The organism is Methylobacterium sp. E-025, assembly GCF_022829705.1.
Lineage (GTDB): Bacteria > Pseudomonadota > Alphaproteobacteria > Rhizobiales > Beijerinckiaceae > Methylobacterium.
In genome coordinates this window covers 167,877-221,159 of sequence record NZ_JAKSYR010000120.1, presented here as the reverse complement: position 1 = coordinate 221,159, position 53,283 = coordinate 167,877, and the positions used below count along the sequence as shown (strand labels likewise).

Below are 53,283 nucleotides of genomic sequence, written 5' to 3'. Positions count from 1 at the left end.
CGAGGCGATGCGGCAGGCGGTGCGCGAGATGGTGCGCCACGTCTGCGCCCGCACCGGGCTGACCCGCAACCAGGCCTACATGCTGTGCTCGCTCGCCGGAAACCTGCGCATCACCCAGACGGTCGACGGCAACAAGGGCGTCCACATGCTCATGCCCAAGACCGCCCTGTGAGCGTTGCCCGGTGCGCGCGCCGGCGCCGATCGATAAACCCGGTCAGCGCCCGGGCGCGGGCGTGGCGTCGCCGCGCGGGCGCATCATGTCGAGGAAGGCCTCCAGCACGTTGGCGTAGTCGTCCGTCCAGGGCCGCCGCGTCATGTCGGGGACGACGGGCGTCCAGCCGAGCCGCTCGGCCTCCCGCCGGATCGCCGCATCGCGCGTCGCGATCACCACCATCGCCGGAGCGCGGAAACGCCGTTCGATCGGCTCGACGATCGGGTCGATGCGCTGGAGAAGCGCGAGGCCCTGTTCCGCCGCGGCACGGGCGAGCGCCGGCCGCAGGTCGAAATGCTGGTTGGAGATGTGGAGCGCCAGCACCCCCTGCGCGTCGAGGCGGTCGCGGTAGAGTGCCAGGGCCTCGCCGGTGAGCAGGTGCATCGGGATCGCGTCCGAGGAGAACGCGTCGACGATCAGCACGCGGGCCGGCTCGGTCGCGCGGGCCAGGGTCAGGCGCGCGTCGCCCTGGACGATGCGGGCCGACGGCGCGCAGGCGGAGAGGAAGCGGAACAGGCTCGGATCGCGCGCGATCGCGACGACCACCGGATCGATCTCGTAGAATGTCCAGGCTTCCCCGGCCCGCGCCTGGCAGGCGAGGCTGCCGGCCCCGAGCCCGACCACCGAGACCCGCGGCACCGGCCCGTAGGCGCGGCGGGCGACCTCGAGGACGTCGGCGATGGCGTTGCCGGTGGCGTAGTAGGTCGTCGGCTCCGGCGGCCCGACAACCGGGCTGCCGTCGTCCTCGCGGATGCGCATGGCGCCGTGCAGGGTCGTGCCGTGCGAGAGCAGGCGGAAGCGTCCCTGCGGATCGGTCTCGATGCGGTGGACCCCGAAGAAGCTGCGGCGGCTCTCGATGTCCTGGATCGTCAGATGCGGCATCGCCAGCACCAGCCCGCAGAACAGGGCGGCAAAGCCGAAGGCCGCCTGCGGCGCGCGCCAGTTCAGCAGCAGGACCGTCATCATCACGCCCGCTGCGGCGCGCGGCGCCGCGTCGGGAGCGTAGCGGACGAGGATGGCGAGCCCGACCAGCCCGGCAAGCGTCCCGACAAGGCGACGCATCGCCACGATGCCGACGGGGCGGGCGCGGACGAAGACGCCGGGACGGCAGGCGAGCGCCGCCACCAGCAGGATCGGATATTCGGCGATCGTCGCAAACAGCCGCGGCGCGATCAGGGCCGCGAACAGGCCGCCGAGCATCCCGCCGAGCGAGGTGCAGAGATAGAACTCGGTCAGCCGGCCCGGCTCGGGGCGCAGGCAGAAGACGGCGCGGTGGGCGACGAGGCCGGCGACGAAGCAGAGGCCGAGGCTGAGCGGCAGGTCGACGGCGAAGGGCAGCCGGCCGACCACGGCCGCGCCGAGGACGATCGCGGTCCCCCAAGCCTGCGCGGCGGCCAGGGGACGGTCCGGCCAGGACGCGAGCGGGCGGAAGGCGATCACGAAGGTCAGGAGGTAGAGCGCCAGCGGCAGCACCCACATCAGCGGGATGGCGGCCACATCCGTGGTGATGTGCGCCGTCACGGCGACGAGCAGGCCGGAGGGGACGGCCGACAGGCCGATCCAGGCGCCGCGCCGCGCCAGGCTCGGAGCCGCGTGCGCCGTGCCGGTCGTCCGCGCCGGCGCGACGATCCCGTGCGCGCCGCCTCGGCCGACGACCGTGAGCGCGCAGGCCGCGACCGCGGCCGCGGCCAGGGCATAGCCGGCGGACCACAGCCTGGTCTGCTCGGCGAGCCCAAGGATCGGCTCGATCGCCAGCGGATAGGCGAGCAGGGCGGAGAACGAGCCGAGATTGGAGGCGCGGTAGAGGAAGTACGGATCCTGTGCCCGATCGTTGCCGGACCGGGCGAACCACGCCTGCAGCAGCGGAGCGCTCGCCGACAGGGCGAAGAACGGCGCGCCGATCGAGGCCAGGAACAGGCCGACGAGCCAGACGGCCTCGTCGCCGCCTTGCGCCGCGGCGTCCAGCGCGACCGTGATCGGCAGGAACGCCGCCCCGCCGAGCAGCACGAGACCGTGCACCGCGACCGAGCCACGCAGCGAAAGCCAGCGCGTCGTCGCATGCGCGTAGGCGTAGCCCGCGAGCAGCAGCCCCTGGAACACCACCGTCGCGACCGACCACACCGCGGGCGTGCCGCCGAGGACGGGAAGGACGCGCTTGGTGAAGATCGGCTGCAGGACGAAGAGCAGGAACGCCGCCAGGAGCAGCGTACCTGCGAACACGAGGGTCTGGACGAGGTCGCGGCCGATCGCTGCCGTCCGGCCGGACGGGTCGACGCCGATCGGTTCGGCTTTGCTGGCGGTCATGGTTCGCAATCCCCCACCCGAGGCGGCGAGGCGCGAAGGTTAGCCGAGCGGCATTAACCGTCCCTCATCGACCGGTCACCATCTTCATGACTCAAGAGAAATAATGTGCGGGTCCGTAGCCCTGATCGGCCGTGCAGCGATGCGAGCAGCAAAAACCCGGGTCATTCCCACTCGATCGTGCCGGGCGGCTTCGAGGTGATGTCGTAGGTGACGCGGTTGATACCCTTGACCTCGTTGATGATCCGGGTCGCGACCCGGCCGAGGAAGGCCATGTCGAACGGGTAGAAGTCGGCCGTCATGCCGTCGACCGAGGTGACGGCGCGCAGCGCGCAGACGTGGTCGTAGGTGCGCCCGTCGCCCATTACGCCGACGGTCTTGACCGGCAGGATCACCGCGAAGGCCTGCCAGATCGTGTCGTAGAGGCCGGCCCGGCGGATCTCGTCAAGGTAGATCGCATCGGCCTTGCGCAGGGCCTCCAGCTTCTCCGGCGTGATCGTGCCGGGGCAGCGGATCGCGAGCCCGGGCCCCGGGAACGGATGGCGGCCGACGAAGGCGTCGGGCAGGCCGAGCTCGCGCCCGAGCACGCGGACCTCGTCCTTGAACAGCTCGCGCAGCGGCTCAACGAGCTTCATGTTCATGCGCGCCGGCAGGCCGCCGACGTTGTGGTGGCTCTTGATCGTCACCGAGGGGCCGCCGGAGAACGACACGCTCTCGATCACGTCCGGGTAGAGCGTGCCCTGGGCCAGGAACGCCGCGCCGCCGATTTTCTTCGATTCCGCGTCGAACACGTCGATGAACAGGCGGCCGATGGTCTTGCGCTTCTCCTCGGGGTCGCTGACGCCGGTGAGGGCGTCGAGGAACAGGTCCTGCGCCTGCACGTGGACGAGCGGGATGTTGTAATGGTCGCGGAACAGCCGCACGACCTCCTCGGCCTCGCCCATGCGCAGCAGCCCGTGGTCGACGAAGACGCAGGTGAGCTGATCGCCGATCGCCTCGTGCAGCAGCACGGCCGCCACCGACGAATCGACGCCGCCCGAGAGGCCGCAGATCACCTTCTCGGATCCGACCTGCTCGCGGATCTTGGCGATCGCCTCGGCGCGGTAGGCGCCCATGGTCCAGTCGCCCGAGCAGCCGGCGATGTCGCGCACGAAGTTGCGGATCAGCAGGGCACCGTGCGGCGTGTGCGCCACCTCCGGGTGGAACTGCACCGCGTAGTAGTTGCGGGCTTCGTCGGCCACCGCCGCGAAGGGGGCGTTCTTCGAGATCGCCACGGTGGTGAAGCCGTCGGGCAGCTTGGTGACCCGGTCGCCGTGGCTCATCCAGACGGGGTAATGCTCGCCGACGTGCCAGACCCCCTTGAACAGGGGGCATTCCGAGATGATCTCGATCTCGGCGCGGCCGAACTCGGCATGGTGGCCGCCCTCGACCTCACCGCCGAGCTGGGCCGCCATCGTCTGCTGGCCGTAGCAGATGCCGAAGACCGGGACGCCCGAATCGAACACCACCTGCGGGGTTCGCGGCGAGGCGTCGCTCGTGACCGATTCGGGGCCGCCCGACAGGATCACGCCCTTCGGCCGCGTCTCGGCGAAGGCCTCCGCCGCCTTGGTGAACGGCACGATCTCGCAATAGACCCCCTCCTCCCGGACGCGCCGGGCGATGAGCTGGGTCACCTGCGAGCCGAAATCGACGATCAGGATCTTGTCGTGGTCGGTGTTCATGCTTCTCGCGTTAGACGAGGCGATTGCGCCGTGCAACGCAGCCGTCGCATGCGGGCCGCGCGCGCCTGTTCACGACGCGCATGGGCACGAGATTCCCCCTAGGCGCCCGGGCGGAGGCGCGGGCGTCGCGGTGTCCATCACGTCGCCAGGAACCCGCGCACGCGAAGCCAGGCGAGGAACAGGTTCGGCCACGCCGCCACCGGCGTGCCGGGCGGCCCGAGCCCGAAACCGTGGCCGCCGCGCTCGAACAGGTGCATCTCGGCCGGGATCTTCGCCTTGCGCAGGGCGGTGAACATCAGGAGCACGTGGTCGCAGACCGCGATCGGATCGTCCATCGCCTGCGCCATGAACATCGGCGGCGTGTCGGCGCGGACCTGCACGTCGACCGAGTAGGTCCGCATCTCGACCTCGGTGACCTCGTCGCCGACGAGCACGCGGCGGGTGGAGGTGCCGTCGAAAGGCGCCTTCATGGTGATGACGGGATAGAGCAGCCCGGCGAGCGCCGGGCGGTACGGCAGGGCGTCGTGCGCGTCGACCGGCGGGTAGAGGTTCTGGTTGCCGACCGCGGTCTCGCCCATCAGGTGCCCGCCGGCCGAGAAGCCCAGCACCCCGACGCGAGCGGGATCGATGCCGAGCTCGGTCGATTGCGCCCGCACCAGCCGCACCGAGCGCTGCGCGTCCTGCCGCGGCGCATCGGGGCCGTTGTCCCAGCCCTCGCCGGGTAGCCGGTAGATCAGCAGGAACACGGTGATGCCGGCCGCCGTCAGCATCTGGCCGACGGGCACGCCCTCGTTGCCGATGTCGATGAAGCGGTAGCCGCCGCCGGCCGCGACGATCATCGCCGATCCGTTCGGCTTGTCCGGCCGGATCACCAGCAGGCAGGGGCGCTCGACCTTGGTGATGACGCCGCGCGCCGTCTCGTCGAAGCGGTAGCCGTTCGGATCGGGACCCTCGCCGCCGCCCGGCGGATCGCCCGGCCAGAGATCGATGACCTGGAGCTGCGCGCCGGGTGCCGTCCGCGGCAGGGCCGGGACCAGCTCGCCCGGCGGGTTGGGCGGGGCTTGGGCATGCGCGGCGCCCTGCCCCGCCATCGCGGCCGCGGTCGCAGCCAGGAGTGTTCTCCGGTCCAGGCCCATCGGTCTCCTGCGGTGTCTTCGGAATCGCTCGGACAACGCCGGCTGGACGGAGCGGTTGCGATCCTCAGCCGGCTCGCGCCAGGGTCGCGACGTAGAACCCGTCCGTGCCGGTTCGCGCCGGGCTCATCTGCAGCCCATGCGCGGTGAAGCGCAGCGTCTCCGCCAAGCCCGGGGCATGGGCCTCGGCGACGTCGCGTGCCGGCACGACCGCGAAGGCCCCGGCGCCGCGCGCGAGGAAGCCGGCCACCGCGTCGTCGTTCTCCGCCGGCAGGAGCGAGCAGGTGACGTAGGTGATGCGGCCGCCGGGGCGCACCAGCCGGCCGGCGCGGTCGAGCACCGTCGCCTGCTCGGCGACCCGCGCGGCGAGGCTGTTCGGGCGCAGGCGCCACTTCGCGTCGGGGTTGCGGCGCCAGGTGCCGGTGCCGGTGCAGGGCGCGTCCACCAGCACGCGGTCGGCCTGTCCGTCGAGGTCGGCGAGCACGTCCGTGCGCACCCGGCCGCCGCGGGGCGTGCGCACCTCCGCGTTCGCGCCGGAGCGCCTCAGGCGCTCGTGGATCGGCGCGAGGCGGCGCGGGTCGTCGTCGGTGGCGATCAGGCGACCGCCGTTCCCGGCCAGTGCCGCCAGCGCCAGGGTCTTGCCGCCGCCGCCGGCGCAAAGGTCGACGATCGTCTCAGCCTCGCCAGCGCCCGTCAGCATGGCGGCGAGCTGCGAGCCCTCGTCCTGGATCTCGTACCAGCCGTCGAGGAATTCCGGCTCGACATGCAGCGCCGGCCCGCGCCCGTCCGCGCCGATCGGGACGCGCAGGCCCATCGGCGCGTGCGGCGTCGGCGCGGCCGCATGGTGGGCGAGGCCCGGCATCGCCGCCGCCCGGTCGCCCTTGAGGGCGTTGACGCGGATGTCGAGGGGCGCACGCCGGGCGAGCGCCTTCAGCTCCGGCAGGAGATCGGCGCCGAGGATCGCCTCCAGCTGCGGCAGCACCCATTCGGGGACGTCGCCCGCGACGTGTGGCGGCGCGTCGGCGAGGTTTCCCTCGGCCAGGCGCCGTGCCTCGTCGTCGTTGAGCTTCTCCGGCGCGAAACCCTCGCCGCTGAACAACGCCGCGATCGAGGGGGCGGCGAGACCCTGCTGCAGCCGCAGCGACCCGAGCAGCACCGCGCGCGGGCCGTCGTCGCCCATGATCCAGGCGGCCGAGGACCGCCGCCGCAGGGCGTCGTAGACGAGGCTGGCGATGCCGCCGCGGTCGCCCGATCCGGCGAAGCGGTGGCTCAGGCCCCAATCCTTGAGGGCGTCGGCGGCCGGTCGGCGACGACCGGCGATGTCGGCGAGCACCTCGATGGCGGCGGCGCAGCGGGCGGCTGGAGTCAGGACGGTCTCCTTTGGCGGATGAAGGCGTGTCGCGAGCGCGATAGACCCGCAGCGCCCCGCCTGTCGAAGGAAATCCGCGCGGCCACGATACGGCCACGCTTAACCCGCTCCGCGGACACGATACGGCCGAGCTTCCGGCACGATCGAGCGTCAGACCTGCAGGCTCCGACGGAACCCGCCGTCGCGAAGGCCGGAAGAACCCATGTCGCCCGTGATCCACCTCAGCCTCGCCGGCATCCTGATGCTGGCGGTCGCCGCCTGCTCCACCGCACCGGCCGCTCCCGACCTGACGCCGCCGCCGAGGCGCCCGCTCGATGCCAAGACGCAGCTCGAATACGGCAACCCGCCCCCGCCTCCCGGCCCGCGCTACTGAAGGATCTCCGGACCTCGGCCCGCGCGGGCCGAGATCTCAGGCCGCCTGTTCGCGGGCGCGGCGGCCCTCATAGGTCTTGAGGCCGGTGAAGACCCGCTCGAGATGCGGCAGCGCGGTGTCCGGCGTGGCCGAGCGCCCGCGGGCGATCAGGTCGCCGACGACATGGTCGGCCTCGATCCGGCCCCTGCCCTCGATGTCGCGCAGCATCGAGGCGGTGAGCGGCGAGCCTTCCGTGGTCAGCGTGGTCCGGGCCTGGGCCGCCACCTTCTCGCGCGGCGCGAATCCGTTCGACGCGGCGATGGCGAGGCATTCGTCGTGCAGGCCGGCGATGAAGTCGCGGCCGCCCTCGGCCCCGACGATGTCGCCGACGGTGCCGCGCATCAGGGTGGTCGCGCCGGCCAGCGTGGCGAGGAACACCCACTTCTCCCACATCTCCAGCACTATCCTGTCGGACAGGCGCGGCTGGAACTTCACGTCCCGCATCAGCGTCTCGATCGCATCGCAGCGCTCGGATCGGAAGCCGTCGCGCTCGCCGAAGGTCAGCGTGCAGAAGTCGCTCATGTGGCGGATTGCGCCCTCAGGCCCCAGCGTCGCCGCGATGGCGCAGGAGCCGCCGAGCACGCGGGCCGCGCCGAAGCGCGCGTCCAGCGCGTCGAGATGCGCCATCCCGTTGAGGATCGGCAGGATGGCGGTGCCGTCCCCCACCGCCGGCGCGAGGTCGTCGAGGGCGCCGGCGAGGTCGTAGGCCTTGCACGAGAGCAGGACGAGGTCGAAGCCGCCGGCCGCGGGCAGCGCGGCCGCCGTGACGGTCTTGGGCTCGGCGAGATGCAGGTCGCCGAGCTTGCTTTCCACGACGAGCCCGTTCACCGCGAGCTTGTCCGCCCGCGCCGGGCGGACGAGGAAGGTCACGTCGCGCCCGGCCTCCGCGAGCCGCGCCCCGTAATAGCCGCCGGTCGCCCCGGCCCCGACCACCAGCACCCGCATCGTCGCTCTCCGAAACACCGTTTCCCGCCGGACCCGCCCGTGACGCCGCCCCGCCTCAGGTGCGCGAGGGGTAGTTCGGGCTCTCGCGGGTGATCGTCACGTCGTGGACGTGGCTCTCGCGCAGGCCGGCATTGGTGATGCGGATGAACTGCGCGCGCTCCTGGAACTCCGGCACGCTCGGGGCGCCGACATAGCCCATGGCGGCGCGCAGGCCGCCGGCGAGCTGGTGCAGGACGGCCGCCACGGGGCCCTTGTACGGCACCTGCCCCTCGATGCCCTCGGGCACGAGCTTGTGGGTGTCGTTGACCTCGGCCTGGAAGTAGCGGTCGGCCGAGCCGCGGGCCATCGCGCCGACCGAGCCCATGCCGCGGTAGCTCTTGTAGGAGCGGCCCTGGTACAGGAACACCTCGCCGGGGGCCTCGTCCGTGCCGGCGAGCAGCGAGCCGAGCATCGCCACCGAGGCGCCGGCGGCGATCGCCTTGGCGAGGTCGCCGGAATACTTGATGCCGCCGTCGGCGATCACCGGGATGCCGGCGTCGTGGGCGGCCTCGACCGCCTCCATGATCGCGGTGAGCTGCGGAACGCCGACGCCGGCGACGATGCGGGTGGTGCAGATCGAGCCCGGCCCGATGCCGACCTTCACCGCGTCCGCGCCCGCGTCGATCAGCGCCTGCGTGCCCTCGCGGGTCGCGACGTTGCCGGCGATGACCTGCACGGCGTTGGAGAGCTGCTTCACCCGGCGCACGCTGTCGAGCACCTTGATCGAGTGGCCGTGCGCGGTGTCGACCACGATCACGTCGCAGCCGGCATCGATCAGGCGCTCGGCCCGCTCGAAGCCCTGGTCGCCGGTGGTGGTGGCCGCCGCGACCCGCAGCCGGCCCTGCTCGTCCTTGACCGCCTTCGGGTAGGTGACCTGCTTCTCGATGTCCTTGACCGTGATCAGGCCGATGCAGCGGAAGTGGTCGTCGACCACGAGCAGCTTCTCGATCCGGAACTGGTGCAGGAGGTGCTTGGCCTCGTCCTGCGTCACGCCCTCGCGCACCGTGATCAGCCGGTCGCGGGTCATCAGCTCGGAGACGGGCTGGGCCGGATGCGTCGCGAAGCGCACGTCGCGGTTGGTGAGGATGCCGACGAGCTTGCCGCGCGAGCCGTTCGGGCCGCGCTCGACCACCGGGATGCCGGAGATGCGGTTGGCCTTCATCACCTCGAAGGCGTCGGCCAGTGTCTCGTCGGGATGGATGGTGATCGGGTTGAGCACCATGCCCGACTCGTACTTCTTGACGAGGCGGACCTGCTCGGCCTGCTCCGCCGGCTCGAGGTTGCGGTGGATGACGCCGAGGCCGCCGTTCTGGGCCATGGCGATCGCCATCGGCGCCTCGGTGACGGTGTCCATCGCCGAGGCGACGATCGGCAGGTTCAGGCTGATGGTGCGCGTCAGCTGCGTCGCCACGTTGACCTCGGTCGGCATCACCGACGAGGCGGCCGGACGCAGGAGGACGTCGTCGAAGGTCAGGCCCTCGATGATCGAAGCGGAGCTGATACGGGCCATGAGCCAACGGTCCTGAAGGGCTGCCGGGCCGACGCGAGGTCGGGTTCGGCATGGAGCGGGTTGGCACGGGCCAGTATCATGCGGTGGGGTGCCCGCAAAGGCGGCAACCCGGCGCGGCACGGGATAAACCCCGCGTGGGCCGGTTGCGTTCGCCGCATGGCGCCCGCGACCGCCCTCCCCGCCTCAGCGGACGCGCGGCCCCTTGTCGGAATAGTCCGGCGGCAGGCCGATGTAGTCGGTGAGGATCCCATCGAGGCCGGGCGCCCGGCCGAACGCCTCGCAATCGGGGTCGAGGGGCGCCTCGCCGAGCGTGGTCACCCGGATGCGGTTCCAGTTCGGCAGGGTCAGCGGCGCCTTGAACGGGTCCTCGCCGGTGGCGAGGTAGAACCCGAAATCCTGGCCGAAATCGCCGGCGAGATCGTAGGCGTCGCTGATGTGCGAGTAGCGCGGCTGGCTCGTGAACGAGTTGGCCGCTCCGCCCCAGACCATCGCCGCCCGCTGCTCGTGGCGGCGGTCGAGCGCCTCGGCCTCGACGGTGAGGCTTCCGAGCCCGATCGGCACCCGCGGGATCGGGATGCGCCCGAGGCCCTCGGCGAAGCCGATGCCGACCTGGCCGGCGACGGTGACGGCGGCGGAGGTGCCGATGGTGGCGCCGGCGCCGATCAGGTCGGTCGGGTCGACGCGGGTCACCTGGGCGCGCACGGTCAGGTCGGCGTTGCGGCTCGACACCACGTCGTAGCGCAGCGACAGCTCGTAGCAGAGCGCGCGGTCGGCGTTGTTGGCGACCAGCCGGCGCTCCGCCTCGCTGATGCCGACCGCACCGGAGACGTTGGCCGGGAACTGCGTCGGGATGATCCGGACGGTCCTGGTCCGGGCGAGCGCGTCGGCGTCGGCGTAGAGGCGCGCCGTGGTCGAGGCCTCGGTGCTGGCCCGGAGCCGGTCGTAGCGGCTGAGCGAGCCGACATCGTTGAGGAGCACGGTGCCGCAGGCGCCGAGGACGAACATCACCGCGGACGCGGCGACGAGCCGCGGCAGCGATTGGGGCAGTGTCGACGGACGAAGCATCCTGTCACTTTCGCGGGTGTCGCCGCGTCGTCCCGGGCGCCGCCGCCGAGGAGCGGGGCGCCGTGCGGGGACACGACATCGTTACCGTAAAGCTTAATGCCGATCCGGCCTGCTCGGAAGGGTAGCGGCGCGGTTCAGCCATGTTCGGAAACAAAGCGTGGCCGATCCGCCACGGATCGACCGGGCGCACATCCCGTGTCAAGCGCTGCGTCGCACGCCCGGCCTTCGCCACGATGCCGGGTGCCCCGAACGCTTGCCCGGCCCGATGCGCGCATCCCAGATCGTCCCCCTCGTCGTCGCCACCGCCCTGTTCATGGAGAACACCGACTCGACGGTGATCGCCACGGCGCTGCCGACCATCGCTCAGAGCCTCGGCGAGGATCCGATCGCCCTGAAGCTCGCACTGACCGCCTACCTCGTCAGCCTGGCGATCTTCATCCCCATCAGCGGCTGGATGGCCGACCGCTACGGATCGCGCACGGTGTTCCGCGCGGCGATCGCGGTGTTCATGGCGGGCTCCGTCGCCTGCGCCGTCTCGAGCGGGCTCGCCGGCTTCGTCGGCGCCCGGTTCCTGCAGGGCTTGGGGGGCGCGATGATGGTGCCCGTCGGCCGCCTGGTGATCCTGCGCAGCGTGCCGAAGGCCGAGCTCGTCTCGGCGCTGGCCTACCTGACGATCCCGGCGCTGATCGGCCCGATCATGGGGCCGCCGCTCGGCGGCCTGATCACCACCTATCTCGACTGGCGCTGGATCTTCTTCATCAACATTCCGATCGGCATCGTCGGGATCGTGCTCGCGACCCTGTTCTTCGAGGACGTGCGCGAGCCCGAGCGCCCGCCGCTCGATCTCGTCGGCTTCGCCATGCTCGGGCCGGGGCTCGCCGCGCTGATGCTGGGGCTGGCCTCGACCGGCCGCCACCTGCTGCCGGCCTGGATGTCCTGGGCGAGCCTCGGCGGCGGCGCGGTGCTGCTCGCGCTCTACCTCCGGCACTCGCGGCGGATGGCGCAGCCGATCCTGCGCCTCGACCTCATGCGTCATCCGACCTTCCGCATCGCGGTGGTCGGCGGCAGCCTGTTCCGCATCGGCACCGGCGCGATCCCGTTCCTGCTGCCGCTGATGCTCCAGGTCGGCTTCGGGCTCGATCCGCTGCAATCGGGGCTGATCACCTTCGCCGCGGCGGCCGGCGCGATGTTCGTGAAGACGATCGGCCCGCGGATCCTGCGCCGCTACGGCTTCCGTCCGGTGATGGTGGCGAACGCCGTCCTCGCCGCGCTCTTCCTCGCGGTGAACGGCCTCTACACCGCCGACACCCCGCATTGGCTGATGCTCGGGATCCTGTTTCTCGGCGGCTGCCTGCGCTCGATCCAGTTCACCTGCGTGAACGCCATCGCCTACGCCGACCTCGAGAAGTCCGAGATGAGCGCGGGCACGAGCCTCGCCAGCGTCGCCCAGCAGATCTCCTTGAGCCTCGGCGTGACGCTCGGCGCCCTGGCGCTCGAAGGCGCCGCCGAATGGCATGGCCGCAGCGCGATCATGGCGGCGGATTTCGGCCCGGCCTTCTTCGCCGTCGCGCTGATCTCGGCGGTCTCGGTCTTCGCCTTCCGCCAGCTCGCGCCGGATGCCGGCGCCGAGGTCTCGGGCCGGATGATCGCGCGTGCCGCGCCCGCCGCCGCACCAGGCCGGCCATAGGTGCAGGCTCCCCTCCCACGGTCCGCTCGCGGAGGCTGCGCGTGAACGTCTCGATCCTGCAACCGCTGATCGTTCAGATCGGGCTGATCGTGGCGCTCTACGTCTGGCTGTCCGTGGCGCGCCTGCGCGCCGTGAGCCGCGGCGAGGTCGCGTACGACGCCTTCGTCCTCGGTCGCGACGAGCCGCGGCCGATCGCGCGGATCACCCGCAACCTCGCCAACCAGTTCGAGCTGCCGGTGCTGATGGTCGGCTGCGTCGCGCTTCTGGCGGCTTTCGGCGAGGTCGGGCGGTTCGACCTCGCCTGCGCCTGGCTGTTCGTCGCCGGCCGGGTCGTGCACACGGCGGTGCAGACCCTGACCGACGACGTGAAGCTGCGCGGACGCGTCTTCGGGATCAATTTCGTGGCGTTCCTCGGGATCGCCGGGCATCTCGGCCTGATCGCCCTGGGGTCGCGGTAGGCCGCTCGGAGCGCATGCTCCGGCGCGGCCGCCTCAGGCGGCCTTGGCCCGGCGCGGCCGGTTTGCGTTGGCGCTCGCCTTCGGGGCGCCCTTGGCGGCGGGCTTCGCTGCGGGCTTCGCCGCCGGGCGGCCGGTCGCGCCGGCGCGCCAGCCCTGCCAGCTCCAGGCGCCGGGTCCGGCGAGCGCGTAGATCAGGAAGCCGCCGGCGAGCCCGAGGTCGGCGAGCAGCAGCGTGCGCTCGGCCGCGGCCGCCGGGCCGGAGAACTGCCAGAAGGCGTGGAGCAGCATCGCCGTGAGGCCGGCGAACCCGGCGAGCGCGACGCCGGTGATCCGCGGCAGCACGCCGACGATCAGCGCGAGCGGCCCGAACACCTGCACGACGACGGCGAGCGTCGCCACCGCGTTCGGGGCCGGCACGCCGGCGCCGGCCAGCGTCAGCGCGAAACCGGAGACGTTGAGGGCGCGGGCGATGCCGGTCGGCAGCAGCGCGGCCGCCAGCAGAAGGCGCGCGGCGAGAAGCAGTCCGTCCTGGGCTCGGGCGATCACGCGTGGTCTCCGGTGGTCTGAGGCGAGGACGGCATCGTCGTCCGCACCGCTGAAGACCGGGTTAAGTCGCCCCCGCGCTCAACCGGAAACGCCGCCGCGGAACAGGCGTCCGCGCTCGGTCCACGCCACCACGAGGAGCGCGGCCGCGCCGAGCCCGGCATAGCCGAAGGCGATCGGCAGGGTCGTGCCGTCGAAGCACTGGCCGATCGCGAAGCCGCAGAGCGCGCCGAGGATCGTCGTGTAGAACCCGAGGAACGAGGAGGCCGTGCCGGCGATCGCGCCGAGCGGCTGCAGGGCGAGCGCGTTGAAGTTCGGCATCGCGAAGCTGATCAGGAACTGGTTGCCGGCGAGCACCGCGAGGAACAGCGCCAGCGGCGGGTGCCCGCCATAGGCGAGCCCGATCGCGACCTGCCCGAGCGCCACCGCGACGAAGGCCGTCAGCCCCGCATGCGACAGCGCCCGCATCCCGAGGCGGCCCACCACCCGGGCGTTGACCAGGGTCGCCGCGCCCATGGCGCCCGCGACCAGCCCGAAGGCCAGGGGGAACAGCGCGCCGAGGTGGTAGAGCCCGGTGTCGAACACCTGCTGGGCCGAGCCGACATAGCCCATGATGCAGCCGGTGAGCAGGCCGAGGGCGGTGGCGTAGCCGATCGCGACGCGACAGCCGAGCGTGGTCCGCAGGGCCTGCCCCGTCGCGGCGAAGGAGAGCGGCCGGCGGTATTCCGGATGCAGCGTCTCGGGCATGCGCGCTAGGAACCAGAGCGCGAGCAGCCCCGCGAGCGCGAGCATCGAGACGAAGACGTAGGTCCAGGAGCCGAGCGCGAGCATCGCCCCGCCGATCGCCGGCGCGATCATCGGCACGATCAGGAACACCATCATGGTGAAGGACATCACGCTCGCCATCTCGCGCCCGGCGAAGCGGTCGCGCACGATCGCGGTCGAGAGCACCCGGCCGCCGGCCGCGCCGAGCCCCTGGATCACGCGGGCGGCGAGCAGCCATCCGAACGACGGCGCGACCATCGCGAGCAGGGTTCCGGCGACGTAGACCAGCAGGCTGCCGATCAGCACGGGACGTCGCCCGAGGGCGTCCGAGACCGGGCCGTAGACGATCTGGGCCGAGCCGAAGCCGATCATGTAGACGTAGATCAGCCACTGCAGGTGGTTCGGGTCGACGACGCCGAAACGGGCCTGGATCGCTGGAAAGGCCGGCAGCAGGTTGTCGATCGAGATCGCGGTGACCGCCATCATCAGCGCGACGATCGCCACGAACTCGACGAAGCCCGGCCCGGTCCAGGGACGCGCGCGCGGGATCGCCTGGCCTTCGGGCGGATGGGGCCGGATCGGTGCTGTCACGGGAACGCCCTTGGCGGCGCGGGAACACCTCCGACGGGAAGGGCCGCACGGGCCGCCTCATCGGGGCGGTTCGCGGCGGGGATGTGGCCGGCGCATGCACGGGACGCCGAGGAGATCCCCCGCCGGCTGCTGGAACGGAAACGGCCTAGCTTCGTTGCATCGCCAACACTCGCTGCATACCCGGAGTTCCCGTGTCGACGCTCGTCCGCATCCTTCTTGCGATCTTCCTGCCGCCGATCGCCGTGCTCGTGACCAACGGCATCGGCCTGCAGTTCCTCCTCAACATCGTCCTGACGCTGATGTTCGGCCTGCCCGGCATGATCCACGCGCTCTGGCTGATGAACCGCGACCGCCCTCTGCTCTGAGCGGCATCGCCGAAACGAAGACAGCCGCCGGTCGCGCGACCGGCGGCTGTCTTCGTTCGACCGAGCGCGTCGCGATCGGTCAGGGCTTCTCGGGCTTGTCCGTCCGAAGCGCGGTCGTCGTCACCTTGCGCACCGGGCGCGGCGCGGCGTGAGCCACCTTGACGGTCTGCGCGGCGACCTTCACCGGCTCGGCAACGACCGCGTCCGCCGTCGGCGTCGCAGGTGTCGGCGTCGCGTCCTTGTCGAAGACCTTGCCGAGCAGCGTCCGGTAGGTGCCCGGATCGTCGTCAGCGCCGGCGACCGTGATTCGCGCCGGCTTGGCCTTCGCGGCTTCCTTGACCCCATCGTCGCTGGGGTCGGGCTGCTTGGCCATCAGCGTCCGCGTGGCGGGCTTCGCCGCATCGGGCTTGGCCGTGCCGGGCTTGCCCGCATCCGCCTTGCCGCCCTTGGCGAGGGCTGACGCTGCGGCCTTGGTCGGGATCGGCGCCTCGGGCGCGGCGGCGAGCATCACCGGACGGCCCTTGGCGTCGACCTCGATCTCGCGCGGGCCGGAAGCCAGGCTCTCCGGCCGGCTGACGTCGCCGAGGTTGTGTCGGCCGTAATCCTTGGCGCTGTAGGGCAGCTCAGTCTCGGTGCCGCCGAGGTTGGCGAAGGCGGTGGTCTGCTCGGCGCGGAACACCGGGTTGCCGCCGCCGTCGTCGTAGACCACCCGCGTCGCCGGCGTGCCCTTGGCGACGAGCTCGGCGATCTCCTGGTTGTCGTGGGTGCGCTTCTCGGCGACGAGCGGATCGACCTTCGGCGTGCACGAGCCGGCGGCGGCATCCGCGCCGCCGAATACGTACTTGGTGCCGCACACCCCGACCTTCGGCTCGTCGCGCAGGGCTTCGAAATAGTCGGCGCCTTCCTTGAGGTTGCGCCAGAACGGGGCGTTCGGGTCGTTCCGGTACTTGGCCATGTTTTGCGCCGTCATCCGGAACGGATACGACTGGAACTGGAACGCGCGCTGGCCGCCGGCGAAGGCCTCGCGCGCGACCGCGTAGATCTCCGACATCGACGCGTCGGTCATCGCGAAGCACCCGGCCGACGAGCAGGTGCCGTGGACCATCAGGTAGTTGCCGGTGCTGCCGTTCGCCCGGTCGTAGGCGTTCGGGAAACCGGTGTCGAAGGAAAGGTAGTAGGACGAGTTCGGGTTCATCTGGCCCGGGGTGATCGTGTAGAATCCCTCCGGCGCCTGGCGATCGCCCTGCTTGCGCTTGGGCCCGAGCTGGCCCGACCAACGGCAGATCGGGTAGATCTTCAGGAGCGCGTAGCGACCGTCGGTCCCGCGCTTCCACACCTCCATCTCCGCTTCCTTCTTGTAGGCGCGGATCAGGATCGGGTCGCTCTGCTGCATCCCCTTGGTCTGCATCAGGGACAGGGTCTGGGGCGGGATCGGCGTGAGCGAGCGCGTCGAGGCGCCGTTGATCATCCCGTCCTGGCAGCCGCCGAGGGACAGGGCGGCCGCGACGGCCACGGGCGCGATCAGGCGGGACGCTCTGTGAAGACTTGCAACGGCGAACCGGCGCACAGCCATGGGGGAACCTCGTCCTCGAACACACCGCGCGCGGGCCTTGTCGGCAGCCGTCGTGCGTCACTCCCCCACTCTCTAGCTTTGGTATGCTTACGCCTCCGTTACCGCAAGGATCGGCCCCCCGCTGGCCTCGGCGCAACCGGTCCCGATGTGGATCACGGGGACGGGCGCAGGGTGCGCCGCGACTCCGCCGCGATCAGGTCGACGAGGAACGCGTCGTCGACCGGGTCGGCCAGGCGCAAACCGACTGATGCGGAAGGGGTTTCCACCGTCAGCCAGCGTAGGTCGGGGCGCGTCGGCTCGGCCGCCACGACGCCCCTCGCGGGGCTTCCCGGCACGTGCTGCAGAAAGGTTAAATGGTTCCCCGATCCCTGCTGTGCCAAAACGTCACAGATGCCGTAGGCGACCTCGGGCGGCGTGTGGAGGTGGGTCAACAGCCAGAATCGGTTCTCGGCGACGGGGTTCGACAGGGCGATCCGCAGGCGGCGGACCCCTTCGGCGAGGAAGCGGTAGTCGGCCTCGTCCGAGGCCGGGTCGTGGTGGTTGAAGACGCATGCGAGCCCGTAGCGGTCGCGATACAGCCGGTGGCGCCCGCGCCAGATGCCCTCGCCCTGCCGCTCGTCCAGGGGGATGGTCTCGAGCTGCGATCGATCCAGGAGCGCGTCGAAGTCGTCGGCGAGGCAGTCGCGAACCATCCCCGGCATGGTGAAGATCCAGTCGAACGGCCCCGACCAGGTACGCAACCCGAGCGTCTTCAGCACGTGCGCCATCTGGCAATGGGCGCCCAGGGAGACGTGGTTGACCGGGCCGGGCTCGCGCTCGCTGCCGAGCAGGCCGCCGAGCCTGCGTCCGAGCCCGCGCAGGAAGCCGGTGCCGTAGGGGCCGCCGGGTTCCGGCCGGCTCACAGGCGCCGGCCGATCTCGAGGAACTTGCGGGCGCGGCGGTCGCGGATCTCGTCGGGCGCCACGCCGTCGAACTCGGCCAGCGCGCCGGCCAGGGCGTCGCCCGCCGCGGCGATGGCGCCGGCGCGGTCGCGGTGGGCGCCGCCGGTCGCCTCGGGGACGATGGTGTCGATGATGCCGAGCCGCATCAGGTCCTGCGCGGTGATCTTCATGGCGGTGGCGGCGTCGGGCGCACGGCCCTGGTCGCGCCACAGGATCGAGGCGGCGCCCTCGGGCGAGATCACGCCGTAGATCGCGTGCTCCATCATCAGGACGCGGTTGGCGGTGGCGAGCGCGATGGCGCCGCCCGACCCGCCCTCCCCGATCACCAGCGCGACGTTCGCCACGCCGAGGCCGAGGCAGGCCTCCGTCGAGCGGGCGATGGCCTCGGCTTGGCCGCGCTCCTCGGCCTCGATGCCGGGGAAGGCGCCGGCGGTGTCGACGAAGGCCAGAACCGGCAGCCCGAAGCGGTCGGCGAGCTCCATCAGGCGCACCGCCTTGCGGTAGCCTTCCGGGCGGGCCATCCCGAAATTGTGCCGCAGGCGCGTCTCGGTGGTCGCGCCCTTCTCCTGGCCGAGCACGCAGACCGGCCGGCCGCGGAAGCGCCCCATGCCGCCGACGATCGCCGCGTCCTCGCCGAAGCCGCGGTCGCCGGCCATCGGCGTGAAATCCTCGATCAGCCCGGTGCAGTAGTCGACGAAGTGCGGCCGCTGCGGATGCCGGGCGACCTGGGTCTTCTGCCAGGGGGTGAGGTTGGCGTAGATCTCGGCCAACGCCTGCGCCGCCTTCGCTTCCAGCCGCCCGACCTCCTCGCTGATCGCGACGGCGCCGTCGCGGGCGCCGACGGCGCGGAGTTCCTCGAGCTTCGCCTCAAGCTCGGCCACGGGCTTCTCGAAATCGAGGTAGGAGCGCATCGCCGCCATCGTCGTCACAGTACTCCCATCCGAAGGCCGGTGCGGCTGCGGCGCTGGTGCCGAAGGCCCCGGCCGCGAACGGCGCAGGGTGTTGGCGAAGCGCGGACGGGTGTCAACCGGCGGACCTTCGCCGCAGGGATGCGCGTCCGTTCCAAGCGTGCGCGCCGGATCCGGCGACGATCGGACGGGTCAGGCCGCCTGCGCCTCGACGCGGTTCCGCCCCAGCGCCTTGGCGCGGTAGAGCGCGAGGTCGGCGCGCTTCAGCATCTCGCCGGGGCCGACATCCTCGGGCTGACGGGTCGCCACGCCGATCGACACGGTGACAGGGACGCTGCGGGTGTCCCGATGGATCGAGAACGGCATGCCCTCGATCCGCTCGCGGATGCGCTCGGCGATGGCGTGGGCCTCGGCGAGGCCGGCGTCGGGCAGGATGATGACCACCTCCTCGCCGCCGTAGCGGGCGACGATGTCGATGGTGCGGGTGTGCAGGCGGACGCGGTCGGCGAAGGTGCGCAGCACCTCGTCGCCGGCTTCGTGGCCGTGGGTGTCGTTGATCGCCTTGAAGTGATCGATGTCGAGGATCAGCCCGGCGACCGGGCGCTCGCGCAGCCGCGGATCGGAGAACAGGCCGGCGAGGTGGTTGTCGAGGTAGCGCCGGTTGTGCAGTCCGGTGAGCCCGTCGGTGACGGCCATCTCCATCGACGCCTGCACTGCGCTGCGCAGAACCTCGGAGAATCGCTTGCGGCGGATCTGGGTGCGAACCCGCGCGACCAGCTCGTTGCGGTCGATCGGGCGGAGCAGGTAGTCGTGGACACCGAAATCGAGGCCGCGCACGATGCGGGCGCGGTCATGCGCCTCGGCGAGCATGATCAGCGGCACCTGCCGGGTCCGCTCCAGGTTGCGCAGCTGGCTGCACAGGCGCAGCCCGTCGAAGCCCTCGAGGTCGAGGCTGACCAGGACGAGGTCGAAGCCGCCCTCGGCCGCCACGTGGATCGCCGCCTGCGGATCGGTCTCGAGCGTGACCGCGTGGAACTGGCCGAGCGCCGCCGCCATCCGCTCGGCCGAGCCGCGCCGATCCTCGACCAGCAGCAGGCTGGCGTTGAGGCCGGTCTCGGCGGTGGCGAGCGCCAGCGGGTCGCCCATGCCGAACTCGCGCGAGGCGAGCGCGCGGCTGCGCAGCTCGTCGGTCACGGCCTTCAGGCGCACGAGGCTGCGGACGCGGCTGAACAGCGCGGTGTCGTCGATCGGCTTGGTCAGGAAATCGTCGGCGCCGGCGTCGAGGCCCTTCAGGCGGTCCGAGGGTTGGTCGAGGGCCGTGACCATCACCACCGGCAGGTGCGCGGTGAGCGGGTTGTTCTTGAGGATGCGGCAGACCTCGAACCCGTCCATGCCGGGCATCATCACGTCGAGGAGGACGAGGTCGCACAGGCCCTTCTCGCAGATCGCGATCGCGTCCGGGCCGTTCATGGCCGCGACGGTGTCGAAGTATTCCAGCGCGAGCTTCGTTTCGAGAAGCTTCACGTTCGGGAAGAGGTCGTCGACGATCAGGACGCGGGCCGACATCGTTCCTCGCACAAGGTTTCAGCGGGCGATCGCAGGCGCCGTCGAGGGCTCGATCCGGACCCTACTTGTCGGCAAGATACGTGCGAACCGTTGCCAAAAACTTCGCGACGGAGATCGGTTTGGACAAATATGCCTCGCAACCGCCCTCGAGAATGCGTTCCTCGTCACCCTTCATGGCGAAGGCGGTGATGGCGACGACGGGAATGTGCTTGAGGTCGTCGTCCTCCTTGAGCCACTTGGTCACCTCGAGCCCCGAAACCTCGGGAAGCTGGATGTCCATCAGGATCAGGTCGGGATGGTGGGCACGCGCGAGCTCGATCGCCTCGATGCCGTTGGCCGTCTTGAGGGTCGCGTAACCGTGGGCCTCCAACAAGTCGTTGAAGAGCTTCATGTTCAGTTCGTTGTCCTCGACGATCAACACCGTTTTCGTCATCACGCTCGATCCCGGTGCCGCCGCGCGTCCTTTACGGGACGTTACCCGACCTCACGCCTTTGTAAGCGACAGATGTTGATGAATCGCAAATCACTTCAAGACGATGGGTCGACGCGAGCCACCGCCGCCGACCACAACCTTGCCGTCGACGTGCTCGGCTGGATGGTCGCCGACGAGGACCGCCTGTTCCCGTTCCTCAACGCGACCGGGCTGTCGCCCGAGGACGTCCGCGCGTCGCTGTCCGACCCGGCCTTCCTCGTCGGCGTGCTCGACCACGTCATGGGCGACGAGCCGGTGCTGCTCGCCTGCGCGCAGGGGCTCGACATCAAGCCCGAGCGCATCGCGGCGGCGTGGCGACGGCTCTCGCCGCAACAATCCGACGAGTTCTAAAGGGCCGCGTGCCGGCTACGGGGCGCACGGCTTGTCCGGCGCCTTGTCGAGCTCGAGGCGGGTCATGTCGCCGAGGATCGCGAAGTCGCCGTAGTCGAGCTTGAGCGCGCCGCTGACCCCGTTCTCGTAGAGGTCGAAGGTGAGGGTGTAGATCGGCGTGCGCTCGCCCTCCCCTTGCGTGAAGTAGCTTAGCGTCACCGGCCAGTGCGGCACGGCGGCCATCGCACCCTCGTGCAGCGGCTTGTCGCGGTCCGACGCGGCGGCGTTCGCCGGCGCCGACGCACGGCGGCCGATCACGGCCAGGGTGTCGTAGACCTTGCGGCCGTCGTCCGACCCGTCGAACACCTTGGCCGACATCGTGGTCTCGCCGGCCCGCGCGGCCTGGACGAGGCGGCGCATGTGCAGGCTCGGGAACAGCACCGGGCCGGCGGCGGTGAACTGGTCCTTCTTCGGCTCCTTGAGCCGGACCTTGAACGCGTCGCCGCTCGCATCCGCGGTGCCGTCGACGGCCGGGCTCGGCTGTCCGTTCAGCACCGTCACCGTGCGGAAGCGGAAATCGCGGGCCTCGCCGCCCTCGAAGGTGGTGTTGCGCAGGTCCGAGGTCCGGCTGCCGCTTTCGCCGGATTCGAGCACCGTCACCTGGCGGGTCTGCATGGTGTAGCCGCGGCAGGCGTCGCCCTTGAACTCGATCACAATGCGCCCGCGCGCGCTCTCGACCGCCCGGGTCCCGCCGGTGGAGGCGAGCGACAGGTCGTAGACCGCCTTGTGGTTGGCGAGGATCACCGGCTCGGGCTTTCCGGGCTTCGGATCCTCGGGCTTTGCCGCCTCGGGCGCCGGCTTGGCCGAGGCGTCGGGCGTGGCCGGTGCCGCATGGGCCATGCCGCCGAAGCAGGCCGCGCCGGCGAGGAACGCGGCGACGAGGGCGGTGGCGTGGCGTGGCATCGTGGAAGCTCCCGAGGCGGTGACGGCCGAAGTTGAGGCGCAGGCTGCAGGTAGTGGGTGCCGGGCCCGGAGCAATGCCGGGCGCCGGATCAGCGGTAGCCGGCCGCCTGCAGCTCGAACAGCTCGGCGTAGCGTCCGCCGAGGGCGACGAGCGCGTCGTGCGTACCGGCTTCGAGCACCTTTCCGTCCTCCAGCACCAGGATGCGATCGGCCATCCGAACGGTGGAGAAGCGGTGCGAGATCAGCACCGCGGCCCGCCCGGCGCTGAGGTCGCGGAAGCGGCGGAACACGTCGTACTCGGCGCGCGCGTCGAGCGCGGCCGTCGGCTCGTCGAGGATCAGGATCTCGGCGTCGCGCATGTAGGCCCGGGACAGGGCGATCTTCTGCCACTGGCCCCCGGACAGGTCGACGCCGCCGTCGAAGCGCTTGCCGAGGGGCTGGTCGTATCCGGCCGGCAGGCGCGCGATCACCGCGTCGGCGAGGCCACGCACAGCCGCACGGCCGATGCGCTCGGCATCGTCCCGGGCCTCGATCCGCCCGACGGCGACGTTCTCGCCGGCGGTGAGGTCGAAGCGGACGAAATCCTGGAAGATCGCACCGATGCGGCCGCGGAGCGCGTCGAGGTCGTAGGCCTGCAGCGGCAGGCCGTCGAGCAGGATGCGCCCCTCGGTCGGGTCGTAGAGCCGGGTCATCAGCTTGACGATCGTGGTCTTGCCGGCCCCGTTCTCGCCGACGAGCGCCAGGGTCTCGCCCGCCGCGAGGGTGAAGCTCAGGTGCCGCACCGCCCACGCGTCGACGCCGGGATAGCGGAAGCCGACATCCTCGAAGGCGAGGCCCTGGCGGATCGTCGCCGGCAGGGGTGCCGGGGTCTCGGGCGAGCGGATCGACGGCGCGATCGCGAAGAACGAGAACAGGTCCTCGAGGTACTGCGTCTGCCCGGCGATCTGGGTGAACCCGAGCAGCAGGCCCTCGATCAGCCCGCGCAGGCGCTGGAAGGCGCCGGCAAGGAAGGCGAGATCGCCGATCGAGAAGCCGCCCGCCACGGTGCGCCAGACGATGACGGCGTAGGCGGCGTAGTAGGCCAGCGTGCCGAGCGCCGCGAAGGCGCCGCCCCAGCCGGCGCGGCGGATCGCCAGCGCGCGGTTGTCGGCCACCACCTTGTCGGCGAGGCCGGCATAGAGGTCGGTGATGTAGCCGTTCAGGCCGAACAGCTTGACCTCCTTGGCCGATTCGACGCTGGCGCCGAGGTAGCGCAGGTAGTCGATCCGCCGCCGTTCCGGGGTGCGGATCCAGGCGAGGCGGTAACCGGCTCGGGTGAAGTGCGCCTCGTTGAGGAAGGCCGGCACCAGCGCCGCCGCGATCAGCACGATCAGCCACGGGGTGTAGACCGCGACGCCCGCGGCGAACGAGAGCAAAGTCACCAGGGCCTGCCCCTGCCCGAACACCTGGGCGATCAGGCTGGTGCGCCCGGTGACCTGCCGGCGCGCCCGCTCAAGCCGGTCCTGCTGTGCGCTATCCTCGAACTGCGCGAGGTCGAGGGCCGCCGCATGGCGCATCAGCCGGAGCGAGGCGGCGTTGGAATAGAGGTCGGCGACCAACCCGTCGACCAACGTGCTGAGGCGTCCGATCAGGTCGGAGAGGATCGCCAGGGCGAGTTCGGCCGCGACCAAGGCCGCGAGCCGCGACAGGTGCGGGTCCGAGAGCCACGCATCGACGCTCATCGGCGTCGCCCGCGGCCGGGCATGTTCCGCGACGATCGCGTCGAGGATCAGCTTCGCGAGCCACAGGGTCGCCACCGGCAGCCCGGCGCCGACGAGGCGCAGGGCGAGGCTGGCAGCGAACAGGCGCGGGCTCGCGGCGCGGACCTGCGCGAACAGGGCCGGCAGGTAGCGCAGCGATCCGAAGCGTTCGGAGATGTGTCGCCTGGCGGCGGCGAGCGGGGCGGCCAGGGCGGGGTCGAGGCGGGCGGTCGGCATCCCGGCGGGTATGGGCCGGCGCGGAGCCGGCGTCGATGCCGAAGGCCCCGCGAGCCGTCCGAAGGTCTTCCGCGCCGACGCTTGTTGACGGCCGGCCCGATCGTCTACGCCGTGCTTTGCTCCGGCAGCGCAACGTCTCTATCTTGCCAAGCGTTTGCAAAACTTGCCAAGCGTTTGCCAAACAACACGGATGGGAGGGGCGATGCTGAGCGGTTCGACGATTCTGCGGATCTCGCTTCTGCTGGTCGTCGCAGGCTGCCTCGCCGCCCTGATTCAGTATTTTCTGCCGCACGCACCGTCGCCGGCGCAGGCGCCGCCGGTCGCCGTGCCGCCGGCATCCGTCGCCCCGGCGCCGCGAAAGGTCGGGACGCCGACGCTGGTCCCGTCCCCCGCAGCGCCTCGAGCGGGCATCGCCGCGCCGCCGGTATCGCCGGATCCCGCGCCCACACCCGCTCCGGCACCCCAGCCGACCGCGGAAGCCCCGGTTCTCTCGCAATCCGTGCCGGAGCCGCAACCGACCGGTCAGGCGGAGGTGAACGAGGCCGGCGACAGCGCCGGACCGCGCGCGCTGGCGCTGGTCGACCTCAACACTGCATCGCTGGCGGAGCTGAACGGGTTGCGCGGCGGCGGCAGCATCGGGCGGGCGATCATCCAGCGCCGGCCCTACACGACGATTGACCAGTTGCTGTCGAAGCGCGTGCTCAGCCGCGCGACCTACGACAAGATCAAGGATCAGATCACGATCCGCTGAGATGCCCGCGACCGCGAAGCCGAGCTGTCCTTGTCGGGGGTCGGAGCGGTGCCGCAACTGGCGCAGCCTGCGCCGGTTGCCTATTGTGGACCCTACGGACGGATCGTCTGCGCGGGCGATCCCCGATCAAGGTGCGAGGAGCTGCGCATGTTCACCCAGACCGGCAGCGCGATCCTTCGGGACGACCTCGGCGTCGAGGAGACGACCGAGACCGACAACATCGTGCGGTGGGACGGCGAGCGGCTTTACGTCGAGCACGACGTCTACCACAACGGGCAGCTGGTCCACCGCAAGTACCGCCGCAACGTGACCGAGCCGGTCGCCCGCGCGCTGCTCGCCGTGATCAACCGCGCCAAGCAATGAGGCGCGTCGTCCTGGCAGCCCTGACGGGTCTCGCGCTCGGCGGTCCCGCCGTCGCGCAGGTCGGCGTGCGCTACGTCGCGCCGGAGCGCTTCACCGACGCGGAGGACCGTTGGGCCTCCTCCGGCCGGAGCCTGCGGCTGACGCTGGCGGAGATGACGCGGATCTTCCAGGACCTCGGCAGCCGGCGCCTCGGTCCCGACGAGAGCCTCGACATCACCGTCCTCGATATTGATCTCGCCGGGTACGAGCGGCCGGGCTTCAGCACGCCGAGCGGCCTGCGGATCGTCCAGGACTTCACGCCGCCGCGGATCCGGCTCGCCTACGCACTGCGGCGTGGCAAGCGGGTGGTCGCCAGCGGCGAGGATACGGTCACCGACCCCAACTTCATGCTGACGGCCAACCCACGCTTCTCGACCGGCGGCCTGTTTTACGAGCGTGCGGTGCTGCGCGACTGGTTCGCGCGCCGCTTCCCGATTCCGGCCGGCCGCGGCTGACGGACGTTTCGCGCGCCGAACCGCGCGGCTCGACCGCGGCTCACGCCGGCCAGCGCGGCGTGCGCTTCTGAAGGAAGGCGTCGATGCCCTCGTCGGCGTCGGCGAGCATCATGTTCCGGGTCATGACCTCGGCGGCGTAGGCGTAGGCATCCTCGAGGCCGAGCTCCGCCTGGCGGCCGAAGGCTTCCTTGCCGATCGCCACCACCCGCGCCGACTTGCCCGCGATGCGCATCGCCATCGCCTGCACCGTCGCATCGAGATCGGCGGTCGGCACCGCACGGTTGACGAGGCCGATGCGCAACGCCTCCGCGGCGTCGATCGGCTCGCCGAGCAGCAGCATTTCCATCGCCGCCTTGCGCGGCACCGCGCGGGAGAGCGCGACCATCGGGGTCGAGCAGAACAGGCCGATGTTGACCCCGGGCGTCGCGAAGCGGGCGTCGTCGGCGCAGACCGCGAGATCGCAGGTCGCGACCAGCTGGCAGCCGGCGGCGGTGGCGATGCCGTGAACCTGCGCGATCACCGGCTGCGGCAGCCGGGTGATCGCCAGCATCAGCCGGGAGCAGGCGCAAAACACCTCGGCCGCGGCCTCGCGCCCGGGATGCGCGCGCATCTCCTTGAGATCGTGACCGGCGCAGAAGGCCGGCCCGGCGCCGCGCAGCACGACGACGCGCACGGCTCGATCCTCGGCGATCGCGTCGAGCGCATCCTGCAAGGCCGCCATCAGCCCGAGGGACAGCGCGTTGCGGGCCGGACCGCGGTTCAGCGTCAGCGTGGCGATGCCTTCGGCATCCGCGCGAAGCAGCAGCGGCGCGTCGGTCTGCGCGGTCGAGGACATGCCCTGGCTCCCGTGTCGATGGCCGGTCGAGCCTATCACGGACGCGTCGGGTTTCGAGGATGGCTCAGGCCCGGCGCGCCGGCAGCGCCTGCGGGGCGAGCGGGGCGTCGTCGTACTCGGCGATCTCGAGGTCGATGCGGGCGAAGTCGGCGCCGCCGTGCCACCACACCAGCGGCTGGACCGAGACGAGGCCCTGGACGCTGCACAGCGTCTCCGCGAGGCCGGCGTCGACGAACAGGTGGCGCGGGCCGATCGCGTCGAGGCTCCGGGCGAGCGCGGTCCCGCGCAGGGTGAGGTCGAGCGGCATCACGGTGACGCCGACGGAGCCGAGGCCCTGCCAGATCGCGAGCACGTCGGGCTGGTTGCGCATCAGCAGGGCGACGACGTCGCCCTCCCCCAGCCCCTCGTGCAGGGCCCAGCGGGCGTAGCGGTTGCGGCGCTCGCCCGAGGGTGCGTCGCTCGGTTCGGCGAGGCGCAGCGACGGCGGCACGAAGGCGGGATCTGGCTCTGCGCGGTGGTCGAGGGCGAAGTGCATGCGGCGTCCGGTCCGGCTCATTGCGGAAGATGTCGGACTCCGATCTGCTCGCCACCGGTTAATAGCAGGCTTCGAACCCCCGCGTAGGGCAGGATCAAGTCGAAACAAGTTCCGCGGTTCCGCAAGGCAGACGAGGGACCGGGACGGCCAGTGACGCGGTAGAAACGCCGCTATCGATTGCAACGCAGGTAACGCTTAACCACGAACGACCTTCACCTTTGTCCTGCGTGGCCTGAGGCAATCCGTCGGGCCGCTCCCCCTGGGCGGCGTTCACCGTTCGGCGTATCTCGCCCGTCTCAACGACTCGCAAGAAGTCGTCGACGACGATGAGGAAACTTTCGCCCATGCGCATGTTCGCCACGCCGGCCGCCGCGGCCGCCCTCCTGAGCCTCGGTCTCGCCGCGCAGCCCGCCGCGGCGCAGATCCGCAACGCCCCGGCCCCGCGGGCGCTGGAATTCGCGGCCTACATCTTCGCGGCGTCGAACGTCTGCGGCTATCGGATCGGGACCGACACCTTCGAGGCGCTGCTGGTCAAGCAGGGCACCCGATCGGCCGACGTCAGCCCGCGCGGCCCGTTCGGCGGCCGGGTGCAGTCGATGTTCGCGCTGATGTCGAACGACATGGCCCAGCATCGCGAGAAGGCGTGCCTCGCCGTCGCCGGCGAATACGGCCCCGAAGGCACGGTCGCGAAGGACGTGCTGCTGCCGGCCGCAGCCGACGCGCCGCCCGCCGGCGCCGACACGCCCGCGCAACCGGCACCGGCGCCGAAGCCCGCCCAGTAACGCTGCGGGACGGAGCCGTCAGGGAAGGCGCCACGCGATCGGCGCCGACCCGTGCTCGGCGAGCCACGCGTTGGCCCGGCCGAAGGGGTCCGAGCCGGGGAAGTCGCGCGCCCGGTTCAGCGGCGACGGATGGCCGCATTCGAGCACGCCGTGTCGCGATCGGTCGATCAGCGCGGCCCGTGCCCGCGCCTGTGCCCCCCACAGGAGGAACACGGCGGGCTCGGCGCGCGCCGAGACGGCCGCGACCGCCTCGTCGGCGAGCCTCGCCCAGCCGAACCGAAGATGCGCCCCGGCCTGGCCCGCCTCGACGGTGAGCGCGCTGTTGAGGAGCAGCACCCCCTGGTGCGCCCAGGCCGTGAGGTCGCCGTGCGTCGCCTTGCCCGGCTCGACCTCGGCCAGGATCACCTTGAGCGAGGCCGGCAGGCGCCGGGAGCCGACATAGGAGAAGGCGAGCCCGTTGGCGTCGCCCGGCGTCGGATACGGATCCTGCCCGAGGATCACGACCTTCACCGCGGGCAGCGGCGTCAGCGCCAGGGCGGCGAAGATGTTGCCGGGCGCGGGCAAGACCTGCGCGCCGGCCGCGATCCGTTCGTCGACCCGTGCCGCTACGATATCCGCCGCGCCCTCCGCGAAGAACGGCAAGGCGAGCCACGGGGAAGCGCTTTGCCGGAACGCGGCGAGCGCTGCGGAGACGGTCGGTTCGGTCATCGGCCGATCAGGATGCGATCGCCCTCGGTCACGGTGATCGGGGCGTGGCGGGCGACATAATCGATCACCGCGGTGGCGACGAGCCCGCCATCCGTCGCGCCGATCAAGGTCCGCCCCCGAGCCAGCACGCCGTAGCCGTTTCCCCCCTCGTAGAGGAAGTTGTTGGCGGCGACCCGGTAGGTCCGGGCCGAGTCCAGCGGCGCATCGCCGACGCGGACGGAGACGATCCTGTCGCCCGCCGGCGCATCGGGATCGACGCGGACGGTCAGGCCCGAGATCTGCGCGAAGCGGCCGGTCGGGCGGCCGATCTCGCGAAACCCCGCCTCCAGCAGCGCGCGGACCTGGGCGCCGGTGATCGCCACCGACACGATGGTGTTGCCGAACGGAAGCTCGGTGAGGATGTCGCGCCGCGTCAGCATCGTGCCGGCCGGGTACAGGCGGTCGCCGCGCACGCCGCCGCCGTTCATCACCGCGATGTCGGCGCCCGTCGCCTCCCGCAGCGCGTCGGCGACGAGGCTCCCGAAGCTCGCCTCGCGGGCGCGCACGGAGACGATGCGGCTGTCGAGCGGATAGGCGGTCTCGCCGACCGGCACGTCGAGCCGGCGCGACAGGTCGCCCTCGAGCTTGCGCACGAGGGTCAGCGTATCCGGATCGGGTGCGACGGTCGCCGAATCGTGGATTCGGAAGCTCGGCCGCCACGTCACGCGCCGCGTGCCGCCCGCCGTCGAGACGCTGGCGTGGATGTCGATGGCGGTGACGTAATGCGCGTCGCTGCTCGACTCCGCTAGCACGCGGCGCCCGTCGTACTGCACCACTAGGTCGTGGTCGTGCCCCGACAAAAGAATGTCGGCATGGCCCGCCGCCAGCATCGCGAGATCGGTCGCGCGCGCGGTGTGGACGATCGCCACGACGAGATCCGCGCCGTCGGCGCGCAGCGCCTCAGCCTGCGCGGCCAGCGTCTCCAGCTCGGGCCCGAAGCGTAGATCGCCGCTCTGGGATTTCTCCGGCGTCGCGGCCAACGCGATGCCGGTGACGCCGACGTGCAGGCCGCCGAGGGTGAGCATCTGCCGATCGCGCAGGCTCGGCAACGGCCGGCCGGATCCGTTCCGCAGGTTGGCGGCGAAGCACGGGAAGGCGGCGGCGGCCATGCGCTCGCGGAAGACGGCGGGCCCGAAATCGAATTCGTGGTTGCCGGGGACGAACACGTCCGGCGGGGCGAGGTTCAGCAGGTCGACGATGTGGGCGCCCTTGTCGAACCCCGACATCAGCGAGGGCGACAGGGTGTCGCCGGCATGGGCGTAGAGCACCGGGACACCGCGGTCGCGCTCGGCCTTCACGATCGCATTGAGCCGCGCGAACCCGCCGCGCCCGTCGACCTCGCCCATGAGGTAGACGTCGTTGACGAGGAGCAGCGTCAGCGTCGGCTCGGGCGCCGTGGGCTCGGTCGCGTTCGCGATGGCGGGCAGGCCGGCCGAAAGGCCGGCGCCGATGCCGAGACCGAAGGTCTGGCGGCGATTGGGGCGAGGCATGGCGTTGCGTCTTGGCGGAAAAGTCCAGCCTACCCCCGCCGACGTGACGCGCGCACGACGGTCCTTGGAGCATCTTCGCGCGCGTTGAAGCCCGGCCCGCCCGCAGACGATGTCCTAGCGGGCCGAGAAGGTCTCGCGCACCGCCTTGGCGTTGCGGCGGACCATCGGCCAGATCCAGGCGCCGGAAGCGAGGTAGGCCGCGGCCGGCATCGGCTTCAGCTCCTCGGCGAGGCGCTGGGCGAGGCCGGGCGCGCGGATCGGCACCGGCGGCGCATCGGTCTTGCGGTAGACCACCGTCGTGTCCTCGCGCCAGTAATTGGTGTCGGGCACGAGGCCGGCGCGGCGTGCGGTGAGGTCGAAGGTGTCGCGCACGAAGCCGTGGACGTGGGCGAAATGGAATCGCTCGTGCGGCGGCTTGCCGGTGGCGGCCATGTTCGGCACCGCGGCGTAGAGCACACCGTCGGGCTTCAGCCAGCGTGCCAACCGCTCCATCACGTCGGCCGGGTCGCGCAGGTGCTCCATGACGTGGTGCGTGGTGATCACGTCGAACGTGCCCGGTGCGAACTGGTCGTCGGCGGCGTCGTCCAGCACCTCGACGCCGTGCGTCGCGCGGGCATAGGCGGAATAGTCGCGGCCCGGCTCGACGCCGATCGCCTCGCAGCCCCGAGCCCGGGCGGCGGCCAGGAACTCGCCCGATCCGGAGCCGAAATCGAGCAGGCGGGCGCCCGGCACCAGCTTCGGCGCGAGCAGTTCCGCCCGGAACGCCGCCTCGCGCGCCGAGCGCTTGAGATGGACCCGGGGCGGGCCGCCCGCGAAGGCGAGCTGGTAGTCGGCGCGGTAGGCGTGGGCGTAGTAATCCGCCAGCTCGGCCGGCGTCGGCATCGGATCGGTGCGGATCAGGCCGCATTCGGCGCAGGCGATCGACTTCAGCGTCTTCAGGCGTCGATCGGTCTCCGCCACGGTGACGCTCTCCGTCGAGCCGCACAGATTGCAGGCCGTGGGCGCCCCCGTGTAGGGGTAGCCGGTGAACGGCATGAAGTGGTTCAGGAAGTAGCGGGGAGACTGCATGTCGCGCTCTCGTCGGCCGGACCTTCGCTGGCAGGCTTCGTGCTCTAGTTAGATATCCGATCCCGCACAACAGCACCGCCGTCATGCGGGCGCGCGGCCTCACTGTCGCCGCGCGCCCGGCGGCCCAGGACAGGAAGCGGCCGCCATGGCCGAGAACCTCACCATGAACGAACGCGTCGAACCGGCGTCCCTGTCGGCCGTCTCCACCGTCGAGCCGAGCCTTGCGGCCGGCGCGGGCACCCTTCCGGCCGATCACCCCCCGGTCCGCTGGGGCCGTGTCGGCGTGCTGCTGATGAACCTCGGCACGCCGGAGGGCACGAGCTACTGGCCGATGCGCCGCTACCTCAAGGAGTTCCTGTCCGACCGCCGGGTGATCGAGGTGCCGCGCCTGATCTGGTGGCCGCTGCTCAACCTAATCATCCTGACCAAGCGTCCCGGCCCGAAGGGCAAGGACTACGCGAGCGTGTGGAACAACGAGCGCGACGAGGGCCCGCTCAAGACCATCACCCGCGGCCAGGCCGAGCGCCTGCAGGCGATGATGGGCGACAAGGTCGTGGTCGACTGGGCGATGCGCTACGGCAAGCCCGAGGTCGCCCTGCGGATCCAGGCCCTGCTCGATCAGGGCTGCGACCGCATCCTGCTGGTGCCGCTCTACCCGCAATACGCCGCCGCGACCTCGGCCACCGCCTGCGACCAGGCGTTCAAGGCGCTGATGCAGATGCGCTGGCAGCCGACCGTGCGGGTCTCGGCGCCGTACCACGACGACCCCGTCTACATCCGTGCGATGGCCGATTCGATCCGCGAGGGGCTGGCCAAGCTCGATTTCGAGCCGGAGGTGATCCTCACCTCGTTCCACGGCGTGCCGAAGAGCTACCTGCTCAAGGGCGACCCCTATCACTGCCAGTGCGTGAAGACCGGCCGCCTGATCCGCGAAGAGCTCGGCTTCTCGACCGAGCGGATGCGGACGACCTTCCAGTCGCGCTTCGGCAACGAGGAATGGCTCAAGCCCTACACCGACGAGACCGTGCAGACGCTCGCGAAATCCGGTGTGAAGCGCATGGCGATCGTCGCGCCGGGCTTCACCGCCGACTGCCTGGAGACGCTGGAAGAGCTCGACGGCGAAAACCGGCACTACTTCGAGGACAACGGCGGCGAGCGCTTCGCCTACATCCCCTGCCTCAACGACAGCGACCTCGGCATGAAGGTGATCGAGACCGTGGTGCGGCGGGAGCTGCAGGGCTGGGTCTGATTACCTGTATCGACCCGCACGACATCTTGCGAAGCCCCGGCGCCGGGCTATCATCCAGCTCTCGATGCCGGGCGGCCCGGATCAGCAAGGGTGATGAGATGGCGTTCTTCATCGGGATCGCGTGTCCCTGGCTGGTCGTCGCGGTGCTCGACATCCTGGCATCGCGCCGGCGCACCGACGAGCTGGCTGCACTTGGGATCGTCGGTGCCGCCCGCCCGGCGACCTCCTCCTACCTGACGCCCGACGTGAAGTGAGGCGGCGCTCGGTTCGGCGTCGACCGGGGGGCTGGCGCGCGTCGATCTCTAGGCGCGCGTGACCGAGAGACCGGCCTCGAAGCCGTGCTCGCGGACGGTCTGGGTCTTCGGGAGCATGTCGCGAAGCTCTCGCACTTGGCTGGAGAGGTCGGCGTCGTTCGCCGGCTGGAACCAGCGATAGGTGCCCTTGCCGGCCCGCTTCGCCTCGTAGAGGGCCTGATCGGCTTCCGGCAGGAGGAGCATCGGGTCGGTGTCCGCGTCGCGCCGCGTCGCGATGCCGATGCTGAGGCCGACCCGGACGACCAACCCCGTCGGCAACGCGTAGGGTCGTGCCACCTCGGCGATCAGGCGGGTCGCGATCGCCGCGATCGTGCGCTCGTCGTCGGCATGGACCAGGATCGCGAACTCGTCGCCGCCGAGCCGCGCGACGTCGGCGGGATCCGGCACGCAGCCGCGGATCCGTTCGCCGACGGCCGTCAGGAGCGCATCGCCCGCCGGATGCCCGTGCTGGTCGTTCACCGCCTTGAAGCCGTCGAGGTCGAGGAAGAGCACCGAAGCGTTCCGCTCGGCCGCCTTGAGGCGCGCTTTGAAGGAGTTGCGGTTCGGCAGGCCGGTCAGGCTGCAGTGAAGGGCGAGGTGGCTGCTTTCCTGCTGGGCCATCAGCATCTTGAGGTAATCGATGTGGAGTTCCCGGTTGATGCTGATCGTTCCCCATAGATAAAGCGGGGCGATGAGCGCGATCGGCCACAGCCACGGCTCCGGCCCCATCGCAGCGCCGGCCGCATAGGGCACGATGATCAGGACCATCTGCAGCTTGACCATGCGCGGCGAGCCGGGATTGCGCGCGCACATCGCCCCGACGATCCCGGTCGACAGCATGGTGCCGAACACCGCCAGGACGGGATCGCCCAAGCTCATGCAGAGGAAGGCGCCGACGCCGATCTGCGCGCACCACAGCACGCTGCCGGCGATGAAGGCATCGACGACGAGGGTGTCCCTCGGACGGCGGAGCGAGGGATCTCGGAGGATCCGCATCAACCGGCCGATGACGGCGAAACGGAACAGGACCAGGATCGTATCGACGGCCGCCCAGGCGAAGAATGCCGGGATCGGGTTCCGGTACAGCAGGATCGCGATGATGATCAGCCCGACGAGGGAGTCGGAGATCAGCGAGGACATTCGCCGGAACAACGTCCGCCGCAGCCCGTCGCTGATCTCGACGCAGACCGGCGCCGCGGTCTCGGTGAGCCAGATCATGGGTGCCAGGCGGGGCTTCAGCAGAACCTGCTCCGACGGCATCGCGATGATTTTCCTGCCGCCCCGCTCGTTGGGCACTCTTTCGCACGATCCTTGCGCAAATGTTGATCCTTAGGCGCAAATTCCGTGCATGAGCGGTCCGTCATCACATCTCAGACGCGGCGAGCCGCGCCGAAGCCCGCGGCTGCCACGCTTCGGCGCGAGCGAACGTCGGGCGGCCGCCGCGGTCAGGGCTTCTTCGGCTCCTCGGAGGCCGGGGCCGGCGCGGCGATCGGCTTGCCGTTCTCGTCGAAGCGCTCGACCTTGGCGTCGGCGCGGAGCTTCAGGATCAGATCCTGTTGCGCCTTGCGGATCAGCGCCTGATCGATCTGCTCCTTCAGCTCGTCGAAGGTCGGCACGGGCTTGTTGCGCTTCTCCTCGACCTTGATGACGTGCCAGCCGAACTGGGACTTGACCGGATCGGAAACCTGCCCGGGCTGCAGCTTGAAGGCGGCGTCGGCGAATTCCTTCACCATCCGGTCCTTCGAGAACCAGCCGAGGTCGCCGCCCTCGGCCTTCGAGCCGGCATCCTTGGTGGTCTCGGCGGCGACCTTGGCGAAGTCCTCGCCGCCCTTGATCCGTGCGGCGATCTTCTTCGCCTCGGCCTCGTTCTCCACGAGGATGTGGCGGGCGTGGATCTCCTCCTCCGGCTTCATCAGCTTGGCGGACTGGTCGTAGAGCGCGTGGGCCGCCTCGGGCGTCGCCGCCTTCTTGGCCTCGCGCTCCAGGTACTCGTCGAGGAGGAGCTTGTCGCGGAAGTAGGCGAGCTTGCGCTTGAAGTCCGGCGTGTCGCCGATCTTGGCGGCGTCCGCCGCCTGCGCGCCGACCTTGAGGTCGAGCATGTAGTCGACCAGCAGGCCCTTCTTCTGCGCATCGTCGACGCCCGGCAGCGACAGGGCCGGATCCTCGGCCGCCACCGCGATGTCGCCGGCGGTGACCGGGATCCCGTTCACCTTGGCGACGACGCTGTCGGGCGAGGGCAGCACCGCGGCGGCGACGGAGGGCTGCGCCGCCGGGGTAGGCGTCTGCGCGGAGGCGGTACCGCCGAGCGCGAGCGCCAGGGCGAGCGCGCTCGCGCCGCGGAGGGTCTGGGTCTTCGACATGGCGTTGGCGTTCCTGGACGGTTTTGCCCCGACCCGTCGCGGCACGGCGCCGGACGGTCTCGCACGGGGCTTCGAGGAAGCGGCATCGCAGCCGCGGGAATCGGCGAGACAGGTGGCTCGCGTCGCACGCAAAGGCAAGGCGCAAGGGATGACGGAAATGAGGTCGCAGGAGCACGGCTCAGATGAGGAAAGGATGCACGCACGTTCCATCGCCGTCGCGTCCGCCCGTCCTCGCCCATCACGGGGAAAGCATTCCGTTGACTCCGTTTCTTGAGCCTTCGTGAACGCGCGCCGGCACAGGCTTGCCGGATCGACGGAGGGGCGGATGCGCAGGATCTCGCAGATCGGATGGATCGTGCTCGCGGCTTCGACCGCTTTCGCGTTCGCGGCGACGCCGTCCTCCGCCGAGGCACGCGGGTTCCGCCTGCGCCTGGGAATCGGCAGCGCGTCCGCCGCGGCTCCGGTCCCGCCGCGCGCGACCGAGCGCATCGCGAGCGCTGGCGTTCCCCTGCCGATCGCACCGCCTCGCGCAACGGAGCCGGCGTCGCCACGGACGGAGCCGTGGACGCAGGCACGGGAGACGGTGCGTGGGCTGACGCCCGTCGCCGTCGCGCCCGTCGCCGTCGCGCCGATCGCGGAGCGTGCGAAGCCGTCGCCGCATCCGGTGCGGGTCGCCGGCCCGTGGTGCCCGTCGGACCGCATCGTCGGCGCCGGCGTGGGGTTCTGCGAAGTCAACTGACGCCGCGGGCGACGGCCGCCCGCGAACGGGCCGCGCGAGGCGGCACTGATTCGGATCCGGGCCGAAGCGCCTCTGCGCAGCCCATCGCGCGCCGGCCTCTTTTAGATGCGGCCCGCGATATTTACCTCTATAAGCCCGGCCAACTCAGCCAAGGCCAGCCGTCTGCGGGAGACCGCCGACGGGCTTTCCCGTTTGCAGGTTCACGATGCTCGGTGCCCTCGCCAAGAAGATTTTCGGCTCGTCGAACGACCGGCGCGTGAAGGGCTATCGTCCCCGCGTCGCGGCGATCAACGAGCTCGAAGCCGAGATCCAGGTGCTGTCGGACGACGCCCTGCGCGCCCGCACCGACATGCTGAAGGCCGAGCTCGCGGCCGGCAAGAGCCTCGACGACATCCTCGTTCCCGCCTTCGCCACCGTGCGCGAGGCGGCCAAGCGCGTGTTCGGCCAGCGCCACTTCGACGTGCAGTTGATCGGCGGCATGGTGCTGCACGAGGGCGGCATCGCCGAAATGAAGACCGGCGAGGGCAAGACGCTGGTGGCGACGCTGCCGGTCTACCTCAACGCGCTGTCGGGCAAGGGCGTCCACGTCGTGACCGTCAACGACTACCTCGCCGCCCGCGACGCGGAGTGGATGGGGCAGGTCTACCGCTTCCTCGGGCTCACCGTCGGCACCATCGTGCACGGCCTCGACGACGAGCAGCGCAAGGAAGCCTACGCCTGCGACATCACCTACGGGACGAACAACGAGTACGGCTTCGACTACCTGCGCGACAACATGAAGTACGAGATGTCCCAGCTGGCGCAGCGGGGGCACAACTTCGCGATCGTTGACGAGGTCGACTCGATCCTGATCGACGAGGCGCGCACGCCGCTGATCATCTCCGGCCCTGTCGACGACCGCTCAGAGCTCTACGTCACCGTCGATGCGCTGATGCCGATGCTGGTGCCCTCACACTACGACCTCGACGAGAAGCAGCGCACCGTCTCGCTGACCGAGGAGGGCAACGAGTTCATCGAGGACGCGCTGCGCGACGCCGGCATCCTCAAGGACGGCGACCTCTACGACGGCCACAACGTCACCATCGTCCACCACGTGAACCAGGCGCTGCGCGCTCATACGCTGTTCACCCGGGACAAGGACTACATCGTCAAGAACGACGAGGTGGTGATCATCGACGAGTTCACCGGCCGCATGATGCAGGGCCGGCGCTACTCGGAGGGCCTGCACCAGGCTCTCGAGGCGAAGGAGCGGGTGACGATCCAGCCCGAGAACCAGACGCTGGCCTCGATCACCTTCCAGAACTTCTTCCGCCTCTACGACAAGCTCGCGGGCATGACCGGCACGGCCTCGACCGAGGCCGACGAGTTCGCCGAGATCTACAAGCTCGAGGTCGTCGACATTCCGACCAACAAGGAGGTCGAGCGCGTCGACGAGGACGACCAGGTCTACCGCACCGTCGAGGAGAAGTACGCCGGCATCATCGAGGAGATCGAGACGGCGCATGCGCGCCACCAGCCGATCCTGGTCGGCACCGGCTCGATCGAGAAGTCCGAGTTGATCGCCGAGCTGCTCAAGAAGGCTGGCTTCACCCTGCTCGACTATTCCGATCCGAATGCGCTCACCGACGTCTACGCCGCCGCGCGCGAGGGCCGCGTCACCAAGCGCTTCGCGGTGCTGAACGCCCGCTTCCACGAGCAGGAGGCCTACATCATCGCCGAGGCCGGCGTGCCCGGCGCGATCACCATCGCCACCAACATGGCCGGCCGCGGAACCGACATCAAGCTCGGCGGCAACGTCGAGATGCGCGTCGAGAAGGAGCTCGCCGGCCTCGAGGACGGCCCCGAGCGCGACGCCAAGGTCGCCGCGATCAAGGCCGAGATCGCCGAGAACCGCACCAAGGTGCTGGCGTCGGGCGAGCCGGCCGATCCGGAAGCCGGCCGCAAGAAGGCGTTGCCGGGCGGCCTCTACATCATCGGCACCGAGCGCCACGAATCGCGCCGCATCGACAACCAGCTCCGCGGCCGCTCGGGCCGCCAGGGCGATCCCGGTCGCTCGAAGTTCTTCCTGTCGCTGCAGGACGACCTGATGCGCATTTTCGGCTCCGACCGCATGGACGGGATGCTGCAGAAGCTCGGCCTCGAGCAGGGCGAGGCGATCATCCACCCGTGGATCAACAAGGCGATCGAGAAGGCGCAGCAGAAGGTCGAGGCGCGCAACTTCGACATGCGCAAGAACGTGCTCAAGTACGACAACGTCATGAACGACCAGCGCAAGGTCGTGTTCGAGCAGCGCCGCGATTTCATGGGACAGGACAGCGTGTCCGAGACCGTCGAGGAGATGCGCCAGGCCACGATCGACGACCTTGTCGCGACCCATATTCCCGAGAACGCCTACGCCGAGCAGTGGGACGTCGCCGGCCTCCGCGAGCGCGTGACGGAGATCCTCAACCTCGACGAGCCGATCGAGGATTGGGCCAAGGAAGAGGGCATCGCGGACGAGGAGATACGCGAGCGCCTGAAGAAGGCCGCCGACACCGCCTACGCCGCCCGCGCCGAGAAGAACGGTGCCGAGGTGACGACCTACATCGAGAAGCAGGTGCTCCTGCAGACCCTCGATCACCTCTGGCGCGAGCACCTCGTGACGCTCGACCACCTGCGCCAGGTGATCGGCTGGCGCGGCTTCGCCCAGCGCGACCCGCTGAACGAGTACAAGTCCGAGGCCTTCGACCTGTTCAACGGCCTCGTCACGCAGCTGCGCGAGCAGGTCACCAGCCAGCTCTCGCGCGTCGAGATCATGTTCCAGGAGCCGGAAGCCGAGGCGAACCCGTTCGGGCCATCCCCCGGCCTGCCGCAGATGTTCGCCCAGCACCTCGATCCGGTCACCGGCGAGAACGAGATGGACTATGCCGGCCGCGGCACCGGGAGCGACGGCGGCGGCGGGCCGGCCTACGGCTACGCCGCCCAGGGGCTGTCGGCCGACGGGGCCGTGCTGGAGCGCGACCCCGACGACGCGACCACCTGGGGCCGGGTCGGCCGCAACGAGCCCTGCCCCTGCGGCTCGGGCAAGAAGTTCAAGCACTGCCACGGCAGCTTCACGGCCTGAGCGCCCGCTCTCGTCACGGCGCTCCCGTCCGTTGGGTTCTCGTTCAGGGGCGCTCCACCCGCCCCGTCATCCCGGGGCGCTGAAAGGCGGGCCCGGGATGACCTGGGATGGGATGTGCGGGCGACGTTTCGTTCGGCCTCGATCGATAGGCGGCGGACGGTCGCCATCGCGAGAACCGGTGCGCCGCGGGATCCATCATCCATGACGACCGTCTTCATCGCGGGCGCCGGCACCGAGATCGGCAAGACCTACGTCACCGCGGCGATCGTGCGGCGCCTGCGCGCCGACGGACGCGACGTGCGGGCGCTGAAGCCCGTCGCGAGCGGCGTGCCGCCGATGGGCGACCCGGATTTTTCCGGCAGCGATACGGCGCAGCTCCTGGCGGCCCAGGGGATCGCGGTCACGGCCGCCGCCGTCGCGGCCTGCTCGCCGTGGCGCTTCGCGGCGCCGCTCGCCCCCGACCAGGCGGCGGCTCTCGAGGGCCAAGCGCCCGTCCTCGAGGACATCGTCACGTGGTGCCTGGAGCGGATGGAGGCCGCGACGGGCACGCTGATCGTCGAGGGCGTCGGCGGCCTGATGAGCCCGGTGACCCAGGAGGCGACCGGCCTCGGCTGGCTGTGGTCGCTCGCCTGCCCGGCGATCCTCGTCTCGGGCAGCTATCTCGGGGCGATCAGCCACGCCCTGACCGCCTACGAGACCTGCCGGGCGGCCGACATCCCGGTCCTCGCCATCGTCGTCAACGAGAGCACCGGCGCGCCGACGCCGCCCGAGACGGTCGCCGAGGCGATCGCGCGCCACGCCGAGGTGCCGGTGATCGTCATCGCCCGGGATGCGCCCTGCCCCGATGCGCTCGCCGCCCTGATCTGACGTCGGGCCGACACACATTGACGCGATCGTCGGCGGCGATGCACGGTTCCGATGGACGGGCGCCGGGCGCCTGCTAGCGTCGCGCCGCGAAACGACGAGGGCGGGGCGTTCTGTGAGTGAGAGTCATGTCCGTGCGGAGGGGGGCGCTGAGCCCGCCGCCGCACGAAGGTTCCGCCCGGCCCTGCTGCTTGGGGCGCTCGGGGTAGTCTACGGCGACATCGGCACCAGCCCGCTCTACGCCTACAAGGAGGCGGTGCGGGCCGCCAGCGGCGGCGGCAACGCCGACCCCATCGCGGTGGTCGGCGCGGTCTCGCTGATCCTGTGGGCGCTGATCCTGATCGTCTCGCTGAAATACGCGGTGCTGATCCTGCGCGCCGACAATGCCGGCGAGGGCGGCATCGTCGCGATGCTGGCGCTGCTGGGCGCCCGCCATGCGAAGCCGCGCTCGTGGAAGGCGCTGCTGCTCGTCGTCGGGCTGATCGGCGCGGCGCTTCTCTACGGCGACGGCGCGATCACCCCGGCGATCTCGGTGCTCTCGGCGATCGAGGGCCTGAAGGTCGATGCGCCGGCGCTCGGCCGCTACGTCGTGCCGATCACGATCGCGATCCTCGTCGCCCTGTTCCTGGTGCAGAGCAAGGGCGTCGCCTTCATCGGGCGGATATTCGGGCCGGTGATGCTGCTGTGGTTCGTCGTCCTCACGCTGATGGGGATCGGCGGCATCCTGCACAAGCCGGAGATCCTGCAGGCGGCGAACCCCCTGAAGGCGGTGGAATTCCTGCTCCATGCCGGCTGGCACGTGAGCTTCGCGATGCTGGGCGCGGCCTTCCTCGCGGTCACCGGCGGCGAGGCGATGTATGCAGACCTCGGGCATTTCGGCGCCCGGCCGATCCGCGTGGCGTGGTTCGCCCTGGTGCTGCCGGCCCTGGTGATCAACTATTTCGGCCAGGGCGCGCTGCTGCTGGCCTCGCCGGACGCGATCGAGAACCCGTTCTACCGGCTCGCGCCGGGCTGGGCGCATTACCCGCTGATCGGGCTGGCGACGATGGCGACGGTGATCGCCTCGCAGGCGATCATCTCGGGTGTGTTCTCGCTGACCCAGCAATCGGTCCAGCTCGGCTTCCTGCCGCCGATGCACATCGTCCAGACCGCCTCGGAGGAGCGTGGGCAGATCTACGTGCCGGCGGTGAACTGGCTCCTCGCCGCCGCCACCATCGCCGCCGTCGTGATCTTCGAATCGTCCGACGCGCTCGCCGGCGCCTACGGCATTGCCGTGTCGCTGCTGATGGCGATCACCACGCTGCTCGCCGCGCTGATCGCCCGCCGATGGGGCTACAACCTCGTGGCGATCCTGGCGGTGAACGGCTTCTTCCTGCTGATCGACTTCGTCTTCCTTGGGGCCAACAGCGTGAAGCTGTTCGAGGGCGGCTGGTTTCCGCTGGTGCTCGCCGGCTTCGTCGCGCTGATGATGCTGACGTGGCGCAGGGGCAACCAGCTGGTCGAGGAGGCCCGCGTCGGCCTGCGCCAGCCCGAGGACGTGTTCCTGGCCTCGCTTCAGCACCAGGACCTGGTGCGGGTCCGCGGAACCGGCGTGTTCCTGTCGGCGGCGATGCACGGCATCCCGATGCACCTGTCGCGGTTCGTCGAGCGCAGCCACGCCCTGCCGGAGCGGGTGATGATTGTCTCCGCCCAGTACGAGGAGACCCCGACCGTGCCGCGCGAGGAGCGCAGCCACGTGACGATCCTCGCGCCCGACTTCTACCGGGTGACCCTGCGCTACGGCTTCATGGAGGAGGCCTCGATCCCCGATGGGCTGGCCTGCGCCGTCGAGCACCGCCGCCTGCCGCCGCAGATGCTCGACGACCTCACGGTCTTCATCGGCCACGAGACCATCATCCCGAAGAACGACGACCGCGGGATGCAGCCCTGGCGCGAGAGCCTCTACGCCTTCATGCAGCGCAACGCCGAGCGCACCGGCGCCTTCTTCGGCGTGCCGACGCGGCAGGTGGTGGAGGTGGGGACCGAGATCGAGATCTAGAAGAGGCACCGCGCGCCGGTGCCGAAGCGTCCCGCCGGGCGGCCTCATCCCCCCGCAGGATCGAGACGTCGGGCCGCGTATCGGGCCCGACCCGAGCGTCGGGCGATCACGCTTTCGCGCGTGGCGGGGGCATTTGGAACCATCATGGGCGCTTGCCGTTCGGACATCCCGACAGCGTTCGGTCACGCTTCGCGGCGTCGTCGCGAGGCCGGGCCGGGATCGCTGAGCACACAGGGAGCGTCCCGATGAGCAGCACCACGGACAAGATCAAGGGCCTCGCCAACGAGGCGGTCGGCAACGTCAAGCAGGGTGTCGGCAACGTCACCGGCAACGAGAAGCTGCAGGCCGAGGGCAAGGCGCAGGAGCTGAAGGGCGAAGCCCAGAAGACCGTCGGCGACGCCAAGGACGGCGTGAAGGGCGCGGCCCAGAAGGCCGCCGACGCCGTCAAGAAGATCTGATCCGTCCAGCGCTCGGCACCGGGGCGGCTGCGAGCCGGCCCCGGTGCCCATCCGCGAAGGCCGGCGCTGCCGGCCTTCGGATCACGATGCGAGGGACGAGATCATGAACCGGGATCGATTCGAAGGCGGCGTGCGCAACCTGCGCGGCCGCGCCAAGACCGCGATGGGTGCAGTCGGCGGGGATGCCGGACGCCAGCTCGACGGTGCCGTCGACCAGGCCGCGGGCGTTGCGCAGAACGCCTACGGCCGTGCGCGCGAGACCGCGCGGGACTGGCGTCGCGACGGTGAGCATTTCATCGACGAAGCGAGCGAGCGCGGCCGCGCCATCGCCGACGAGGCCGTGAGCCGCGGACGTCATTACCGCGGCCGGGCGGAGCACCATGGCCGCCACGTCGCGAAACGCGCCGAGGAGAACCAGGGCGCTACCCTGGCGATCGTCGCAGCCGCCGCATTCGGCCTTGGTTGGCTCCTGCGGAGCGATCGCTGATCCATTCGGGGACGGGCGGTACGCGCCTGCAGGATGCGACGTTCAAGATCGTCGTTTCGTCGCCCGCCCGGCGCGTGCGACCGGTAAAAATGGTCTAAGGAACGGCGGACCGGGGGTGGCGATGCCCCCGAGCCCGCAGGCCCCACAGACCGAGACGAGGCGATGACCGGCTCCAGCACTCCGAACACCGTCCTGCTGACCCCGTCCCTGACGCGGCCCGCTTCGCAGTTGGTCACCATCTTCGGCGGCTCGGGCTTCCTCGGCCGGCACGTGGTTCGGGCGCTGGCCAAGCGCGGCTACCGCATCCGGGTCGCCGTCCGCCGTCCCGATCTCGCCCTGTTCCTGCAGCCGCTCGGGAAGGTCGGCCAGATCATCGCCGTGCAGGCGAACCTGCGATACCCCGACTCGGTCGTGCGGGCGGTCGAGGGTGCGGACGTGGTGATCAACCTCGTCGGCATCCTTCAGGAAACCGGCGCCCAAAGCTTCTCGCGCCTCCAGGCCGAAGGCCCCGGCTTGATCGCGCGGGCGGCGGCCAAGGTCGGCGCCGCGATGATCCACGTGTCCGCGATCGGCGCCGACCCGAACTCCGAATCGCGCTATGCCCGCACCAAGGCCGAGGGCGAGGCCGCGGTGTTCGCCGCACGTCCCGACGCCGTCGTGTTCCGGCCCTCCCTGGTCTTCGGGCCGGGCGACAGCTTCTTCAACCGCTTCGCCAGCCTCGCCCGGTTCCTGCCGGTGCTGCCGCTGGCCGGGGCCGAGTCGCGCTTCCAGCCCGTCTTCGTCGGCGACGTCGCCGAGGCGATCGCGCTGGCCACCGACGGACGCGTGCCCGGCGGCAAGGTCTACGAGCTCGGCGGGCCCGAGGTCGCGACGCTGGATCACCTCGTGCGCTACATGCTCGACACGACGATGCGCAAGCGCATGGTGGTGTCGCTGCCGCTGCCGATCGCCAAGATCCAGGCCCGTGCCATGGAGATCGCCGACACCCTGACCTTCGGGCTGCTGCCGGCCGACCTCAAGCTCACCCGCGATCAGGTCGTTCTGCTGCAGAACGACAACGTCGTCTCGGAGGCCGCCAAGGCGGAGGGCCGCAGCTTCGAGGGGCTCGGCATCCAGCCGACCGCCGCCGAGGCGGTGGTGCCGGGCTATCTCTGGCGCTTCCGAGCCGCCGGGCAGTTCGCTAAGGGCCGCGGCACCGAGGAGCAGGCCGAGATACCCGACTCGATCGCGCCGACCCCGATGGGCGAGGGCTCGCAGCACCGTCCGATGCGGGCGTCCGGTCCGGCGATCGGGGCCGACGCCGGCGGCTCGCCCGGCATGGGCCGGCGCTGGGGCAGCCGGAGCTAGGCCGCTACCGGAGCCGTCCCTGCAGGGCGGGGGCCGGCAGGCGGTGCGCCAGCCGCTTGTGGACGTGGACCATCAGCGCGATGCCGAACAGCGGCGTCAGCAGGTTGAGCACCGGGACAACCATCATCCCGGCCAGCAGGCAGCCCGCCGCGATCGTCGTGCCCGAGAACGTCCGGCGCATCGCGCCGGCCTCCGCCAGCGGCCGGTAGCGGGCCGCGGCCATCTCGAAATACTCGCGCGACAGCAGGTAGGCGTTGGCGGCGAAGAAGGCCGCCAGCCCGATCACCGGCACGAAGAAGATGATCAGCGCAGCAAGGTTCACCACCAGGGTCAGGCCGGCGAAGCGCAGGGCGTAGAGCATCGCTGCGCCCCACGGCATCGGGCGGCCGGGCGGGTCGTCGGGGAAGTCGGTGCGCTCGACGATCTCGGCGGCGTCGTCGAGGAAGAACCCCGCCACCAGGATCGAGACCGCGGGCATCAGGTAGGCCAGCGCGACGAACAGCCCGAACCCGGCCAGGAAGTAGGCGAGGCTGTCGAGGATGGGGTAGGATTGCGAGATGTGGTGGCTCGCCTGGAACCACTGAATCAATCGCGTCAGCCCGAACCAGGCCAGCGCCAGGATGCCGAGCGTCAACCCGAGCGACTTCCACAGGATCGCGCGGAGCGGCGGGGAGAAGGTCTGGCGCAGGGCCGCGAGCGCCGCCTGGATGAGCATGCCGTGATCCCGTCTCCCGCCGCCGATCGGCGCATCGCGGTTGTGGTGTCCCGATCCGTCCGCCGCAAGAGCACCGCTTGCGTCTCGTCGGCCTCGGGCCGGCGGGTTGGCTGAAACGCGCGACGGACCCGGAATGAGAACGACGAGAAGGATCGCGATCCGCGCAATGACCTCGATGCACGAGACGGCACCTTCGCATGCCCGGTTCCGGCCGAGCGTCGCGCCCAGGCTCGCCCCGCTGCCCGCGGACCCGGACGTGATCGTGGTCGGCGCGGGCGCTGCCGGGATCGCCGCCGCGCGGACGCTGATCGCCGCCGGCCTGTCCGTCGCGGTGCTCGAGGCGCGCGACCGCGTCGGTGGGCGCACGGTCGCGACGATGCTGCGCGGCCATGCGGTCGACCTCGGGGCGCACTGGCTTCACGCGGGCCCGATCAACCCCCTCGTCCAATTGGGCTTCGAGCGCGGCGAGCCCCTGCGCCGGGCAGCCCAGGAGGGCCACGTCTGGGTCGGACGTCGCCCCGGGCGCCCGTCCGAGGTCGCGGCCTCCGCCCGGGCCTTCGACCGCGCCGACCGGGCGATGCATGCAGGCGCCGCCGCGGGCGGCCCGGACCGTGCGGCGGCGAGCGCCCTGCCCCGCGGCCTCGGCCCCTGGGGCGCCCGCGTCGCGCTGGTCCACGGTCTGGTGTCCGGACGGCCGCTGGAGGAGGTCTCGCTCAAGGATTTCCCGAGCATGGAATACGGCGACAACTACTTCGTCGCCGGCGGCTACGGCGGCTACCTCGCGCGGCTGGCCCAGGGGCTGCCGATCGCGCTCGACTGCCCCATCGCGTGCATCGACTGGACGGGAGCCGGCGTTCGCGTCACCACCGCGGACGGGCGGACCCTGAAGGCCCGCGCCGTGATCGTGACGGTGCCGATGATGGTGCTGCGCGACAGCGTCGCCTTCTCGCCGGCCCTGCCCGCGCCGATCCGTGCCGCGATCGACGGGTTCCGGGTCGGCATCTACGAGCACGCGGTGCTGCACTGGCCGTCGAGCCCGTTCCGCGGGCGGGACCGTCTCGCAAGCCTCTTCGGCGGACGCTTCAGCCCGCCGGGCCTGCTCACCCGCATCGACGGGACGCCGTTCCACTATTTCGAGCTCGACTCGGTCGGGGCCGCCGAGATCGATGCCGCCGGCACCGGCGAAGACGGTCTGCGCCGCCGCGTGCGCGCGACGCTGGCCGATCATTTCGGCGCCCGCCGCCTCCACGACCTGTCGATCCCCGCCGTGAGCGAATGGCGCCACGATCCCTGGTCGCGCGGCTCCTGGGCGTCGGTGCCGCCGGGCCACGCCGGCGCGCGCCGAACGCTGCACGCGGCGGTCGGCGAGCGGATCTGGTTCGCCGGCGAGGCGCTGTCGCGCGAGCAGTGGGGCACGACCGGGGGCGCCTATGCCGAGGGTGTGCGGGCGGCCGACGCCGTGGCGGAGCGTATCCGGATGGGCACAGCCGCGTGACGGGATGAGGCGGCGGCGCCGGATCGTCTTGCGGTCGAGCCTGAAACGCGATGCATCAGGGGACGGATGATCGCGATGCGGGAAGAGGCCGTCTGATGAATTGGGTCGAGGGCATCGGCTATCTCGGGACGGCGCTGACCATTTCGGCCTCGGCGATGAGCACGATGATCCCGCTGCGGATCATCTCGCTCGTGGCGAGCGCCGCGGTCATCACCTACGGCCTGCTGATCGGCAGCATGCCGGTGGTGCTGACGGAGGCGATCCAGATCCCGTTCAACGCCTGGCGGCTCTGGCAGATGGTCCGGCTGGTGCGCGACGTGGAGAAGGCCGCCGACGGCGACCTCTCCCTCGACTGGCTGAAGCCCTACGGCACGGAGCGGGCCTTCGCGGCCGGGGCATCGCTGTTCGCCAAGGGCGAGGCGGCGACGATGATGTACTACGTCGAGGCCGGCTGCTTCCGCATCCCGGAATACGGGATCGAGGTGCGGGTCGGCGGCATCGTCGGCGAGCTCGGCCTGCTCTCGCCGGGCAACAGGCGCACGGCCTCGCTAGTCTGCACCGAGGCCGGCCGGGCGCTGGAGGTGCCTTATTCCGCGGTCAAGCAGCTCTACTACCAGAACCCGGAATTCGGCTTCAGCTTCCTGAAGCTCACCAGCGAGCGGCTGTTCCAGAGCGCCGATGCGCGGGTCGCGGTGAGCGGCGACGTGGCCTGATCCGCGTCCGACCTGAGCGATCTTCGAGGATTCCGCGAAGCCGCCTCTAGGTGCGTCGTCCGAGAAGGCCGTGCAGGACCTCTCGCACGGCCGATCCCGCGGGCGGCGGGGCGGCCCAATCGGGGACCGGCCCCTCGTGAAGATGCCAGTCGCGGGACTGGAACCGGTCGCCGGCTCCTCCGATCAGACCGAGCCCGACGCACGGACGATGCTGCCCGGTGCCGATGCGGCCGGCGGCCCAGACGCGCTGCCACCGATCGCGGACCGTCAGGTCGGCATCGCACCAGCCGAGGCGCTCGCGGCCCATCACGGCGAAGATGCGCTCGGGCGACGCCCCCGCCGGGATCCGGACCCAGGCGGAGGCCGCGTTACGGCGCTCACCATCCCCATGCCGTGTCCCAACTCTGGCTCAGAGCATGCTGGGCAGGATCCGATCCGGCGGGCGGTGGCCGTCCATGAAAGTCTTGATGTTGATGATGACCTTCTCGCCCATGTCGATCCGGCTCTCGAACGTGGCCGAGCCCATATGCGGCAGCAGCACGACCTTGCCGGACTTTGCGAGCTTGATCAGGCGCGGGCTCACCGCGGGCTCCTGCTCGAACACGTCGAGGCCGGCCGCCGAGATCTCGCCGGCCTCGATCAGGCGGGCGAGCGCGTTCTCGTCGATCACTTCGCCGCGGGCGGTGTTCACGACGATCGCCTCGGGCTTGAGCAGCTTGAGGCGGCGGGCCGAAAGCAGATGGTAGGTGGCGGGCGTGTGCGGGCAGTTCACCGACACGATGTCGACGCGCGCCAGCATCTGGTCGAGCGATTCCCAGTAGGTCGCCTCCAGCCCGGCCTCGATCGCGGCCGGGACCCGGCGGCGGTTGTGGTAGTGGATCTGCAGGCCGAACGCCTTGGCGCGGCGGGCGAGCGCCTGCCCAATCCGGCCCATGCCGACGATGCCGAGGCGCTTGCCGGTGATGCGGCGCCCGAGCATCCAGGTCGGCGACCAGCCCGTGGTCCAGTCGTCGTCCGGAATGATGCGCGCGCCCTCGGGCACCCGCCGCGCGACGGCGAGGATCAGCGCCATGGTCATGTCGGCGGTGTCCTCGGTCAGGACGCCGGGCGTGTTGGTGACGGTGATGCCGCGCTCCAGCGCCCCGCCCACGTCGATGTGGTCGACGCCGTTGCCAAAATTGGCGATCAATCGCAGGTTCGGCCCGGCCTGGGCGAGGAGGCCGGCGTCGATCTTGTCGGTAACGGTCGGGACCAGCACGTCCGCCTCGCGCATCGCGGCGGCGATCCGATCGGACGAGAGCGGGGCGTCGTCGTGGTTCAGCCGCGCATCGAACAGCTCGCGCATCCGCGTCTCGACCGCGTCCGGCAGGCGTCGCGTCACGACGACGAGCGGCTTGCGCTTCAACGACATCTTCTCTCCCATCACCGGTTCGGGCAGGCCCGACACGAACGCCTCGCGCGGCGTCGACGCATCGTGGACCGGTCCCGTTCCCGGTTTCAAGCTCCGTTAACCGAGCTCCGCCAGACAGGAGCGGACGGCTTCCGGCCTCTCTACCAGAGGCAGGCCGGAACACAATCCGAAGTGCCGCGGCGGCACCAGCCCGCGGCGCAGGCGTTCTGTCGCCGACGCGCGAAGATCAGGAGATGGACGATGCGGCTGGCTCGGCTCTTCTTCGTGGGCGCCGCCCTCCTGGCGTCGCCCACCCTCACCCTGCCGGCTTCGATCGGGACGGCATGGGCCGCAGCGAGCGGTGGTCCCGAATCCGGAATCGGGCCCGTCACCAAGTTGCCGCTGCCGCGCTATGCCAGCCTGAAGACCGATCGCGTCAACCTGCGCGAGGGGCCCTCGAAGGATCACCGCACCCTGTGGGTGTTCCAGCGCGCCGGCATGCCGGTCGAGATCGTCGCCGAGTTCGAGACCTGGCGCCGCATCCGCGATTCGGAGGGGACCGAGGGTTGGGTCCTGCACTCGTTGCTCTCCGGCCGCCGGACCGCAATCGTCACCGCGTCCAAGGGCGCCGACAAGGCCGCGATCCCGCTGCGCGCGCGCGCCGACGACGGCGCCGAGGACGAGGCCCGCCTGGAGGCGGGCGTGATCGGCAGCGTGAAGACCTGCACCGGATTGTGGTGCCGCCTCGTCGTCGCCCTGCCCTCGAAGCACGACGTCGACGGCTACATCCACCAGGACCGCCTCTGGGGCGTCTACCCGAACGAGAAGGTCGACTAGAAAGAAAAGGGCCCGGTTCGCACCGGGCCCTTTTCTTGAGTCTGGAAGGTTCGGCGGCTGCTCAGCTCTGGCGGCGCGTGCCGGGCCGGCGGCGCAGGCGGACGATCACCTCGACGCCGGCGATCTCCATGCCTTCCGGCGCGTCGGGCAGCGATTCGACGGTGATGCCGCAATCGGGCATGTCCAGCACCTGCCCCTCGTCCTCGAGGAAGAAGTGGTGGTGCTCCGACGGGTTGGTGTCGAAGTAGGCCTTCGACCCGTCGAGGGCGAGCTGGCGCAGCAGGCCCGCCTCGGTGAACTGGTGAAGGGTGTTGTAGACCGTCGCCAGCGACACCGGGACCTTGGCGCGCATCGCCTCGTCGTAGAGCATTTCCGCCGTCAGATGGCGGTCGCCGCGCCCGAACAGCAGCCAACCGAGCGACAGGCGCTGGCGCGTCGGGCGCAGGCCGGCGCGCCGCAAACGGTCGCGCAGGTCCGAGAGCGGACAGCCACGGCGGGCGGCACCCGATGCATCCCCCGAAAGGGCCGGGATCCGGGCGTTGAGCGCGGCCTGTAGGGACAGCAGTTCGGACATCGGAGGGACTGAACGCTCGCGAGGGATGAAGAATTTCGCTTCCGTGTATATGGGAACGGTCGCCGGCTCGCAACACGCCGCGGTCGGCCCTCCCCCGCTCCGCGTGACGGTCGCATCGTTCGCGCCAGCTTGGAACCGGCTCCGCGCCTATGCTAACGAGGCCGCCGAGTGCGCGGTTCGCCCCGTGTACGGCACGCGTGCCGGCGCCGAAGCCGGCCCGGGCCCGCCGACCGAAGCTCGCGACACGAGGACCGACCCGCCTTCATGACGTCCGACACCGAACAGACCGCCCCCCGCGCCTCGCAGTATTCCTACGAGGACCTGCTCGCCTGCGGGCGCGGCGAACTCTTTGGCGCGGGCAACGCCCAGCTGCCGCTGCCGCCGATGCTGATGTTCGACCGCATCACCGAGATCGGTGCCGAGGGCGGCGCCCACGGCAAGGGCCTGGTGCGCGCCGAGTTCGACATCCGGCCCGACCTCTGGTTCTTCTCCTGCCACTTCAAGGGCGACCCGGTGATGCCGGGCTGCCTCGGGCTCGACGCCCTCTGGCAGCTCGTCGGCTTCCATCTCGGCTGGCTCGGTTCGCCCGGCCGCGGCCGGGCGCTCGGCGTCGGCGAGGTCAAGTTCACGGACCAGGTCCTGCCGACGGTCAAGCAGGTGGTCTACGGCGTCGACCTGCGTCGGGTCCGGACCGGCAAGCTCGTCCTCGGCATCGCCGACGGATGGCTGGAAGCCGACGGCAAGCGGATCTACGAGGCCAAGGACCTGCGCGTCGCGTTGTTCCAGAGCTGAGCGGCGGACCTGATTCCGACGCGTCTCGCGCAACGAGGCGCGTCCTCGCCGGTTGGAAACAGGCCGGCGGCATCCTAGCTGACGAGGAAGCGTGACGTTCGCCCCATCCGGGGGGGCGTCGCCGTGGAGACGAGTTCTTTCATGCGCCGTGTCGTCGTCACCGGGATGGGCATCGTCTCATCCATCGGAAACAACACCCAGGAAGTGCTCGCCTCGCTCCGCGAAGGGCGGTCCGGGATCACGCGCGATGGGTCCCACGCCGAGCACGGCTTCCGCAGCCAGGTCTCCGGCCGGCCCGACCTCGACCCTGAGGGCATCGTCGACCGCCGCGCCATGCGCTTCCACGGCGGCGGCAGCGCCTGGAACCACGTCGCGATGGATCAGGCGATCCGCGATTCGGGTCTCGAAGCCGCCGACGTCTCTAACGAGCGCACCGGCATCATCATGGGCTCGGGCGGTCCCTCGACCCGCGTGATCGTGGAATCGGCGGCGATCGCCCGCGAGAAGGGCCCCAAGCGGGTCGGCCCGTTCGCGGTGCCGAAGGCGATGTCCTCGACCGCGTCGGCGACGCTGGCGACCTGGTTCAAGATCAAGGGCGTCAACTACTCGATCGCCTCCGCCTGCGCGACGTCGAACCATTGCATCGGCAACGCCGCCGAGATCATCCAGGGCGGCCGCCAGGACATCATCTTCGCCGGCGGCTGCGAGGATCTCGACTGGACGCTCTCCGTCCTGTTCGACGCGATGGGCGCGATGTCCTCGAAGTTCAACGCGACGCCCGAGCGGGCCTCGCGCGCCTACGACGCGAACCGCGACGGCTTCGTCATCGCGGGCGGCGCCGGCGTGCTCGTGCTCGAGGAATACGAGCACGCCAAGGCGCGCGGCGCGCGGATCTACGGCGAGATCGCCGGCTACGGCGCGACCTCGGACGGGTACGACATGGTGGCGCCGTCCGGCGAGGGCGCGGTGCGCTGCATGCGCCAGGCGATGGAAGGCCTGAAGGGCGCACCGATCGACTACATCAACCCGCACGCCACCTCCACGCCGGTGGGCGACGAGAAGGAGATCGAGGCGATCCGCGAGGTCTTCGGCCGCGGCGAGGCCTGCCCGCCGATCGCGGCGACGAAGTCTCTCACCGGCCACTCGCTCGGCGCCACCGGCGTCCAGGAAGCGATCTACGCCCTGCTGATGATGAACAACGGCTTCATCAGCGCGAGCGCGCACATCGACGAGCTCGATCCCGCCTTCGCCGATATGCCGATCCTGCGCGAGCGCCGGGACGGGGCCAAGCTCGGGCACGTGCTGTCGAACTCGTTCGGTTTCGGCGGCACCAACGCGACCCTGGTGCTGAAGAACGTCGACGCCTGACGCGTCGAGCAAGACCTGCGATCCTCCCCCGGCGGCGACCGACACGGCATTCGGGAACGATCCGCGGCGAAAGGGATCGTTAACCACCGGAACCCATGCTTCCGGTTCCGGTTTCGTCGGAAAGCCATGCCTGGGAGCGACGCGCGCATGACCTTCGTCCTGATCGGATTCGTGCTGGCTGCGGTGATCGTCGGCTCGGCCGGCATCTACGCCAAGCAGGCGCTGATCGACGACGCCAAGGCCCAGACGCGCGGCTACTTCTAGCGCGAACGCCCCCTTCGGCCGTCATCGAGCCCCGCCGGATGGCGGGGCTTTCGTTTTTTCCTCGTTGCCGATTGGACAGCGCCGCCCCCCGCGCCTAAGCGTCGGTCCCTGTCTACTGCGCCCGGAGAGGCGCATCGCTCGGGAGTGACGGATCGGATGACGGGTTTGATGGCGGGCAAGCGCGGCCTGATCATGGGCGTGGCCAACGACCACTCGATCGGCTGGGGCATCGCCAGAACCCTGCATCAGCACGGTGCGAAGCTTGCCTTCACCTATCAGGGCGATGCCCTCGGCAAGCGCGTCACGCCGCTCGCCGCCCGGCTCGATTCCGATATCGTCCTGCCCTGCGACGTGGAAGACCTCGCCTCCGTGGACGCGACCTTCGCGGCCCTGGACGAGCGCTTCGGCGGCACCCTCGATTTCGTCGTCCACGCCATCGGCTTTTCCGACAAGGCGCAGCTGAAGGGTCGCTACGTCGACGTGACCACCCGCGAGAACTTCTCGCGGACCATGACGATCTCGTGCTTCTCGTTCACCGAGATCGCGCAGCGGGCGGCCAAGCGCATGCGCGAGGGCGGCTCGCTCCTGACGCTGACCTACGGCGGCTCCACCCGCGTGATGCCGAATTACAACGTGATGGGCGTGGCCAAGGCCGCGCTCGAGGCGTCCGTGCGCTACCTCGCCACCGATCTCGGCCCGGACGGCATCCGGGTGAACGCCCTGTCGGCTGGGCCGATGCGGACGCTGGCCGGCGCCGGAATCGCCGACGCGCGCCTGATGTTCAACCACCAGAGGGCACATGCGCCGCTGCGGCGCACCGTGACGCTCGACGATGTCGGCGGCTCGGCGCTCTACCTGCTGTCCGACCTCTCCGGCGGCGTCACCGGCGAGATCCACTTCGTCGATTCCGGCTACAACATCATCTCGATGCCGCGGCCCGACGTGCTGCAGGCGCAGGACGAGGCCGGCGTCGTCGGCGACGCCTGAGACGCCTTCGTCAGCGCGTCACGGCGATCAGGCCGATCACCAGGCTCGCCAGCAGCAGGATCAGGTGGATTCCGACGCCGTCGGCGAGCCACGCGCTCATTCCGGGATACGGCCCGGGGGCAGCAACCCGGGCTCGCGCACGGGGCGGCGGACCGCGCGGCGCTCGCGCCGCTCGATGACCGCCCGCGGCGGCGGGGCGGACGGGTAGTTCGACGCGAACGGATTCGACGGGACGCCCGATCCGGTGAGCCCCAGCGTGCTTCCGGCGTAGCCCGTGCCCTGCGCCAGGGCCGGAAGCGAA

General features: G+C 70.8%; 51 protein-coding genes and 1 pseudogene (1 of these 52 cut by a window edge). 25 read left to right on the top strand and 27 right to left on the bottom strand.

Going from position 1 to position 53,283, the window contains the following annotated elements; genetic code table 11:
* Positions 1-172 (top strand): annotated as a pseudogene (locus MKK64_RS18800) (amidase); the annotation flags it as partial.
* A 42-nt stretch (positions 173-214) separates the two neighbouring features.
* On the opposite strand, the gene MKK64_RS18795 reads toward MKK64_RS18800, so the two are convergent.
* The 4 genes from MKK64_RS18795 to MKK64_RS18780 form a co-directional block, all read right to left on the bottom strand.
* A complete protein-coding gene (locus MKK64_RS18795) occupies positions 215-2,515 on the bottom strand; it encodes a spermidine synthase (RefSeq protein WP_243936375.1) in 2,301 nt (766 codons plus the stop codon).
* A gap of 161 nt (positions 2,516-2,676) precedes the next feature.
* The gene (gene guaA, locus MKK64_RS18790) at positions 2,677-4,233 is read right to left on the bottom strand and encodes a glutamine-hydrolyzing GMP synthase (RefSeq protein WP_147728849.1); all 1,557 of its coding nucleotides are present in this window, start codon (positions 4,231-4,233) and stop codon (positions 2,677-2,679) included.
* Between the two features lie 137 nt (positions 4,234-4,370).
* On the bottom strand, positions 4,371-5,369 hold the full coding sequence (locus MKK64_RS18785) for an alpha/beta hydrolase (protein ID WP_147728848.1): 999 nt from the start codon (positions 5,367-5,369) through the stop codon (positions 4,371-4,373).
* Positions 5,370-5,433: 64 nt separating this feature from the next.
* Complete coding sequence (locus MKK64_RS18780; protein WP_243936405.1) at positions 5,434-6,735, bottom strand: RsmB/NOP family class I SAM-dependent RNA methyltransferase; 1,302 nt, start codon at positions 6,733-6,735, stop codon at positions 5,434-5,436.
* Between the two features lie 202 nt (positions 6,736-6,937).
* Here MKK64_RS18780 and MKK64_RS18775 point away from each other — a divergent pair, with 202 nt between their 5' ends.
* On the top strand, positions 6,938-7,108 hold the full coding sequence (locus MKK64_RS18775) for a hypothetical protein (RefSeq protein ID WP_243933395.1): 171 nt from the start codon (positions 6,938-6,940) through the stop codon (positions 7,106-7,108).
* A gap of 36 nt (positions 7,109-7,144) precedes the next feature.
* Here MKK64_RS18775 and panE read toward each other — a convergent pair whose 3' ends face one another.
* The 3 genes from panE to MKK64_RS18760 all read right to left on the bottom strand — a co-directional run bounded on the left by panE (position 7,145) and on the right by MKK64_RS18760 (position 10,706).
* Positions 7,145-8,092, bottom strand: coding sequence for a 2-dehydropantoate 2-reductase (gene panE, locus MKK64_RS18770; protein WP_243936372.1), 948 nt, complete (start codon positions 8,090-8,092; stop codon positions 7,145-7,147).
* Between the two features lie 55 nt (positions 8,093-8,147).
* Positions 8,148-9,641 (bottom strand): IMP dehydrogenase, encoded by a 1,494-nt coding sequence (guaB, locus tag MKK64_RS18765; RefSeq protein WP_147728108.1) that lies wholly within the window; start codon positions 9,639-9,641, stop codon positions 8,148-8,150.
* A 183-nt stretch (positions 9,642-9,824) separates the two neighbouring features.
* Positions 9,825-10,706: a DUF3313 domain-containing protein gene (locus MKK64_RS18760; protein ID WP_243936370.1), complete on the bottom strand. Its 882-nt coding sequence runs from the start codon at positions 10,704-10,706 to the stop codon at positions 9,825-9,827.
* Positions 10,707-10,971: 265 nt separating this feature from the next.
* On the opposite strand from MKK64_RS18760, the gene MKK64_RS18755 reads away from it, so the two are divergent.
* Positions 10,972-12,393, top strand: coding sequence for an MFS transporter (locus tag MKK64_RS18755; protein WP_243936368.1), 1,422 nt, complete (start codon positions 10,972-10,974; stop codon positions 12,391-12,393).
* 41 nt (positions 12,394-12,434) lie between these two features.
* Positions 12,435-12,851 (top strand): MAPEG family protein, encoded by a 417-nt coding sequence (locus tag MKK64_RS18750; protein ID WP_243936367.1) that lies wholly within the window; start codon positions 12,435-12,437, stop codon positions 12,849-12,851.
* Positions 12,852-12,884: 33 nt separating this feature from the next.
* Here the strand turns inward: MKK64_RS18750 and MKK64_RS18745 are convergent, their stop codons facing one another.
* Together MKK64_RS18745 and MKK64_RS18740 are read right to left on the bottom strand one after the other, a co-directional pair.
* Entirely contained in the window at positions 12,885-13,397 is a 513-nt protein-coding gene (locus MKK64_RS18745; RefSeq protein WP_243936366.1) for a DoxX family protein, read from the bottom strand.
* 78 nt (positions 13,398-13,475) lie between these two features.
* Positions 13,476-14,750 (bottom strand): multidrug effflux MFS transporter, encoded by a 1,275-nt coding sequence (locus tag MKK64_RS18740; RefSeq protein ID WP_243933387.1) that lies wholly within the window; start codon positions 14,748-14,750, stop codon positions 13,476-13,478.
* Between the two features lie 191 nt (positions 14,751-14,941).
* Between MKK64_RS18740 and MKK64_RS18735 the strand changes: the two genes are divergently transcribed.
* Positions 14,942-15,115 carry a YqaE/Pmp3 family membrane protein gene (locus MKK64_RS18735; RefSeq protein WP_147728777.1) on the top strand — a complete coding sequence of 58 codons (174 nt, stop codon included), beginning with the start codon at positions 14,942-14,944 and terminating at the stop codon, positions 15,113-15,115.
* Between the two features lie 79 nt (positions 15,116-15,194).
* On the opposite strand, the gene MKK64_RS18730 is transcribed toward MKK64_RS18735, so the two are convergent.
* The 5 genes from MKK64_RS18730 to MKK64_RS18710 form a co-directional block, all read right to left on the bottom strand.
* The gene (locus tag MKK64_RS18730) at positions 15,195-16,688 is read right to left on the bottom strand and encodes a L,D-transpeptidase family protein (RefSeq protein WP_409567970.1); all 1,494 of its coding nucleotides are present in this window, start codon (positions 16,686-16,688) and stop codon (positions 15,195-15,197) included.
* A 152-nt stretch (positions 16,689-16,840) separates the two neighbouring features.
* Positions 16,841-17,590 carry a DUF1796 family putative cysteine peptidase gene (locus MKK64_RS18725; protein ID WP_243936365.1) on the bottom strand — a complete coding sequence of 250 codons (750 nt, stop codon included), beginning with the start codon at positions 17,588-17,590 and terminating at the stop codon, positions 16,841-16,843.
* Positions 17,587-18,540 carry an acetyl-CoA carboxylase carboxyltransferase subunit alpha gene (locus MKK64_RS18720; RefSeq protein ID WP_243933411.1) on the bottom strand — a complete coding sequence of 318 codons (954 nt, stop codon included), beginning with the start codon at positions 18,538-18,540 and terminating at the stop codon, positions 17,587-17,589. Before MKK64_RS18720 ends, MKK64_RS18725 begins: the two co-directional genes overlap by 4 nt.
* Positions 18,541-18,729: 189 nt before the next feature.
* Positions 18,730-20,103, bottom strand: coding sequence for a PleD family two-component system response regulator (locus tag MKK64_RS18715; RefSeq protein WP_147728255.1), 1,374 nt, complete (start codon positions 20,101-20,103; stop codon positions 18,730-18,732).
* A gap of 61 nt (positions 20,104-20,164) precedes the next feature.
* On the bottom strand, positions 20,165-20,536 hold the full coding sequence (locus MKK64_RS18710) for a response regulator (protein WP_147728258.1): 372 nt from the start codon (positions 20,534-20,536) through the stop codon (positions 20,165-20,167).
* Between the two features lie 78 nt (positions 20,537-20,614).
* On the opposite strand from MKK64_RS18710, the gene MKK64_RS18705 reads away from it, so the two are divergent.
* The gene (locus tag MKK64_RS18705) at positions 20,615-20,926 is read left to right on the top strand and encodes a DUF3572 domain-containing protein (RefSeq protein ID WP_147728254.1); all 312 of its coding nucleotides are present in this window, start codon (positions 20,615-20,617) and stop codon (positions 20,924-20,926) included.
* 15 nt (positions 20,927-20,941) lie between these two features.
* Here MKK64_RS18705 and MKK64_RS18700 read toward each other — a convergent pair whose 3' ends face one another.
* Positions 20,942-21,805, bottom strand: a complete 864-nt coding sequence (locus MKK64_RS18700) for a cell envelope integrity EipB family protein (RefSeq protein ID WP_409567973.1) — start codon at positions 21,803-21,805, stop codon at positions 20,942-20,944.
* A 152-nt stretch (positions 21,806-21,957) separates the two neighbouring features.
* Positions 21,958-23,844: an ABC transporter ATP-binding protein gene (locus tag MKK64_RS18695; RefSeq protein ID WP_147858146.1), complete on the bottom strand. Its 1,887-nt coding sequence runs from the start codon at positions 23,842-23,844 to the stop codon at positions 21,958-21,960.
* Positions 23,845-24,046: 202 nt separating this feature from the next.
* Between MKK64_RS18695 and MKK64_RS18690 the strand changes: the two genes are divergently transcribed.
* The 3 genes from MKK64_RS18690 to MKK64_RS18680 all read left to right on the top strand — a co-directional run bounded on the left by MKK64_RS18690 (position 24,047) and on the right by MKK64_RS18680 (position 25,452).
* Positions 24,047-24,595: a ComEA family DNA-binding protein gene (locus tag MKK64_RS18690; protein ID WP_243936363.1), complete on the top strand. Its 549-nt coding sequence runs from the start codon at positions 24,047-24,049 to the stop codon at positions 24,593-24,595.
* A 147-nt stretch (positions 24,596-24,742) separates the two neighbouring features.
* On the top strand, positions 24,743-24,958 hold the full coding sequence (locus MKK64_RS18685) for a hypothetical protein (RefSeq protein WP_147728766.1): 216 nt from the start codon (positions 24,743-24,745) through the stop codon (positions 24,956-24,958).
* Entirely contained in the window at positions 24,955-25,452 is a 498-nt protein-coding gene (locus MKK64_RS18680) for a DUF3016 domain-containing protein (RefSeq protein ID WP_243936362.1), read from the top strand. Before MKK64_RS18685 ends, MKK64_RS18680 begins: the two co-directional genes overlap by 4 nt.
* A 40-nt stretch (positions 25,453-25,492) precedes the next feature.
* Here the strand turns inward: MKK64_RS18680 and MKK64_RS18675 are convergent, their stop codons facing one another.
* The gene (locus tag MKK64_RS18675) at positions 25,493-26,287 is read right to left on the bottom strand and encodes an enoyl-CoA hydratase (RefSeq protein ID WP_243936361.1); all 795 of its coding nucleotides are present in this window, start codon (positions 26,285-26,287) and stop codon (positions 25,493-25,495) included.
* Positions 26,288-26,351: 64 nt separating this feature from the next.
* Positions 26,352-26,822 carry an AMP-binding protein gene (locus MKK64_RS18670; RefSeq protein WP_243936359.1) on the bottom strand — a complete coding sequence of 157 codons (471 nt, stop codon included), beginning with the start codon at positions 26,820-26,822 and terminating at the stop codon, positions 26,352-26,354.
* Between the two features lie 350 nt (positions 26,823-27,172).
* Between MKK64_RS18670 and MKK64_RS18665 the strand changes: the two genes are divergently transcribed.
* Positions 27,173-27,604 carry a hypothetical protein gene (locus tag MKK64_RS18665; protein WP_243936403.1) on the top strand — a complete coding sequence of 144 codons (432 nt, stop codon included), beginning with the start codon at positions 27,173-27,175 and terminating at the stop codon, positions 27,602-27,604.
* An 18-nt stretch (positions 27,605-27,622) separates the two neighbouring features.
* On the opposite strand, the gene MKK64_RS18660 is transcribed toward MKK64_RS18665, so the two are convergent.
* The 3 genes from MKK64_RS18660 to MKK64_RS18650 all read right to left on the bottom strand — a co-directional run bounded on the left by MKK64_RS18660 (position 27,623) and on the right by MKK64_RS18650 (position 30,909).
* Positions 27,623-28,312 (bottom strand): uracil-DNA glycosylase, encoded by a 690-nt coding sequence (locus MKK64_RS18660; protein ID WP_243936358.1) that lies wholly within the window; start codon positions 28,310-28,312, stop codon positions 27,623-27,625.
* Entirely contained in the window at positions 28,309-29,841 is a 1,533-nt protein-coding gene (locus MKK64_RS18655; RefSeq protein WP_243936357.1) for a bifunctional metallophosphatase/5'-nucleotidase, read from the bottom strand. Before MKK64_RS18655 ends, MKK64_RS18660 begins: the two co-directional genes overlap by 4 nt.
* Positions 29,842-29,955: 114 nt before the next feature.
* Positions 29,956-30,909: a class I SAM-dependent methyltransferase gene (locus tag MKK64_RS18650; RefSeq protein ID WP_243933377.1), complete on the bottom strand. Its 954-nt coding sequence runs from the start codon at positions 30,907-30,909 to the stop codon at positions 29,956-29,958.
* A 163-nt stretch (positions 30,910-31,072) separates the two neighbouring features.
* On the opposite strand from MKK64_RS18650, the gene hemH reads away from it, so the two are divergent.
* Positions 31,073-32,158 (top strand): ferrochelatase, encoded by a 1,086-nt coding sequence (gene hemH / locus MKK64_RS18645; protein WP_243936402.1) that lies wholly within the window; start codon positions 31,073-31,075, stop codon positions 32,156-32,158.
* A gap of 98 nt (positions 32,159-32,256) precedes the next feature.
* The gene (locus MKK64_RS18640; RefSeq protein WP_243933375.1) at positions 32,257-32,412 is read left to right on the top strand and encodes a hypothetical protein; all 156 of its coding nucleotides are present in this window, start codon (positions 32,257-32,259) and stop codon (positions 32,410-32,412) included.
* Positions 32,413-32,460: 48 nt separating this feature from the next.
* Here the strand turns inward: MKK64_RS18640 and MKK64_RS18635 are convergent, their stop codons facing one another.
* Complete coding sequence (locus tag MKK64_RS18635; RefSeq protein ID WP_243936356.1) at positions 32,461-33,711, bottom strand: GGDEF domain-containing protein; 1,251 nt, start codon at positions 33,709-33,711, stop codon at positions 32,461-32,463.
* A gap of 185 nt (positions 33,712-33,896) precedes the next feature.
* Positions 33,897-34,811 (bottom strand): peptidylprolyl isomerase, encoded by a 915-nt coding sequence (locus MKK64_RS18630; protein ID WP_243936355.1) that lies wholly within the window; start codon positions 34,809-34,811, stop codon positions 33,897-33,899.
* Between the two features lie 280 nt (positions 34,812-35,091).
* On the opposite strand from MKK64_RS18630, the gene MKK64_RS18625 reads away from it, so the two are divergent.
* The 7 genes from MKK64_RS18625 (at position 35,092) to MKK64_RS18595 (ending at position 43,847) form a co-directional block, all read left to right on the top strand.
* On the top strand, positions 35,092-35,550 hold the full coding sequence (locus MKK64_RS18625; protein ID WP_243936354.1) for a hypothetical protein: 459 nt from the start codon (positions 35,092-35,094) through the stop codon (positions 35,548-35,550).
* Positions 35,551-35,755: 205 nt separating this feature from the next.
* Positions 35,756-38,653 carry a preprotein translocase subunit SecA gene (gene secA, locus MKK64_RS18620; protein ID WP_243936353.1) on the top strand — a complete coding sequence of 966 codons (2,898 nt, stop codon included), beginning with the start codon at positions 35,756-35,758 and terminating at the stop codon, positions 38,651-38,653.
* A gap of 201 nt (positions 38,654-38,854) precedes the next feature.
* Positions 38,855-39,520, top strand: a complete 666-nt coding sequence (gene bioD, locus MKK64_RS18615) for a dethiobiotin synthase (RefSeq protein WP_243936351.1) — start codon at positions 38,855-38,857, stop codon at positions 39,518-39,520.
* A gap of 181 nt (positions 39,521-39,701) precedes the next feature.
* Entirely contained in the window at positions 39,702-41,555 is a 1,854-nt protein-coding gene (locus MKK64_RS18610) for a potassium transporter Kup (RefSeq protein WP_243936401.1), read from the top strand.
* A 245-nt stretch (positions 41,556-41,800) separates the two neighbouring features.
* The gene (locus MKK64_RS18605) at positions 41,801-42,013 is read left to right on the top strand and encodes a CsbD family protein (RefSeq protein ID WP_147727207.1); all 213 of its coding nucleotides are present in this window, start codon (positions 41,801-41,803) and stop codon (positions 42,011-42,013) included.
* Between the two features lie 103 nt (positions 42,014-42,116).
* Positions 42,117-42,500: a CsbD family protein gene (locus MKK64_RS18600; protein ID WP_243936400.1), complete on the top strand. Its 384-nt coding sequence runs from the start codon at positions 42,117-42,119 to the stop codon at positions 42,498-42,500.
* A gap of 162 nt (positions 42,501-42,662) precedes the next feature.
* A complete protein-coding gene (locus tag MKK64_RS18595) occupies positions 42,663-43,847 on the top strand; it encodes a complex I NDUFA9 subunit family protein (RefSeq protein ID WP_243936350.1) in 1,185 nt (394 codons plus the stop codon).
* Positions 43,848-43,851: 4 nt separating this feature from the next.
* On the opposite strand, the gene MKK64_RS18590 is transcribed toward MKK64_RS18595, so the two are convergent.
* Positions 43,852-44,562 (bottom strand): sulfate transporter family protein, encoded by a 711-nt coding sequence (locus MKK64_RS18590; RefSeq protein WP_243936349.1) that lies wholly within the window; start codon positions 44,560-44,562, stop codon positions 43,852-43,854.
* A gap of 166 nt (positions 44,563-44,728) precedes the next feature.
* On the opposite strand from MKK64_RS18590, the gene MKK64_RS18585 reads away from it, so the two are divergent.
* The gene (locus tag MKK64_RS18585; protein ID WP_243936348.1) at positions 44,729-46,057 is read left to right on the top strand and encodes a flavin monoamine oxidase family protein; all 1,329 of its coding nucleotides are present in this window, start codon (positions 44,729-44,731) and stop codon (positions 46,055-46,057) included.
* A gap of 95 nt (positions 46,058-46,152) precedes the next feature.
* The gene (locus MKK64_RS18580; RefSeq protein ID WP_243936347.1) at positions 46,153-46,770 is read left to right on the top strand and encodes a Crp/Fnr family transcriptional regulator; all 618 of its coding nucleotides are present in this window, start codon (positions 46,153-46,155) and stop codon (positions 46,768-46,770) included.
* Positions 46,771-47,179: 409 nt separating this feature from the next.
* Here the strand turns inward: MKK64_RS18580 and MKK64_RS18575 are convergent, their stop codons facing one another.
* Positions 47,180-48,181, bottom strand: a complete 1,002-nt coding sequence (locus MKK64_RS18575; protein WP_243936346.1) for a 2-hydroxyacid dehydrogenase — start codon at positions 48,179-48,181, stop codon at positions 47,180-47,182.
* Positions 48,182-48,421: 240 nt separating this feature from the next.
* On the opposite strand from MKK64_RS18575, the gene MKK64_RS18570 reads away from it, so the two are divergent.
* On the top strand, positions 48,422-48,997 hold the full coding sequence (locus MKK64_RS18570; protein WP_243936345.1) for an SH3 domain-containing protein: 576 nt from the start codon (positions 48,422-48,424) through the stop codon (positions 48,995-48,997).
* Positions 48,998-49,058: 61 nt separating this feature from the next.
* Here MKK64_RS18570 and irr read toward each other — a convergent pair whose 3' ends face one another.
* Entirely contained in the window at positions 49,059-49,571 is a 513-nt protein-coding gene (irr, locus tag MKK64_RS18565) for a Fur family transcriptional regulator Irr (protein ID WP_147727713.1), read from the bottom strand.
* Between the two features lie 264 nt (positions 49,572-49,835).
* Between irr and fabA the strand changes: the two genes are divergently transcribed.
* From fabA to fabI, 3 genes are all read left to right on the top strand, one after another.
* Positions 49,836-50,363 carry a 3-hydroxyacyl-[acyl-carrier-protein] dehydratase FabA gene (gene fabA, locus MKK64_RS18560; RefSeq protein ID WP_147727714.1) on the top strand — a complete coding sequence of 176 codons (528 nt, stop codon included), beginning with the start codon at positions 49,836-49,838 and terminating at the stop codon, positions 50,361-50,363.
* A 141-nt stretch (positions 50,364-50,504) separates the two neighbouring features.
* Positions 50,505-51,731: a beta-ketoacyl-ACP synthase I gene (gene fabB / locus MKK64_RS18555; protein ID WP_243936343.1), complete on the top strand. Its 1,227-nt coding sequence runs from the start codon at positions 50,505-50,507 to the stop codon at positions 51,729-51,731.
* Between the two features lie 420 nt (positions 51,732-52,151).
* Complete coding sequence (gene fabI / locus MKK64_RS18550) at positions 52,152-52,982, top strand: enoyl-ACP reductase FabI (protein WP_243936342.1); 831 nt, start codon at positions 52,152-52,154, stop codon at positions 52,980-52,982.
* Between the two features lie 96 nt (positions 52,983-53,078).
* Here fabI and MKK64_RS18545 read toward each other — a convergent pair whose 3' ends face one another.
* A protein-coding gene (locus tag MKK64_RS18545; RefSeq protein ID WP_147841083.1) for a hypothetical protein crosses the window boundary here: on the bottom strand, positions 53,079-53,283 show its 3' portion. Its footprint extends 44 nt past the window's final position; the window shows 205 of its 249 coding nt (coding positions 45-249); its start codon lies beyond the right edge, outside the window; its stop codon occupies positions 53,079-53,081.

Coding starts and splice junctions, on each gene's coding strand:
- MKK64_RS18795 (WP_243936375.1), bottom strand. CDS start 2,515: ATGACCGCCAGCAAAGCCGAACCGATCGGCGTCGACCCGTCCGGCCGG.
- guaA (WP_147728849.1), bottom strand. CDS start 4,233: ATGAACACCGACCACGACAAGATCCTGATCGTCGATTTCGGCTCGCAG.
- MKK64_RS18785 (WP_147728848.1), bottom strand. CDS start 5,369: ATGGGCCTGGACCGGAGAACACTCCTGGCTGCGACCGCGGCCGCGATG.
- MKK64_RS18775 (WP_243933395.1), top strand. CDS start 6,938: ATGTCGCCCGTGATCCACCTCAGCCTCGCCGGCATCCTGATGCTGGCG.
- panE (WP_243936372.1), bottom strand. CDS start 8,092: ATGCGGGTGCTGGTGGTCGGGGCCGGGGCGACCGGCGGCTATTACGGG.
- guaB (WP_147728108.1), bottom strand. CDS start 9,641: ATGGCCCGTATCAGCTCCGCTTCGATCATCGAGGGCCTGACCTTCGAC.
- MKK64_RS18760 (WP_243936370.1), bottom strand. CDS start 10,706: ATGCTTCGTCCGTCGACACTGCCCCAATCGCTGCCGCGGCTCGTCGCC.
- MKK64_RS18755 (WP_243936368.1), top strand. CDS start 10,972: ATGCGCGCATCCCAGATCGTCCCCCTCGTCGTCGCCACCGCCCTGTTC.
- MKK64_RS18730 (WP_409567970.1), bottom strand. CDS start 16,688: ATGGCTGTGCGCCGGTTCGCCGTTGCAAGTCTTCACAGAGCGTCCCGC.
- MKK64_RS18720 (WP_243933411.1), bottom strand. CDS start 18,540: ATGCGCTCCTACCTCGATTTCGAGAAGCCCGTGGCCGAGCTTGAGGCG.
- MKK64_RS18715 (WP_147728255.1), bottom strand. CDS start 20,103: ATGTCGGCCCGCGTCCTGATCGTCGACGACCTCTTCCCGAACGTGAAG.
- MKK64_RS18710 (WP_147728258.1), bottom strand. CDS start 20,536: ATGACGAAAACGGTGTTGATCGTCGAGGACAACGAACTGAACATGAAG.
- MKK64_RS18705 (WP_147728254.1), top strand. CDS start 20,615: ATGAATCGCAAATCACTTCAAGACGATGGGTCGACGCGAGCCACCGCC.
- MKK64_RS18700 (WP_409567973.1), bottom strand. CDS start 21,805: ATGGCCCATGCGGCACCGGCCACGCCCGACGCCTCGGCCAAGCCGGCG.
- MKK64_RS18695 (WP_147858146.1), bottom strand. CDS start 23,844: ATGCCGACCGCCCGCCTCGACCCCGCCCTGGCCGCCCCGCTCGCCGCC.
- MKK64_RS18690 (WP_243936363.1), top strand. CDS start 24,047: ATGCTGAGCGGTTCGACGATTCTGCGGATCTCGCTTCTGCTGGTCGTC.
- MKK64_RS18685 (WP_147728766.1), top strand. CDS start 24,743: ATGTTCACCCAGACCGGCAGCGCGATCCTTCGGGACGACCTCGGCGTC.
- MKK64_RS18680 (WP_243936362.1), top strand. CDS start 24,955: ATGAGGCGCGTCGTCCTGGCAGCCCTGACGGGTCTCGCGCTCGGCGGT.
- MKK64_RS18675 (WP_243936361.1), bottom strand. CDS start 26,287: ATGTCCTCGACCGCGCAGACCGACGCGCCGCTGCTGCTTCGCGCGGAT.
- MKK64_RS18670 (WP_243936359.1), bottom strand. CDS start 26,822: ATGCACTTCGCCCTCGACCACCGCGCAGAGCCAGATCCCGCCTTCGTG.
- MKK64_RS18665 (WP_243936403.1), top strand. CDS start 27,173: ATGTTCGCCACGCCGGCCGCCGCGGCCGCCCTCCTGAGCCTCGGTCTC.
- MKK64_RS18660 (WP_243936358.1), bottom strand. CDS start 28,312: ATGACCGAACCGACCGTCTCCGCAGCGCTCGCCGCGTTCCGGCAAAGC.
- MKK64_RS18655 (WP_243936357.1), bottom strand. CDS start 29,841: ATGCCTCGCCCCAATCGCCGCCAGACCTTCGGTCTCGGCATCGGCGCC.
- MKK64_RS18650 (WP_243933377.1), bottom strand. CDS start 30,909: ATGCAGTCTCCCCGCTACTTCCTGAACCACTTCATGCCGTTCACCGGC.
- hemH (WP_243936402.1), top strand. CDS start 31,073: ATGAACGAACGCGTCGAACCGGCGTCCCTGTCGGCCGTCTCCACCGTC.
- MKK64_RS18640 (WP_243933375.1), top strand. CDS start 32,257: ATGGCGTTCTTCATCGGGATCGCGTGTCCCTGGCTGGTCGTCGCGGTG.
- MKK64_RS18635 (WP_243936356.1), bottom strand. CDS start 33,711: ATGCCGTCGGAGCAGGTTCTGCTGAAGCCCCGCCTGGCACCCATGATC.
- MKK64_RS18630 (WP_243936355.1), bottom strand. CDS start 34,811: ATGTCGAAGACCCAGACCCTCCGCGGCGCGAGCGCGCTCGCCCTGGCG.
- secA (WP_243936353.1), top strand. CDS start 35,756: ATGCTCGGTGCCCTCGCCAAGAAGATTTTCGGCTCGTCGAACGACCGG.
- bioD (WP_243936351.1), top strand. CDS start 38,855: ATGACGACCGTCTTCATCGCGGGCGCCGGCACCGAGATCGGCAAGACC.
- MKK64_RS18605 (WP_147727207.1), top strand. CDS start 41,801: ATGAGCAGCACCACGGACAAGATCAAGGGCCTCGCCAACGAGGCGGTC.
- MKK64_RS18600 (WP_243936400.1), top strand. CDS start 42,117: ATGAACCGGGATCGATTCGAAGGCGGCGTGCGCAACCTGCGCGGCCGC.
- MKK64_RS18595 (WP_243936350.1), top strand. CDS start 42,663: ATGACCGGCTCCAGCACTCCGAACACCGTCCTGCTGACCCCGTCCCTG.
- MKK64_RS18590 (WP_243936349.1), bottom strand. CDS start 44,562: ATGCTCATCCAGGCGGCGCTCGCGGCCCTGCGCCAGACCTTCTCCCCG.
- MKK64_RS18585 (WP_243936348.1), top strand. CDS start 44,729: ATGACCTCGATGCACGAGACGGCACCTTCGCATGCCCGGTTCCGGCCG.
- MKK64_RS18580 (WP_243936347.1), top strand. CDS start 46,153: ATGAATTGGGTCGAGGGCATCGGCTATCTCGGGACGGCGCTGACCATT.
- MKK64_RS18575 (WP_243936346.1), bottom strand. CDS start 48,181: ATGTCGTTGAAGCGCAAGCCGCTCGTCGTCGTGACGCGACGCCTGCCG.
- MKK64_RS18570 (WP_243936345.1), top strand. CDS start 48,422: ATGCGGCTGGCTCGGCTCTTCTTCGTGGGCGCCGCCCTCCTGGCGTCG.
- irr (WP_147727713.1), bottom strand. CDS start 49,571: ATGTCCGAACTGCTGTCCCTACAGGCCGCGCTCAACGCCCGGATCCCG.
- fabA (WP_147727714.1), top strand. CDS start 49,836: ATGACGTCCGACACCGAACAGACCGCCCCCCGCGCCTCGCAGTATTCC.
- fabB (WP_243936343.1), top strand. CDS start 50,505: ATGCGCCGTGTCGTCGTCACCGGGATGGGCATCGTCTCATCCATCGGA.
- fabI (WP_243936342.1), top strand. CDS start 52,152: ATGACGGGTTTGATGGCGGGCAAGCGCGGCCTGATCATGGGCGTGGCC.